This window comes from Pseudomonas sp. Irchel s3f19 (genome assembly GCF_900187555.1).
In the GTDB taxonomy this organism is placed as follows: Bacteria; Pseudomonadota; Gammaproteobacteria; order Pseudomonadales; family Pseudomonadaceae; genus Aquipseudomonas; species Aquipseudomonas capeferrum.
Genome location: NZ_FYDW01000011.1, coordinates 1 through 56,821, shown reverse-complemented (window position 1 = coordinate 56,821; position 56,821 = coordinate 1). Strand labels below are relative to the sequence as shown.

Annotated in this window: 53 protein-coding genes and 2 pseudogenes (1 of these 55 cut by a window edge); 22 read left to right on the top strand and 33 right to left on the bottom strand. The window is 62.2% G+C overall.

Annotation, left to right across the window (positions count from 1 at the left end):
* The 9 genes from madM to mdcA form a co-directional block, all read right to left on the bottom strand.
* On the bottom strand, positions 1 to 407 hold the 5' portion of the coding sequence (madM, locus tag CKW22_RS21375) for a malonate transporter subunit MadM (protein ID WP_033697574.1). 358 nt of this gene lie to the left of the window's left edge; only the first 407 of its 765 coding nucleotides appear in the window; it begins with the start codon at positions 405 to 407; its stop codon lies beyond the left edge, outside the window.
* 2 nt (positions 408 to 409) lie between these two features.
* Positions 410 to 832: a malonate transporter subunit MadL gene (gene madL / locus CKW22_RS21370; RefSeq protein ID WP_095065042.1), complete on the bottom strand. Its 423-nt coding sequence runs from the start codon at positions 830 to 832 to the stop codon at positions 410 to 412.
* A gap of 163 nt (positions 833 to 995) precedes the next feature.
* Positions 996 to 1,916 carry a malonate decarboxylase subunit epsilon gene (mdcH, locus tag CKW22_RS21365; protein ID WP_033697569.1) on the bottom strand — a complete coding sequence of 307 codons (921 nt, stop codon included), beginning with the start codon at positions 1,914 to 1,916 and terminating at the stop codon, positions 996 to 998.
* Entirely contained in the window at positions 1,913 to 2,527 is a 615-nt protein-coding gene (locus CKW22_RS21360; protein ID WP_095065040.1) for a malonate decarboxylase holo-ACP synthase, read from the bottom strand. The genes mdcH and CKW22_RS21360 overlap by 4 nt, the downstream gene beginning before the upstream one ends.
* A gap of 1 nt (position 2,528) precedes the next feature.
* Positions 2,529 to 3,320, bottom strand: coding sequence for a biotin-independent malonate decarboxylase subunit gamma (gene mdcE, locus CKW22_RS21355; RefSeq protein WP_033697566.1), 792 nt, complete (start codon positions 3,318 to 3,320; stop codon positions 2,529 to 2,531).
* Positions 3,317 to 4,165, bottom strand: coding sequence for a biotin-independent malonate decarboxylase subunit beta (locus CKW22_RS21350; RefSeq protein WP_033697565.1), 849 nt, complete (start codon positions 4,163 to 4,165; stop codon positions 3,317 to 3,319). The genes mdcE and CKW22_RS21350 overlap by 4 nt, the downstream gene beginning before the upstream one ends.
* A complete protein-coding gene (locus CKW22_RS21345) occupies positions 4,162 to 4,458 on the bottom strand; it encodes a malonate decarboxylase subunit delta (protein WP_033697564.1) in 297 nt (98 codons plus the stop codon). Before CKW22_RS21345 ends, CKW22_RS21350 begins: the two co-directional genes overlap by 4 nt.
* A 1-nt stretch (position 4,459) precedes the next feature.
* On the bottom strand, positions 4,460 to 5,302 hold the full coding sequence (locus tag CKW22_RS21340) for a triphosphoribosyl-dephospho-CoA synthase (RefSeq protein ID WP_095065038.1): 843 nt from the start codon (positions 5,300 to 5,302) through the stop codon (positions 4,460 to 4,462).
* Positions 5,302 to 6,963: a malonate decarboxylase subunit alpha gene (gene mdcA / locus CKW22_RS21335; RefSeq protein WP_033697562.1), complete on the bottom strand. Its 1,662-nt coding sequence runs from the start codon at positions 6,961 to 6,963 to the stop codon at positions 5,302 to 5,304. Before mdcA ends, CKW22_RS21340 begins: the two co-directional genes overlap by 1 nt.
* A 275-nt stretch (positions 6,964 to 7,238) precedes the next feature.
* Here mdcA and CKW22_RS21330 point away from each other — a divergent pair, with 275 nt between their 5' ends.
* Both CKW22_RS21330 and CKW22_RS21325 read left to right on the top strand, forming a co-directional pair.
* Positions 7,239 to 8,309: an enoyl-CoA hydratase/isomerase family protein gene (locus CKW22_RS21330; RefSeq protein WP_033697561.1), complete on the top strand. Its 1,071-nt coding sequence runs from the start codon at positions 7,239 to 7,241 to the stop codon at positions 8,307 to 8,309.
* A 16-nt stretch (positions 8,310 to 8,325) separates the two neighbouring features.
* The gene (locus CKW22_RS21325; protein WP_033697560.1) at positions 8,326 to 9,477 is read left to right on the top strand and encodes an acyl-CoA dehydrogenase family protein; all 1,152 of its coding nucleotides are present in this window, start codon (positions 8,326 to 8,328) and stop codon (positions 9,475 to 9,477) included.
* 45 nt (positions 9,478 to 9,522) lie between these two features.
* On the opposite strand, the gene CKW22_RS21320 is transcribed toward CKW22_RS21325, so the two are convergent.
* Positions 9,523 to 10,455, bottom strand: a complete 933-nt coding sequence (locus CKW22_RS21320; RefSeq protein ID WP_033697559.1) for a LysR family transcriptional regulator — start codon at positions 10,453 to 10,455, stop codon at positions 9,523 to 9,525.
* Between the two features lie 125 nt (positions 10,456 to 10,580).
* Here CKW22_RS21320 and CKW22_RS21315 point away from each other — a divergent pair, with 125 nt between their 5' ends.
* On the top strand, positions 10,581 to 10,847 hold the full coding sequence (locus CKW22_RS21315) for a DUF2790 domain-containing protein (protein WP_047583349.1): 267 nt from the start codon (positions 10,581 to 10,583) through the stop codon (positions 10,845 to 10,847).
* Position 10,848: 1 nt separating this feature from the next.
* Here the strand turns inward: CKW22_RS21315 and CKW22_RS21310 are convergent, their stop codons facing one another.
* The 3 genes from CKW22_RS21310 to mqo all read right to left on the bottom strand — a co-directional run bounded on the left by CKW22_RS21310 (position 10,849) and on the right by mqo (position 14,656).
* Positions 10,849 to 11,544: a tRNA (adenine(22)-N(1))-methyltransferase TrmK gene (locus CKW22_RS21310; RefSeq protein ID WP_095065036.1), complete on the bottom strand. Its 696-nt coding sequence runs from the start codon at positions 11,542 to 11,544 to the stop codon at positions 10,849 to 10,851.
* A 101-nt stretch (positions 11,545 to 11,645) separates the two neighbouring features.
* Complete coding sequence (locus CKW22_RS21305) at positions 11,646 to 12,692, bottom strand: class I SAM-dependent methyltransferase (protein ID WP_033697556.1); 1,047 nt, start codon at positions 12,690 to 12,692, stop codon at positions 11,646 to 11,648.
* Positions 12,693 to 13,066: 374 nt separating this feature from the next.
* A complete protein-coding gene (gene mqo, locus CKW22_RS21300) occupies positions 13,067 to 14,656 on the bottom strand; it encodes a malate dehydrogenase (quinone) (protein ID WP_095065034.1) in 1,590 nt (529 codons plus the stop codon).
* Between the two features lie 146 nt (positions 14,657 to 14,802).
* On the opposite strand from mqo, the gene CKW22_RS21295 reads away from it, so the two are divergent.
* The 4 genes and pseudogenes from CKW22_RS21295 to CKW22_RS27980 all read left to right on the top strand — a co-directional run bounded on the left by CKW22_RS21295 (position 14,803) and on the right by CKW22_RS27980 (position 18,368).
* The gene (locus tag CKW22_RS21295; protein WP_095065032.1) at positions 14,803 to 16,023 is read left to right on the top strand and encodes a putative DNA modification/repair radical SAM protein; all 1,221 of its coding nucleotides are present in this window, start codon (positions 14,803 to 14,805) and stop codon (positions 16,021 to 16,023) included.
* On the top strand, positions 16,014 to 16,853 hold the full coding sequence (locus tag CKW22_RS21290) for a TIGR03915 family putative DNA repair protein (protein WP_033697553.1): 840 nt from the start codon (positions 16,014 to 16,016) through the stop codon (positions 16,851 to 16,853). The genes CKW22_RS21295 and CKW22_RS21290 overlap by 10 nt, the downstream gene beginning before the upstream one ends.
* 215 nt (positions 16,854 to 17,068) lie before the next feature.
* Entirely contained in the window at positions 17,069 to 17,578 is a 510-nt protein-coding gene (locus CKW22_RS27705; RefSeq protein ID WP_218192463.1) for an SGNH/GDSL hydrolase family protein, read from the top strand.
* Positions 17,559 to 18,368, top strand: a pseudogene (locus tag CKW22_RS27980) (autotransporter outer membrane beta-barrel domain-containing protein). The gene CKW22_RS27705 and the pseudogene CKW22_RS27980 overlap by 20 nt, the downstream one beginning before the upstream one ends.
* Positions 18,369 to 18,543: 175 nt before the next feature.
* Here CKW22_RS27980 and CKW22_RS21280 read toward each other — a convergent pair.
* From CKW22_RS21280 to CKW22_RS21270, 3 genes are all read right to left on the bottom strand, one after another.
* Positions 18,544 to 19,515: a biotin-dependent carboxyltransferase family protein gene (locus tag CKW22_RS21280; protein ID WP_095065030.1), complete on the bottom strand. Its 972-nt coding sequence runs from the start codon at positions 19,513 to 19,515 to the stop codon at positions 18,544 to 18,546.
* A complete protein-coding gene (locus tag CKW22_RS21275; protein ID WP_095065028.1) occupies positions 19,512 to 20,399 on the bottom strand; it encodes an allophanate hydrolase subunit 1 in 888 nt (295 codons plus the stop codon). Before CKW22_RS21275 ends, CKW22_RS21280 begins: the two co-directional genes overlap by 4 nt.
* A 93-nt stretch (positions 20,400 to 20,492) precedes the next feature.
* Positions 20,493 to 21,251, bottom strand: a complete 759-nt coding sequence (locus CKW22_RS21270) for a 5-oxoprolinase subunit PxpA (RefSeq protein ID WP_095065026.1) — start codon at positions 21,249 to 21,251, stop codon at positions 20,493 to 20,495.
* 120 nt (positions 21,252 to 21,371) lie between these two features.
* Here CKW22_RS21270 and CKW22_RS21265 point away from each other — a divergent pair, with 120 nt between their 5' ends.
* The 4 genes from CKW22_RS21265 to CKW22_RS21250 all read left to right on the top strand — a co-directional run bounded on the left by CKW22_RS21265 (position 21,372) and on the right by CKW22_RS21250 (position 25,873).
* Entirely contained in the window at positions 21,372 to 22,289 is a 918-nt protein-coding gene (locus tag CKW22_RS21265; protein ID WP_033697548.1) for a LysR family transcriptional regulator, read from the top strand.
* A gap of 100 nt (positions 22,290 to 22,389) precedes the next feature.
* Positions 22,390 to 24,456, top strand: coding sequence for a maltose alpha-D-glucosyltransferase (treS, locus tag CKW22_RS21260; protein ID WP_047583354.1), 2,067 nt, complete (start codon positions 22,390 to 22,392; stop codon positions 24,454 to 24,456).
* An 83-nt stretch (positions 24,457 to 24,539) separates the two neighbouring features.
* Complete coding sequence (locus CKW22_RS21255) at positions 24,540 to 25,169, top strand: riboflavin synthase (protein WP_033697546.1); 630 nt, start codon at positions 24,540 to 24,542, stop codon at positions 25,167 to 25,169.
* Between the two features lie 2 nt (positions 25,170 to 25,171).
* Positions 25,172 to 25,873, top strand: a complete 702-nt coding sequence (locus CKW22_RS21250; RefSeq protein WP_033697545.1) for a YoaK family protein — start codon at positions 25,172 to 25,174, stop codon at positions 25,871 to 25,873.
* A gap of 55 nt (positions 25,874 to 25,928) precedes the next feature.
* Here the strand turns inward: CKW22_RS21250 and CKW22_RS21245 are convergent, their stop codons facing one another.
* From CKW22_RS21245 to CKW22_RS21205, 9 genes are all read right to left on the bottom strand, one after another.
* Positions 25,929 to 26,828, bottom strand: coding sequence for a LysR substrate-binding domain-containing protein (locus CKW22_RS21245; protein ID WP_033697544.1), 900 nt, complete (start codon positions 26,826 to 26,828; stop codon positions 25,929 to 25,931).
* Between the two features lie 33 nt (positions 26,829 to 26,861).
* Positions 26,862 to 28,364: a glycine betaine/L-proline transporter ProP gene (gene proP, locus CKW22_RS21240; protein WP_033697543.1), complete on the bottom strand. Its 1,503-nt coding sequence runs from the start codon at positions 28,362 to 28,364 to the stop codon at positions 26,862 to 26,864.
* A gap of 248 nt (positions 28,365 to 28,612) precedes the next feature.
* On the bottom strand, positions 28,613 to 29,587 hold the full coding sequence (gene hemB / locus CKW22_RS21235; RefSeq protein ID WP_033697542.1) for a porphobilinogen synthase: 975 nt from the start codon (positions 29,585 to 29,587) through the stop codon (positions 28,613 to 28,615).
* 155 nt (positions 29,588 to 29,742) lie between these two features.
* Positions 29,743 to 30,576: an ABC transporter substrate-binding protein gene (locus tag CKW22_RS21230; protein WP_033697541.1), complete on the bottom strand. Its 834-nt coding sequence runs from the start codon at positions 30,574 to 30,576 to the stop codon at positions 29,743 to 29,745.
* A 34-nt stretch (positions 30,577 to 30,610) separates the two neighbouring features.
* The gene (locus tag CKW22_RS21225; RefSeq protein WP_033697540.1) at positions 30,611 to 31,279 is read right to left on the bottom strand and encodes an amino acid ABC transporter permease; all 669 of its coding nucleotides are present in this window, start codon (positions 31,277 to 31,279) and stop codon (positions 30,611 to 30,613) included.
* Positions 31,276 to 31,917, bottom strand: coding sequence for an amino acid ABC transporter permease (locus CKW22_RS21220; protein ID WP_033697539.1), 642 nt, complete (start codon positions 31,915 to 31,917; stop codon positions 31,276 to 31,278). Before CKW22_RS21220 ends, CKW22_RS21225 begins: the two co-directional genes overlap by 4 nt.
* Positions 31,917 to 32,708 (bottom strand): amino acid ABC transporter ATP-binding protein, encoded by a 792-nt coding sequence (locus tag CKW22_RS21215; RefSeq protein ID WP_152604613.1) that lies wholly within the window; start codon positions 32,706 to 32,708, stop codon positions 31,917 to 31,919. The genes CKW22_RS21220 and CKW22_RS21215 overlap by 1 nt, the downstream gene beginning before the upstream one ends.
* A gap of 24 nt (positions 32,709 to 32,732) precedes the next feature.
* Positions 32,733 to 34,043: a Xaa-Pro peptidase family protein gene (locus CKW22_RS21210; protein ID WP_033697536.1), complete on the bottom strand. Its 1,311-nt coding sequence runs from the start codon at positions 34,041 to 34,043 to the stop codon at positions 32,733 to 32,735.
* Between the two features lie 96 nt (positions 34,044 to 34,139).
* Entirely contained in the window at positions 34,140 to 36,176 is a 2,037-nt protein-coding gene (locus CKW22_RS21205) for an NADH:flavin oxidoreductase (protein ID WP_033697535.1), read from the bottom strand.
* 126 nt (positions 36,177 to 36,302) lie between these two features.
* On the opposite strand from CKW22_RS21205, the gene CKW22_RS21200 reads away from it, so the two are divergent.
* On the top strand, positions 36,303 to 36,944 hold the full coding sequence (locus tag CKW22_RS21200; RefSeq protein WP_047583361.1) for a TetR/AcrR family transcriptional regulator: 642 nt from the start codon (positions 36,303 to 36,305) through the stop codon (positions 36,942 to 36,944).
* A 46-nt stretch (positions 36,945 to 36,990) separates the two neighbouring features.
* Here the strand turns inward: CKW22_RS21200 and CKW22_RS21195 are convergent, their stop codons facing one another.
* The 4 genes from CKW22_RS21195 to glaH form a co-directional block, all read right to left on the bottom strand.
* Entirely contained in the window at positions 36,991 to 37,884 is an 894-nt protein-coding gene (locus CKW22_RS21195) for a PA4780 family RIO1-like protein kinase (protein WP_033697531.1), read from the bottom strand.
* 111 nt (positions 37,885 to 37,995) lie between these two features.
* Entirely contained in the window at positions 37,996 to 39,387 is a 1,392-nt protein-coding gene (gabP, locus tag CKW22_RS21190) for a GABA permease (RefSeq protein ID WP_033697528.1), read from the bottom strand.
* 145 nt (positions 39,388 to 39,532) lie between these two features.
* Positions 39,533 to 40,783 (bottom strand): L-2-hydroxyglutarate oxidase, encoded by a 1,251-nt coding sequence (lhgO, locus tag CKW22_RS21185; protein ID WP_047583362.1) that lies wholly within the window; start codon positions 40,781 to 40,783, stop codon positions 39,533 to 39,535.
* Positions 40,784 to 40,805: 22 nt separating this feature from the next.
* Entirely contained in the window at positions 40,806 to 41,783 is a 978-nt protein-coding gene (glaH, locus tag CKW22_RS21180; RefSeq protein ID WP_033697526.1) for a glutarate dioxygenase GlaH, read from the bottom strand.
* A 195-nt stretch (positions 41,784 to 41,978) separates the two neighbouring features.
* On the opposite strand from glaH, the gene csiR reads away from it, so the two are divergent.
* Entirely contained in the window at positions 41,979 to 42,674 is a 696-nt protein-coding gene (csiR, locus tag CKW22_RS21175) for a DNA-binding transcriptional regulator CsiR (RefSeq protein ID WP_047583363.1), read from the top strand.
* 89 nt (positions 42,675 to 42,763) lie between these two features.
* Here the strand turns inward: csiR and CKW22_RS21170 are convergent, their stop codons facing one another.
* The gene (locus CKW22_RS21170) at positions 42,764 to 43,024 is read right to left on the bottom strand and encodes an EamA family transporter (protein WP_047583364.1); all 261 of its coding nucleotides are present in this window, start codon (positions 43,022 to 43,024) and stop codon (positions 42,764 to 42,766) included.
* A gap of 78 nt (positions 43,025 to 43,102) precedes the next feature.
* On the opposite strand from CKW22_RS21170, the pseudogene CKW22_RS21165 reads away from it, so the two are divergent.
* Positions 43,103 to 43,521, top strand: a pseudogene (locus CKW22_RS21165) (helix-turn-helix domain-containing protein); the annotation flags it as partial.
* Between the two features lie 377 nt (positions 43,522 to 43,898).
* On the opposite strand, the gene CKW22_RS21155 reads toward CKW22_RS21165, so the two are convergent.
* The 3 genes from CKW22_RS21155 to CKW22_RS21145 form a co-directional block, all read right to left on the bottom strand.
* Positions 43,899 to 44,792, bottom strand: a complete 894-nt coding sequence (locus CKW22_RS21155; protein ID WP_095065023.1) for a dihydrodipicolinate synthase family protein — start codon at positions 44,790 to 44,792, stop codon at positions 43,899 to 43,901.
* Between the two features lie 220 nt (positions 44,793 to 45,012).
* Complete coding sequence (locus CKW22_RS21150; RefSeq protein ID WP_033697520.1) at positions 45,013 to 46,248, bottom strand: SRPBCC family protein; 1,236 nt, start codon at positions 46,246 to 46,248, stop codon at positions 45,013 to 45,015.
* A gap of 262 nt (positions 46,249 to 46,510) precedes the next feature.
* Positions 46,511 to 47,476 carry a LysR family transcriptional regulator gene (locus CKW22_RS21145; RefSeq protein ID WP_033700014.1) on the bottom strand — a complete coding sequence of 322 codons (966 nt, stop codon included), beginning with the start codon at positions 47,474 to 47,476 and terminating at the stop codon, positions 46,511 to 46,513.
* Between the two features lie 335 nt (positions 47,477 to 47,811).
* On the opposite strand from CKW22_RS21145, the gene CKW22_RS21140 reads away from it, so the two are divergent.
* From CKW22_RS21140 to CKW22_RS21105, 8 genes are all read left to right on the top strand, one after another.
* On the top strand, positions 47,812 to 48,972 hold the full coding sequence (locus tag CKW22_RS21140; RefSeq protein ID WP_033697519.1) for a glycine betaine/L-proline ABC transporter ATP-binding protein: 1,161 nt from the start codon (positions 47,812 to 47,814) through the stop codon (positions 48,970 to 48,972).
* A 48-nt stretch (positions 48,973 to 49,020) separates the two neighbouring features.
* Positions 49,021 to 50,004 carry a glycine betaine/L-proline ABC transporter permease ProW gene (proW, locus tag CKW22_RS21135; protein ID WP_227697302.1) on the top strand — a complete coding sequence of 328 codons (984 nt, stop codon included), beginning with the start codon at positions 49,021 to 49,023 and terminating at the stop codon, positions 50,002 to 50,004.
* Between the two features lie 51 nt (positions 50,005 to 50,055).
* Entirely contained in the window at positions 50,056 to 51,084 is a 1,029-nt protein-coding gene (proX, locus tag CKW22_RS21130; protein WP_033697516.1) for a glycine betaine/L-proline ABC transporter substrate-binding protein ProX, read from the top strand.
* Between the two features lie 151 nt (positions 51,085 to 51,235).
* Entirely contained in the window at positions 51,236 to 52,579 is a 1,344-nt protein-coding gene (gene dddP, locus CKW22_RS21125; protein ID WP_047583983.1) for a dimethylsulfonioproprionate lyase DddP, read from the top strand.
* 193 nt (positions 52,580 to 52,772) lie between these two features.
* Positions 52,773 to 53,786: a GlxA family transcriptional regulator gene (locus tag CKW22_RS21120; protein ID WP_095065021.1), complete on the top strand. Its 1,014-nt coding sequence runs from the start codon at positions 52,773 to 52,775 to the stop codon at positions 53,784 to 53,786.
* Positions 53,787 to 53,836: 50 nt separating this feature from the next.
* A complete protein-coding gene (locus CKW22_RS21115; protein ID WP_033697513.1) occupies positions 53,837 to 55,156 on the top strand; it encodes an FAD-binding oxidoreductase in 1,320 nt (439 codons plus the stop codon).
* A 144-nt stretch (positions 55,157 to 55,300) separates the two neighbouring features.
* The gene (locus CKW22_RS21110) at positions 55,301 to 56,629 is read left to right on the top strand and encodes an MFS transporter (protein WP_033697512.1); all 1,329 of its coding nucleotides are present in this window, start codon (positions 55,301 to 55,303) and stop codon (positions 56,627 to 56,629) included.
* Between the two features lie 64 nt (positions 56,630 to 56,693).
* Positions 56,694 to 56,821 (top strand): dihydrodipicolinate synthase family protein (locus tag CKW22_RS21105; protein ID WP_177447958.1); only part of this gene is annotated, 128 nt, incomplete at its 3' end.

The window sequence follows — 56,821 nt, the reverse complement described above, 5'->3', positions numbered from 1 at the left end:
ACGGCATCGCGGTAACCGAACGCATAGGCGACCGCCGCACCGACAATAAACGGCAGTACCGTGCCCAGCAGCAACGCCACGGCGCCAATCATCCCGGCCTTGCGGGCTTCGGTGGCCTGCACTTCGAAGGCCGTGGCGACGATGGCGAAGTCTCGCAGCATCGCCCCGCCCATCAGGCCGATGCCTGAGAACAGCGCCATGTCCGCCAGGCCTTTTTGCCCGCCGGTAACAGTGCCGCCCACCCAGGCCAGCACCAGGCCGATGACGATGGCAATCGCCGAGCCGTGCACCCGGCCGAAGGTCAGGTATTTCGACATCAGTACCGACAACCACATGATCGCACCGACCACCGCGAAGGCCGTGATCAGACCGTTGTGTTCCAGGGCATTGTCCATGATTGGCCACATGATCAACGACCTCCTGCAGGGGCAACCTGCACCTGGGTTCCGGGGGCAGGCTCAAGCGCGGGCAAGGGTTCGCCGCGGTGGCTGCGGCTGATCAGCGCGATGGTCGCACCGCACACCAGTACCGCGCCGATCGCCGCCAGCAACGCCACCGGCCCGCCATGCAGGGCGGTTACCACATTCTGTTGGGCGGCCATGGCCACCACCACCGGGATGTACATGGCGCCCCAGAAGCCGACGCCGAACTCGCACTCCTTGCTCATGCCGCCATGGCGCTGCCTGTACAGCCGCGCACAAATCAGCAGGATCATGGCGATGCCGACCCCGCCCACGTTGGATTTGACACCCAGCAGCACGCCCAGGAAGTCGCCGACGATGACGCCGGCAAGCGTGCATACCGCCAGCAGAGCCACACCATAGATAATCATTGTTGTTGTCCTCAGGTAGTGTCGAAGTTGCTTGTTGTTGTTCTTCGTAAACACACACTTGCGCGGCTCACGCGGTCAATGTGGGAGTTGCCAGATTGTCGGGGCCGCTTTGCGGCCTTTCGCGACACAAGGCCGCTCCTACAGGCATCGCTCCAGCCTGCCATCATCGGTTCTGGGCCACCTCCTGGCGCAGCAGCGCGTCGAGGGTATCCGGTCGGGTGCCTTCCACGCTCACCACCCTGCCCTGTTCAAACACCGGCCGGGCCAGGCCGCTGAGCACACTGCCCGGCGGTATTTCCAGGTGCAGGCGTACACCGCGTTCATAGGCGTTGCGCAACGTGGCACGCCAATCCACCACCTGTGCCATGTTGCCGGCCAGGTCGTCGCGCAAGCGCTGTGTATCGAAGATTGGCCGTGCACTGCTGCCACTCAGGTAGGTGATCGCAGGCCGGCGCAGCTCGACCGTGGCAAAGGCCTTGGCAAGCTCTGCAGCCGGGCCGGCGAGCAGCGGGCAATGGGATGGCACGCTCACCGCCAGGCGCCGTGCGACGCCTTGGCCCAGGCTGCGCGCGCGGCGTGCCACCGCGGCCATGGCCGCCTCGCTGCCGGCAATGACGATCTGGTTCTCACTGTTGAGGTTGGCGACGTAGACCTCACCGCCCACCGCCCTCAGCAAACGCTCGACGCTAGCCAGGTCGAGGCCGCTGAGTGCGGTCATACCGTAACCGTGCGGATAGGCGCACTGCATCAGTTCGCCACGCAGGGCCACCAGCCGAACAGCATCGGCGAACCCCAGGGCACCCGCCGCAACCGCAGCGGGATAGGCGCCAATCGACAAGCCGGCCACGTAGTCCGGCGCAGGGCTGCGCTGCATCAGCCAACGGGCCCAGGCAACCCCGCTCAGCAGCAGGCAAAGCTGCACCGCACGGGTGCCCTGCAGGGCCTCCTGGCTGTCCAGGCCCAGGGCGCTCTGGCCCAAGGTATCACTGGCCTCTTCCAGTAATTGACCGGCGCCGTCAGGCAGACGATGCAACATGCCCACCTGCTGAGCACCTTGGCCGGGGAACGCGAACAGGCTGCTCATGCCGCGCACTCCAGGGCAGCCCAGGGGTCGCTGACCAGGCGCGCGCCGAGCGGCGATTTGAGCAGTACGCGCCGGGCACAACCTGCCCACTCGCGCAGGGCGACGGCGCCTGCCGGTGTTTCCAGCTGCACATCAATGCGGCACGGTGCGCAGTCGAGGATGTCCAGCAGTTCCAGGGCCTTTGCGCGCGTCAAAGGGTGCGGTGCACGCAGCACCAGGTCCAGATCGCTGGCCAGGTGCAGCACGTTGATACCCGTGGCCAACTGATAGCCCACCCCACCCGTCGGGCCCCAGGCCAGCCCGCAGGTGTCGAGCACCGGGGCCGCCGAGGCCAAGGCCTGTAGTGCAGGCCAAGGGCTCGGCGCGCACCCGCGCAATGCCTCAGGGCTTCGCAGACGCTGGATATCACCCAGGCGCATCTGCGTGCCCAGCCGCTGATCCCGGCTTTGCCCGCGTACGCCCACCGCCACCCAGCCGTCAGCGCAGGCTGCACGGCGCACCACCACAGGTTGGCCGCTTGCCACCACCTGCAGCGCCCACTGCGGGGTATCGTCAGGCAGCGCAGACAGGGGCAAGCCCCAGAGCAGGTCGTGTGGGCGTGGCGTGCTCATCTCAGGCCCCCTGCCACTGACGACGCAGGTGCTCGCGCACCTCGCGCGACGCCCGCCGATTCTCGCCCGTCAGCCGCGATGACAGGTCGGTCGAGCTGCCGATATCGCGCACAGCGTCGGCCAGGCACGTACGCACCCGGGCCAGGTCGTCGGCGCTTGGCGTCTCGGCGTTGTCCACGCCAAGGCGTCGCCACAGCAAACCCAGCGAGGCGTAGCTGTCGAGGTCGTAAGCCATCGGCGGCACCTCTGCGGCCAGGGCTTCCAGCGCTTCGACGCTGCGCAGGGTAATGCGCGCGGCGGCGGCCTTGCCCATGGCATGCACCATCACCCCGGCGTCATCCAACGCGATCAGGCGCTGGGCCTGATAGCCATGCGCCAGAAAAGCACCCGACATCGCCTTGCCGACCAGCAAGCCAATCACCGGGTGCCCGGCCAGGCGCGCCCGGGCATACGCCTGCACCGCACCGGCCAGGGCCTGGTGAATGCCCAACGCTTCTTCGCGGCGTCCATAGGCCTGGCTCGGCACATCGATGACCGCGACAATCGCGCGCTTCTCGCCGTGGCGGTCGGCCTCGACCGCCTCGCTCACCGCCTTGGCCAACCCCCAGCCTTCCAGCAGGCCTACTTCACCCGCGCGGGCCCGGGGGAACGGGTTGTGCGCATCTGGCACCACAGCAATGAAGCGGGCCAGGCGGTTGTCCAGTTCGCCGTCGATCACCTGCAGCGATGCAGGGTAGCCCGGCAACGCTTGGCCGCCGGCCAGGCCCGGCAGCCAGTTCGAGGCACGGTTCATTGGGTTTCTCCTTGATAGAGGGTGCGCACGGCGGCGGCATCCAGTTGCGGGCAGTCATCGCCCAGGCGCGACAGCCGCTCAAGGAACCAGGCATGGCGGCTGGCCCGGTCTGTGGCTGGGGTGTCGAGCAGTTGCAGAAGCTGCTGGCGGATGGCATCCACATCGTCGGCGACGTAGCCATCCACCAGCCCGCTGGCATGGCGCTGCTCGCCACCGGTGAGGCTCCAGATGAACGGCCGGTCCTTGGCGTCGTATTCGCCGATGCCCGCTTCCTGCTCGATCACCTGCGGGCCATTGAGGCCCAGGCGCGCCTCGCGGGTGACCAGCAAGTGGCTGCACAGCCCGGCAGCGATGGACATGCCGCCGAAGCAGCCGACCGCACCTGCGATAAGGCCGATGACCGGCTGGTAGCTGCGCAACGCCACGATCGCGGCCTGGATCTCGGCAATCGCCGCCAGCCCAAGGTTGGCCTCCTGCAAGCGCACGCCACCGGTTTCCAGCAGCAACACGGCGCTGGTCGGCGTGCCGTTGCGGTTGTCTTCGATGGCCAGCTCCAGGGCACCGGCGATCTTGGCCCCGCCCACCTCGCCCATGCTGCCACCCTGGAAGCCCCCTTCGATAGCGGCGAGCACGGTATGGCGGCCGTTCAGGCGGCCCTTGGCGATGACCACGCCATCATCGGCCTGGGGCACGATGCCCTGGCGTGGCAGCCAGGGCGACATGAGCCGGTCGAACGGGCCGAGCAGTTCGCGGAAGCTACCCGGGTCGAGTACGGCGCGGGCCCGCTGGCGCGCGCCCAGTTCGACAAAGCTGCGGCTTTGCAGCAAGCGTTGGATGTCCGTCATGGGGCGATCTCCTCGAAGCCTTGCTCCAGCCGCAGGCGCACCACGCCAGGGGTGGCGCCGAAGTCATGGATGTCGATGTTCACAGCGGGCCACTGGCGGCCTTCGAACAGGCGCTGGAACAGTTGCGCCCAGCGGGCGCCGCTGCCGTTGACCGAGGTTACGACCTGAATCTGCAGGCTGCCGGCGGTGCCGGGCTCGATCAGCACCTCCAGGTCGCCGGAGCTGACGCAGCCCACCACGGTGCGGCCACGGCCAGGTTCGGCGGCGGCGAATTGAAAGGTCAGGGTTTCCATGTCACAGGCTCCCGGCGTTGTCGAGGAACAGGCAGGCGGCCAGCAGATCGGCGGCGCCGCCCGGTGAGGCATTCAGGTGCAGCAACTGCTGGTCCAGCCGGCGCAGCTGCCGGCGCCCGGCCAGGGTGGCACTGCCACCCGCCTCCAGCACGGCACGGGCGCCCTGCTGGACCGTGGCCAGCCCTTGCGGCCCGGCACGCCAAAGCACACAGGTGTCGGCCAGGGCCGCCATGATCGCGAGCAAGGCATCGAGCCGTGCTTGGTTTTCACGGGCGCCGGCAGCACGGCTGCGGTGCAGTTGCGGCAGGCCGTGAGTGATCACAGCAGGGAACCCCAACTGCGCCTGCTCACGGGCACCGCCGCTGCCATAGCGGCGCTGTATCTGCACACCATGGCTGTCTTCAGGGGTTGCGCCTGGGTCGTCGATCAGTGCAATGCGCCCGGCGCGGGTGGCCAATGCAGCGGGGCCGGCCTGAGCATCCAGCGCACTGGCGGCCACCAGCAGGCCCAAGGCCCAGATCGCGCCGCGGTGGGTGTTCACCCCGCCCGTGGTCGCCAGCATCGCCGCTTCGCCCTCACGGCCAATCCGGCCCAGGGCTGCGCGCAAGGGCACGCCGATCTCGCCAATGGCCTCGGCCGCTTCGGCCATCTGCCGCAGGCAGGGCCACAGGGCCAACGCCGAGGCATGCATCAACGCCAGCGTCATGTCCGTGTGGGCACCGTTGCTGCGACCGTCTACCAGGCCCGGTTTGGGCGACAGGTCGGCTTCGTCGATCAGCGCATCGACTGCCAGGTCGGCCAGGCGGTCGGCCAGGGGCAAGGTGTGCAGGTTGAGTGCTTTCATCACCAGCTCCTGAACCGTGCGGGCGGGTTGTACAGGCCGCCAGACCAGTCGACCAGGTCGGCAATACTGCGCGCGGCCAGCAGCTCGCGGCTGGCGTCGGTGCGGCGGATGCCGAGGTCTTCGGGCAATGCCACCAGGCCTTGCTGGCGCAGGCGTTGGGTGTCTTTGGGGTCGTGCCGCAGGCCAATGGCGGTGACGCCGGCTACGGCAGCGATCATCTGCCGGCGCTCTTCGAGGGAGCGCGCCTTGTACAGGTAGGCGATGCCTTCTTCGGTAAGCAGGTGGGTGACGTCATCGCCGTAGATCATCACAGGGGCCAGGGGCATGCCGGCTTTTTTCGCCACTTCGACTGCATCGAGGGTTTCGACGAAGGTGGGCTTGCCGCCCTCCTGATAGGTTTCGACCATCTGCACCACCAGCTTGCGGCCGCGTTCGAGCATTGTCTCGGGCACGGTCATGTCGAGCCAGGCCGGGGTTGCGTGGCGGCGGCCGCGGGGGTCATGGCCCATGTTCGGCGCACCGCCAAAGCCGGCCAGGCGGCCGCGGGTCACGGTCGAGGAATGGCCATCGCCATCCACCTGCAAGGTGGCTCCGATGAACAGGTCGACGGCGTATTGCCCGGCCAGCTGGCACATCATGCGGTTGGAGCGCAGCGAGCCATCGCGGCCGGTGAAGAACACATCCGGGCGCTGGGCGATGTAGTCCTCCATGCCCAGCTCGGTGCCGAAGCAATGCACGCTTTCGACCCAGCCGGTCTCGATGGCGGGTATCAGGGTGGGGTGAGGGTTGAGCGTCCAGTTGCGGCAGATCTTGCCTTTCAGGCCCAGGGATTGGCCGTAGGTCGGCAAGATCAGTTCGATGGCCGCGGTGTTGAAGCCGATCCCGTGGTTCAGCGACTGCACCTGGTGTTTTTCATAGATGCCACGGATCGCCATCATCGCCATCAGCACATGCACCGGCTTGATGTGGCGCGGGTCGCGGGTAAACAGCGGCTCGATGTAGAACGGCTGGTCGGCGACCACCACGAAGTCGACCCAGGACGCAGGGATATCGACGCGCGGCAGGTCGTCGACCCGATCCACCAGCTGGTTGACCTGGGCGATGACGATGCCATCGCTGAACGCGCAAGGCTCCACCAGAGCCGGGGTGTCTTCGGTGCTGGGGCCGGTATAGAGGTTGCCATCACGGTCGGCCATGAAGCCTGCGACCAGTGTCACGTTGGGGATAAGGTCGACCAGCAGCCGCGAGTAAAGCTCGATGTAGGTGTGGATGGCGCCGACTTCGAGCAGGCCGTCTTCCAGCAACTGCCCGATGCGCAGGCTTTGTGGCCCGGCGAACGAGAAGTCGAGCTTGCGGGCGATGCCACGCTCGAACAGGTCCAGGTGCTCGGCACGGCTGACGCTGGGCATGATCATGTGCAGGTCGTGCAGGCGCGCTGGGTCCACCTTGGCCAGTGAGCGCGAGAGGAAATCGGCCTGCTTCTGGTTGTTGCCTTCCAGTACCACCCGGTCTCCGGGGGCGAGCAACAGCTCCAGGGCCTCGACGATACGGTCGGTGGGCAGCACCACGCCGTCGGCGAGGTGGCGGGCCCGGTCGAGGCGGCGCTGCTTCTCGGCGCGCCTCCGCGACCATTGCGGCGGTGGATTCTTCGTTGTTGTCATGGTGACTCCACGGGTTCGCTGTCGTGGGGTCACCTTAGGGCGGTGCGGGCATGGGCATCAATCAAGCTGGGTGCGCGATCGTTACGCTAAAGTTAATAATTGGGGGCTCATCCACGCCCACCAGGCCCTTAACAGACTGCTAGAGTGACAAAAATGCAGGACACCCCTGCAGATTTACCGATTGTGCACGGCAAATTCGCATGACAGGATCCAGCTATCCTCCAGCGAACTCCAGACTTCACTTGGAAAATCAATAACAAAGCAGGGAGAACGCGATGACCGCGCATGCTCACACTTCGGCAACGGATCATGTCTTGGCCGAGGTTCGTAACCAGATTGGCCATCTGACCCTGAACCGCCCCGCCGGCCTCAATGCCCTCACCCTGGACATGGTCCGCAGCCTGCGCCAGCACTTGGACCAGTGGGCAGAAGACCCGCAGGTGCGCGCCGTGGTGCTGCGCGGCGAAGGGCCTAAAGGGTTCTGCGCCGGTGGCGATATCCGCTCGCTGCACGACAGCTACAAAAACGGCGACAACCTGCACGAAGACTTTTTCGTCGAGGAATACGCGCTCGACCTGTGCATCCATCACTACCGCAAACCGGTGCTGGTACTGATGGACGGCTTCACCCTCGGGGGCGGCATGGGCCTGGCTCAGGGGTGTGACCTGCGTGTGGTCACCGAACGCAGCCGGCTGGGCATGCCAGAGGTCGGCATCGGCTATTTCCCGGACGTTGGCGGCAGCTATTTCCTCCCGCGCATCCCGGGTGAACTGGGCATTTACCTCGGTGTTACCGGCAGCCAGATCCAGGCAGCCGATGCCCTCTATTGCGGGCTGGCCGACTGGTACGTGAGCAGTGACGCCCTCAGCGCCCTCGACCAGGGCCTGGACAAGCTGGCCTTCGGTGACCACCCGCTCAAGGACCTGCAAAGCCTGCTGGCCAAACTCGGCACCCAGGTACTGGACGACGCACCACTGCAGAAGCTGCGCCCGATCATCGACCACTTCTTCGCCCTCCCCGACCTGCCGGCGATCATCGAGCAGCTGCGCGCCGTGAGCATCGGCGACAGCCACCAGTGGGCCCTGGCCACCGCCGACCAGCTGGAAAGCCGCTCGCCACTGGCCATGGCGGTTACCCTGGAGATGCTGCGCCGCGGCCGCCACCTGGCGCTTGAAGCGTGCTTTGCCATGGAACTGCACCTGGACCGCCAGTGGTTCCAGTACGGCGACATCGTCGAGGGAGTGCGCGCCCTGATCATCGACAAGGACAAACAGCCGCGCTGGAACCCGCCGACCCTGGCCGGGCTCGAGCGCCGGCGGGTCGACCAATTCTTCGAAGGCCTGTGAGCCCGGGAGTACACAGATGCAAGACCTGGAACTGAGCGAAGAACAGATCATGATCCGCGACATGGCCCGGGATTTTTCCCGTGGCGAAATCGCGCCCCATGCCCAGGCCTGGGAAAAGGCCGGCTGGATCGATGATGGCGTGGTGCGCAAGATGGGCGAGCTGGGGCTGCTCGGCATGGTCGTCCCGGACACCTTTGGCGGCAGCTACACCGACTACGTCGCCTACGCCCTGGCCGTGGAAGAGATCGCCGCCGGTTGTGGCGCCACCGGGGCGATGATGAGCATTCACAACTCGGTCGGCTGCGGCCCGCTGCTGGCCTATGGCACTGCCGAGCAACAGCAGGCCTGGTTACCGCGCCTGGCCACTGGCGAGGTGATTGGCTGCTTCTGCCTGACCGAGCCCCAGGCTGGGTCCGAGGCCCACAACCTGCGCACGCGTGCCGAGCTGGTGAATGGCGAATGGGTGATCAACGGCGCCAAGCAGTTTGTCAGCAATGCCCGTCGCGCGGGCTTGGCGATTGTCTTCGCCGTGACCGACCCGGCGCTGGGCAAGAAGGGCCTCTCGGCCTTTCTGGTGCCCACGGACAACCCTGGTTTCAAGGTCGAGCGCAGCGAGCACAAGATGGGCATCCGCGCCTCCGACACCTGCGCGGTGACCCTGGACAACTGCCGCATCCCTGCCGCCAATATCCTCGGCGAGCGTGGCAAGGGGCTGGCCATCGCCCTGTCCAACCTCGAAGGCGGGCGTATCGGCATTGCCGCGCAAGCGTTGGGCATCGCCCGCGCCGCGTTCGAAGCGGCGCTGGCCTACTCGCGTGACCGGGTGCAGTTTGGCAAGCCGATCAATGAGCACCAGAGCATCGCCAACCTGCTGGCCGACATGCAGGTGCAGGTCAATGCCGCGCGCCTGCTGATCTTGCATGCGGCCCGCTTGCGCAGTGCCGGCAAGCCGTGCCTGTCGGAGGCTTCGCAGGCCAAGCTGTTCGCCTCGGAAATGGCCGAGCGGGTGTGCTCCATGGCCATCCAGGTGCATGGCGGTTATGGTTACCTGGAGGACTACCCGGTAGAGCGCCATTATCGGGATGCGCGTATCACGCAGATCTACGAGGGTTCGAGCGAGATCCAGCGGATGCTGATTGCGCGGGAGCTCAAGCATTATTCACTGTAACAGCCGGCTAGCGCGGCCGCTGTTGGGGCGGTCGCGCAACCTGGCTCAGCGCCAGTAGCGCGCGTCATCCACTATGCGCGCATGCCCTTCGAACAGCGCGGGCAGTTGCTCCTTGAGGTAGTCGATCCAGGTACGCACCTTGGCATCCAGGTAGTGGCGCGACGGATAGATCGCATACAGCGCACTCTCACGCAGGCGATACGGCGCCAACAATCGGCGCAATCGCCCCTGCTCGATCGCCTGGCTGGCGGTGTAGAACGGCAGCAGCCCGATGCCCATGCCCAGCTCGCTGGCCAACAGCATCGCATCGGCCACGTTGGTGAGGAAGCTGTCGCGCGGTGCGATCACACAGTGATCGACACCTTGGGGGAACACCCAGTCGCCTTCGTACATCGGGTACGCCATGCGCAGGCAGCGATGCCCATGCAGGTCTTCCGGCCGCTCGGGCACGCCAAAGGTCTCCAGGTAACTGGGTGCCGCGCAGGGGATGCTGAAAATGTTGCCCAGCGGCACGGCGATCAGCTGCGAGTCCGGCAAGGCCTCGTCCACGGTGATCACCACGTCATGCCCTTCGGCCAAGGGGTCCGGGTTGCGCTGAGACAAGGTCAACTCGACCACCACCTCCGGGCACAGCGCGTTGTAGCCCGCCACCAGCGGCATCAGCAGCAGGCCCAGGCCATGCGGGCAGTGCAGGCGCAAACGCCCACGGGGGGTAAGGTGCGCGCCTCGCGCCTCGCCGACGGCTTCTTCGGTCAGCAGCATGATTTGCCGCGCGCGCTCCAGAAACCGTTCGCCCGCCTCGCTCATGCGCAAACGGCGCGTGGTGCGGTGCAGCAGGCGGGTCTGTAGCTGGTTCTCTAGCTCGGCAACGATGCGCGACACCTGCGCCGCAGAAATGTCCAGGGCATTGGCGGCTGCGGCGAAGCTGCCGCATTCGACCACACGGGTGAAAGTACGCATGGCATGCAGCATGTCCATGGGGGGTGGGCTCCTTGATCGGTCTTATTCTTACGTTCCAGGCAGGAATCTATCACGGCTTAGCCCATTTATTGTGGATCACCAATGAATACATCATTGGTAAAACATTGAAGAAGGAGCCTGCCATGAAACGTTTGATCGCCGTCCTTGCCTTTGCCGCTACCCTCGCCTCGTTCGGCGCCTTTGCCGACGCCGGCACACAGCAGCCGGCCGCCAGCACGGGCAACTACGAATACGGCATGCCGCTGGATGTCGCCAAAGTCATCTCCATCACCCCGGCCAGCAACGCTGCCGACTGCCAGGTCGGCACTGCGCATATGGTGTATGTCGACCACCAGGGCCGTACCCGCGAGGTCAACTACCGGGAAATGGGCAACTGCTCGCAGCAGTGAGTCAGGCCAGTACCTGGCTGATCCAGCTGATCTGCCGGGCGAAATCGCGGCGCTTTTCCTCGGGTATCGCATCCCGAGCGCGTTCGAAGTTGGCCAACGTCTGCTGCTTCTGGCGCAGCATGCGCTGCCATTTGGTCACGAACGCCGGAGCTTTTTCACGCATCAGCAGCGGGCCGAAGTACAGCTCTTCGGCGGTGTAAGCCACTGCCACACAAGGTTCGGCGACGATAATTTCGTAGTCGAAGCGGTTTTCGCGCAACAACTCTTCACTGACGATCCGATAGCTGTTTTGCATCAGCCACCCGCGCAGTTCGCACTCATCGCCGTTGGGTTGCAGGATCAGGCGCTCGCTGCCACTTAAGCGATGCTTGCCGCGCTCTAGAATCTCGCACATGGTATTGCCACCCATGCCGCAGAGGCTGACGGCCGAGATCCGGTCGGCCATTTCGATCGCCTCCAGCCCATCGGCCAGGCGAATGGTGATATGCGCCTCCAGGCCGTTGCGGCGCACGTTGCGCTGGGCCGAGGCAAAGGGCGTGTGCGCCACTTCACCGGCCACGCCTGCTTCGATGGCGCCACGCAGCATCAACGCTACCGGCAGATAACCATGGTCCGAGCCGATATCGGCCAGGCGCGCGCCTTGCGGCACATGCGCCGCCACGCGCTCCAGGCGCATGGAGAGTGTCTGTTCGTTCAACGTAAGCCCCTTGCTCGAAAACCGGGCGCGATTCTGACGACCACGGCGCGGCATTACAATGCGCAAAAGCCGAATGGCGCAGGTGACGGCAAGGGCGGCGGCTATTTGCGCGCCTCCAGTATCAGGTTGAACGGTGTTTGTGTGGCGCGCCGGAACCGTGTGAAACCCGCCTCCTCGAACACCGCGCGTAACCGCGCCTCCCCAGCCTGGGCACCCAGCCCCAGCCCCACTTCCTGAGACAGCGAGTTGGGCGTGCAGATAAACGTCGACGCCGCATAGAACAAGCGCCCGACCGGTGTCAGGTTGCCCTCCAGCGAGTCCTCGGCATAGGGTTCCACCAGCATCACCGTGCCGTCCGCCTTCAAGGCATCGTAGGCGTGTCGCGCAGCGCCCACCGGGTCACCCATGTCGTGCAGGCAATCGAAGAAACACACCAGGTCATGGTCGTGGCCTGGATAGTTTTTCGCCGTGGCCTGCTGAAAACTCACCCGTGCGCCCAAACCTGCCTCGTCAGCCCGGTGGTTGGCGGTGGTGATGGAGGGCGCGTGATAGTCGTAACCGACGAAGGTCGATGCCGGAAACGCCTGGGCCATGACCAACGTCGAGGCGCCATGGCCACAGCCCACATCGGCCACCTTGGCGCCCGCCTGCAGCTTGGCCACCACCCCCTCCAGCGCCGGTAGCCACTCGGCCACCAGGAACGTTCGGTAGCCCGGCCGGAAGAACCGTTCGGTGCCGCTGAACATGCACGGGTGATGGTCGCCCCAGGCCAGCGCACCGTCGCCACGCATGGCCGCGACCAGCTTGTCCTTGTCGTGGAACAAGGCGGCCACCACCGCCGCGCCACCGGCCATGTACGCCGGGGAGTCTTCGAGCGCCAAGGCCATCGCCTGTTCTTCGGGCAGTACGAAACTGCCCTTGTCGTGAACCATGTAGCCCGACGCCGCTTGGGCATTGAGCCATTCACGGACCAGCCGCGGGTGGCAGCCGGTCTTTGCCGCGAGTGCTTCGGGCGTGGTCGGCTGGCTGTCGGCCATCGCCCGGTACAACCCGAGTTCGTCACCCAGGATCACATTTGCCAGGGTCGCCGCAGCGCCCATGTCACCCACCAGCTTGCCCATGAATTCGTGAAGCCGTGCCTCGTCCATGACCTGCCCTCCTCTGCAAGAAGGCCACCGTCGACAGGGGAAGTCCGGGTCCGAGGGGCGGTGGTCCGGGGAATGGTGTCGCGCACCGCGACATTCGCCGTGACGTGCTGTATGTAAGTGTAGAATTTTGCGGGTACTTGTGGGGGCCGGCTTACCGGCCCCACGCGGGGTTGTGGATGCCTGGAGATTGTATTCGGGGCCAAAGTGCCTGGCTTGTCATTTTCAGCGCCTATCAGATCGAGCGCCGCGCGGGCGGCGCTCGATCTCCGCCCCACCTCCAAACCTAAGACAGGCACCTATCAAATAACGATGGATAACCCTCCTTTTCGTACAGAACCTAAGAGGCCCCTGCAGCCATAACATCTCTGACAGCGTTATGGCGCGACACCTGGGCTTTCACCACCCGACGGCGGATTCAGCTGCAGCACCTCATTGGTATACGTCCACTCCTCCTGCACCTTGTCCGGATGCTCGTTCAGCCGGATGCCATAGGACGGCACGATCTGTTTGATCTTCGCCTGCCAGGCTGCTGAAGCGACCTTGTCCTTGAACACCTTGTTCAACACATCCAGCATGATCGGTGGCGCAGTCGAGGCGCCAGGCGATGCCCCCAGCAGGCCGGCGATGCTGCCGTCCTTGGACGTGACCACTTCGGTACCCAGCTTGAGCACACCACCCTGGGCCTCGTCTTTCTTGATGATCTGTACACGCTGGCCGGCTTGCCACAGGCGCCAGTCTTCCTTCCTGGCTTCGGGGAAGTAGGTGCGCAGCGCTTCGAAACGGTCATCGTCGGACTGCAAGACCTGACCGACCAGGTACTGCACCAGGTCGAACTCGCGCCCCCCTACCCTGACCATCGGCCAGGCGTTGTGAACACTGGCGCTGGCGAACAGGTCAAGCAACGAACCCTGCTTGAGGAACTTGGTCGAGAAGGTAGCGAACGGGCCGAACAGGATCATGCGTTTGCCATCGAGCACACGGGTATCCAGGTGCGGCACCGACATGGGCGGGGCGCCGCTCGCCGCAATGCCGTAGGCCTTGGCCATATGGCGCTGGGCAATGGTCGGGTTGTCGGTTACCAGAAACGACCCCCCCACCGGGAAGCCGGCATAGTCCTTGGCTTCATCGATACCGGACTTCTGCAACAGCGGCAGCGCCGCGCCCCCTGCACCGATGAACAGGAACTTCGCATCGGTGGCGGCCTGGCTGCCGTCCTTCAGGTTCTTGTACTCCACATGCCAGGAGCCATCTTCGTTACGGGTAATGTCCTGGACCTCGGTCGACAGCTTGAGGTCGAAGTTTGGCCGGGTCTGCAGGTAGCCCACGTACTGCCGGGTGATCTCACCAAAGTTGACGTCGGTGCCGATCGGCGTCCAGGTCACGGCCAGTTTCTGGTTGGGGTCGCGCCCCTCCATCATCAGAGGCACCCATTTGCGGATCTGTTCGTGGTCTTCGGAATACTGCATCGGCTTGAACAGCGGGCTGGCTTGCAACGCCTCGTAGCGCTTTTTCAGGAAGCGGATATTGTCGTCACCCCAGACAAAGCTCATGTGCGGGGTGGTATTGATGAATGAGTGGGGGTTCTTCAACACGCCCTGCTTGACCTGCCAGGCAAGAAACTGTCGGGTCACCTGGAACGACTCGTTGATCTCCACCGCCTTGCTGATGTCGATCTTGCCATCCTTCTCTGGCGTGTAGTTCAGCTCCGCCAGGGCCGAGTGGCCGGTACCGGCGTTGTTCCAGCCGTTGGAGCTTTCTTCGGCCACCTTGTCCAGGCGCTCGACCATCTCCATCGACCAGCCTGGCTCCAGCTCATTGAGCCAGACAGCCAGGGTCGAACTCATGATACCGCCGCCCACCAGCAGCACATCGACCTTCTTGGTTTCAGCCGCCTGGGCATTGAGCATGCCCATCGCCAGCGCCAGGCCGGCCAGCGCCCACTTCGCATCGATCGTGATTTTCATGTCCTCTCCCGCACGCCTCGTAGCTGTCCGTAAAGTCCAGCACAAGCTTAGCTGAGGGTTTTACTGGGGCACCTCGATCACTGGGGCTTGCAATCAGGCCGCGCTCAAAATACTGTATGAATATTCAGTGTTTCGAGTCAGCCACTATGCAGCTCATCGCCAAACTCGGCATTCTCGCCGACGCCGCCAAGTACGATGCTTCCTGCGCCAGCAGCGGTGCGCCCAAGCGCAGCTCGCGCGGCGGCGACGGCCTGGGCGCCACCAATGGCATGGGCATCTGCCACAGCTATACGCCGGACGGCCGCTGCGTGTCGCTACTCAAGGTGCTGCTGACCAACTTCTGCCTGTACGACTGCCAGTACTGCGTCAACCGCCGCTCCAGCAACGTACCGCGGGCGCGCTTCACCCCGGAAGAAGTGGTGCGCCTGACCCTGGACTTCTACCGGCGCAACTGCATCAGCGGCCTGTTCCTCAGCTCGGGCATCATCCGCTCGGCCGACTACACCATGGAGCAACTGATCCGCGTGGCACGGTTGCTGCGCGACGAGCACAACTTCCGCGGCTACATCCACCTCAAGACCATACCCGACGCCGACCCGCTGCTGATCGAGGAAGCCGGGCGCCTGGCCGACCGCCTGAGCGTCAACATCGAGCTGCCGACCGATGCCAGCCTCAAACGCCTGGCACCGGAGAAACACGCGCACACCATCCGCCAGGCCATGGCAGTCATCCACCAAGGCCAGCAAGCCGTGGCCAATGAGCCGAAGGCGCCGCGCTTCACGCCCGCCGGGCAAAGTACCCAGGTCATCGTCGGCGCCGACGCCACCGATGACAGCACGCTGCTGCGCAATGCCGAGTCGCTGTACCAGGGTTACGGCCTCAAGCGTGTGTACTACTCGGCCTTCAGCCCGATCCCCGACAGCCCGGGCAGCGTGCCCCTGGCGGCGCCGCCGCTGTTGCGTGAACACCGCCTGTACCAGGCCGACTTCCTGCTGCGTGGCTATGGCTACAAGGCCGGCGAACTGCTGGGCCATAGCGGCAACCTGGCACTGGACATCGACCCCAAGCTGGCCTGGGCGCTGGCCAATCGCGAAGTTTTCCCGCTGGATGTTAACCGCGCCGAACCGGCCTTGCTGGCACGTATCCCGGGCATCGGCCTGCGCAGCGTGCAGCGCCTGGTGGCGCTGCGCCGTGAACGGCGCATCCGCTATGACGACCTGATCCAACTGCGCTGCGTACTGGACAAGGCCCGGCCGTTCATTGTCACCAGCGACTACCGCCCGGCCCAGGCCGAGCTGCGCAGCGGCCTGCTGCGCGAACGCCTGCGCGAGCCACAAGCGCCTGTGCAGATGGGGTTGTGGGGGTGATCGCGCTCGACTGTGATAACCACTTCGCCACCTGGCGTGACCAAGCCCGAACGCTGCTCGGCCATGGCATCGACCCGGCCGAGGTGACCTGGTCACAAGGCCCTATCGATGATCTGCTGGCCGTGCCGGCACCGCTGCCTGAAGGCCCCGGCCCGTTTCGCGGCAAAGTGCCGGCGGCGTTACTGAGCCAGTTGGCACAGGCCGCCTGCTATCGCGGCGCGCAACGCTGGAACCTGCTGTACGAAGTGCTCTGGCGCGTCGCCCATGGCGATCGCACCGCCATGCTCGCGGGCGACCGGCTGGGCAGTGAGCTGCACCGGCGGATCAAACAGGTCAGCCGTGAGGCGCACCACCTGCATGCCTTCGTGCGCTTTGTCCCCCTGCCCGAGGCGTTGGCCGAGCGACTGCAGCTGGACCTGGTCGCCTATCACGAGCCCGCCCACGACATCCTGCACGATGCCAGTGCGCACTTCGCCGACCGCCTGGGCCGACAACGCTGGTTGATCGCCACACCCACCGATGGCATCCGCTTCGACGGCCAGGCCTTCGATTACCGCCGCCACTGCCCCGATGACTGGCGGCAGTGGGCGCGCCATGCCGACGACCCCGGCGCCGAACTGTGGCGCACCTATTATCGCCACACCTTCAACCCTGCCCGCCTCAACCCGGACGCGCTGCGCCTGCATATGCCCGGGCGGTTCTGGCGGCATTTGCCGGAAGGCATGCTGATACCCCAGCTTGAAGGCCTGGCACGGCAGGGCAAACAGCGGGATGGGCAGGCGCTGGAAGTGGCCTCGCAGCGCGGCAAACGGATTTGTAGAGGTGAGTAACGCACGTGCTTACCGCCCCCATTTTCAACGGCATGACCGAACATGGGGTCTTTGCAGGCACGTCTGAACGCAGCGTGGAACTGTTAGTTTTGTCAGTAGCAGCACTTAGTAAGGCACGCCTATGATCGCCGCAAAATTCGCCATGGTTCGGCTCGATAAGGACTGTCTCGTGAGCCCCTATCAAGGCCCCGTCTGGACATCATCAGGAAGATTCCATGTCGATCAGAACGTGCATACTTGCTGGTGCAGCTACGGCGCTGTTCTTCGTCGCAACGCCTTCAATTGCCACAGAAGCGCCCTTCTCGCGCACCCTTTTTCTGGGCGACAGTTACACCGACAGTGGCTATTACCGGCCGTTGCTACCTCCTGGGGTTCAAGCTGGGCTAGGTAAGTTGACCACCAATCCGGGCAAGGTCTGGTCAGAGCATTTGGCTGACCACTATGGTGTGGATGCAAGCGCCAACGGCAATGGCCAGACGGGCGACAATTACGCTGCGGGTGGTGCGCGAGGGAGCATGCCGGCGGCCGGTGAGCTTGGGCCGATCCCCTCGTTGACAGACCAGCTGGCTCAGTACTTTTCGACCACTGGTGGTGTCGCTGATCCCCGGGCGCTGTACACGGTCTGGGGCGGCATCAATGACATGGCGTCTATTGTCGACCCTAGCCAAGTGCCAGTCGTGGTCAGTGCGACAGTGACTGACCAGATTGGCATCGTGGTGGGGTAGCCTTCGTAACGACACTCAGCGTTATGATCATGGCCGCCTGTACGACGGCTCGGCCCCTGCTGGCTTGTTTGGCGTCGATTGGTCCCGCAACGGCGTTGTAATGGGAGGCTTCGCCGGTGTTGGTCGCATGGAGGCTAACTTCGGTGCGCATCAAGGGGGCTACACGCAGTCCGACTCAACCCTCGGCCTGTTTAGTGGCTGGTACGGTGAGCGAATGTGGGTGAATGGCCAGGTCAGCTATAGCTGGCTGGATTATGACGTCACCCGTAAGGTTCAGATCGGACCTGCTACCCACACCCACAACGGTACTCCAGAAGGGCACAACCTCACGATGGCCCTTAACACCGGTTATGAGTTCGACAATGTGGGCGATTTGCGACATGGGCCGCTGGCCGCAATCATCTGGCAGCGGGTGGAGTTAGATGACTATGTCTAGAGCAATAAAAGCTTCACCGCCATGGGCTATTACGATCAAAAGGTTGACTCGACCGTGGGTCGAATTGGTTGGCAGGCCCGTCTACGAGCAAGTCGTTTTGAGCCTTATGCACAGATCACCTACGATCAGGCGTTTGAAGGCAGCAAGCAGGCTAACGCATGGCTGCAAACCGTACCTGGAGCTGGCCCGTATCGGGTGCCGGGGCTGGAGTTCGACCGTTACTACGTGACTGCGCTGCTGGGGGTGCGGGTAGTGTTAGGCGATGTGAGCGCCAGTATCGGAGTTACAACGACCACCCTGCAGAGCGAGGCCCAGGACGCCAGCTTGTTTGCGAGTTTCAGTGGCAGCTTTTGAGCGATGTGTGGACAGCCTGCATCTAGCCAGGTGTAACGCACACAAGAGCGGTTGGTGGAACTATGTCATACCAATGAGGTACCTGAGCGAGGGTATGAGCAGGATGCTTCCTGATACAGGCGAGCGACTAGACCCTCGGCAATAGCGATGGCCTGTCACTCAACCCACCTAGCAATCAAGCAAACAACCGGGCCAGGCACCCCAGCTTCTTCTTGTACGACCGCCGTGCCTCCAACGCCTGCTCCAGGCTCACCGCCAAGAACCGCGCCTGCTGATTGGGCTGCATCTGCCCGATCAGGTCCAGGTCGGCGCTGATCACCGTGCCGATCATGGCATACCCGCCGCCCGACACCGCATCGCGGTGCAGAATGATCGGCTCCAGCCCCGCTGGCACCTGGATCGAACCGATCGGATAGCAGCTGTCGACGATGTTCGAGGGGTCCGAGCCTGCGCCAAACGGCTGCTCACGTGGCTGGAAGCTCAATGCGCTAGCGCCCTTGTAGCGGTAGCCGATACGGTCCGCCTCGGAGCCGACGGTCCACGCCTGAGTGAAGAAGCTCTGCGCCGCCGCGTCGGTCAGGCGATGGAAATACAACCCCGGCACCACCCGCACTACCACCTCGCCACCCAGCGCCTGGCGCAGGGCCATCGGCAGGCTCGCGCCAGCCCGGGTCTTGCCGCTGGGCACACCGACCGGCAATACATCACCCGCCATCAACTTGCGCCCGTGCAGCCCGCCCAACGCACCCAGGGCGTAGGTCGAACGGCTGCCGAGCACTTCGGGTACATCGATACCGCCGGCCACGGCCAGGTACGCCCGGGCACCTGCGGTGGGGAAGCCGAAACGCAACACCTGCCCTGCCCTGACCGCAAACGCGGTGTCGGGGCGCTGCTCACGGCCGTCGAGCAAGGCGGGCATCTGCGCTCCGCATACCGCCACCAGCGCATCGTGCTGGAACTCAAGCTCTGGTCCCACCAGCGCGCATTCCAGCCCTGCTGCACCTGCCGGGTTGCCGACCAGATGGTTGGCGGCGCTCAGGGCATATTGGTCGAGCGCCCCGGACGGTGGAATGCCCAAGTGGTAATAGCCTTCGCGACCAAGGTCCTGTACCGATGTGGCCAGGCCGGGTTTGAGTACCTTGATCATGCCAGCACCTCCTGCAGCGTCTTGGGGTAGCCGACCGGGTCGGCGAGGAAGGCATCCAGGGAAAACGTCACCGGGCGAATGCGCAGGTTGAAGTGGCCCTCCTCCACATCCGCAACGGCCTGGTCATAGGTTCGGCGGTCGATAGGCTTGAACTGCACGATGTCCCCAGGGCGGAAGAACACCATGTGCGCCTTGAGGTAGGCCAAGGTCTGCTGCGGGTCGTAGATCGGCGCCGGGGTAACGCCGAACATCTGGTAGCCGCCTGCTCCGCGCACCGAGTAGATGCACCCGAAGCAACCGCCATGGCCGAGGGTCAACTTGGGTGTGTCGGTACGCGGACGCAGGTACTTGGGCACCTGCAACTGCCGCTCGCGCTCGACCATCTGGAACATGAACGGTAGGCCGGCAACGAAGCCGACCATCGACACGAACCAGGGCGCGCCACTGTGCGCGGCAATGAACGCCTCGACATCGGCCTGGCCGTTGACCCGCACCGCATACTCAAGGTCCGTGCTGCTCGGGTCCTGGTGACGGTCACGAAAACGCATCAGGGTTTCGTGGGTCCACGGGTCGTTGTACAGCACCGGGATTTCGATAATGCGGGTCTGCAGCGAGCGCTCGGCCACCGCCTCTGCCTCGGCGCCGCGTACGGCTTCGAGCAGGGCCTGGGGGGCAATGCGGTCAGGGTCGAAGCGGATCTGGAACGAGGCATTGGCGAGGCATACGTCGAGTACGCCCTCCAGGCCAAGTCGCTCCACCGCGCGGGTGACGGCCATGCCCTTGAAGAAGGCCTCCAACGACATGCTGTCACTGACTTCGGCAAACAGGTGCTCGTCGGCACCGAAGCTGTAGCGGATCGGGGTTGAAGCAACCGGCTCGGCCATGACTGTTCCTTTTCTTGGAATCTTTATAGAAAGGCAGGCGAAAACAACTCAATGCAACGGCCCCGGCCTTTGAGCGCCGGGTGCCGATAAAACTCAGCGTGGCGCACGCACCTCGATACCCGCCCGATCGAGCGCCTGGCGCGTGGCCTCGACCAGGTCGAGCGCCCCTGGGGTATCACTGTGCAGGCAAATGGAATCGAACTCGATGGCCAGGTCCTGCCCCTCTACCGTGCGCACCAGGCCTTGCTGGCAAGCCCGCAGCACGCGCTCAGCGACGGCCTTGGGGTCATGGCTGCGCACGTTGCGGGTGAACACGATAGAGCCGCTCATGTCGTACTCGCGGTCGGCATAGAACTCGCGGATCACCGGCTGCCCGAGTGCCTGGGCGACACGGCAGATCACCGAGCCCGGCATGCAGTACAGCAGCAACTGCGGTTCGATCACACGCAGGTTCTGCACCAGCAGCCGTGCAGCCTCTTCATCGCGCGCCAAGTGCATGTACAACGCGCCGTGGGGCTTGATGTGTTGCAGCGTCACCCCCTGGGCACGGGCGATTTCACGCAGCGCGCCCAGTTGGTAAAGCATGTCGTCGACCAGCTCCTGGGCCGGGGCATTGATGTGTCGCCGGCCGAAACCGACCAGGTCACGAAAGCCCGGGTGTGCCCCGACCGCCACCCCTAGCGCCTTGGCCCGCTCGACAGTACGGCGCATGGTGCCCGGGTCGCCGGCATGGAAGCCAGTCGCAATGTTGGCCGAGCTGATGAAAGCCATCAACGCCTCGTCGACGCCGTCACCAATGGTCCACGGGCCGAATCCCTCTCCCATGTCCGAATTGAAATCCACCACCTGCATGAATGTATCTCCTGGTGCTTGTGACTGCGTGAAAGCCACGTTAGATTCTCCTCTCCCCCTTGGGAAGATCTATAAACAGATAGGGTGTCTTCTGAAAATCAGATACACCGGGAGCCTACTTTGTCACTGACCCTGCGCCAGGTCCGCTACTTCGTGGCCACTGCCGAGATCGGCCAGATTTCCCAGGCGGCGATCCACCTGAACATCTCTCAATCGGCCGTGACCACGGCGATCAAGGAACTGGAGGCGATGCTCGGTGTGCTGCTGTTCCAGCGCTCGGCCCAAGGTATGAGCCTGACCGAGGCTGGCCGGCATTTTCTCAACCGGGCCTATGTGATTCTGCGCAGCGTGGACGACGCGCTGAACAGCCCGCTGCCTGACGTGCGCGCCAGCGGCCTGCTGCGCCTGGCCGCCAGCTATACCGTGATGGGCTACTTCCTGCCGCACCACCTGCAACGGCTGGAACACTGGCACCCGGACGTGACCCTGCACGTGCATGAACAGGAGCGCAGCGCCATCGAACAGGGCCTGCTTGAGGGCCGTTTCGACATGGCTGTGGTGCTCACCGCCAACCTCACCCACCCGGACATCGTCTCGGAAACCCTCTTCAACTCCGAACGCCGACTGTGGCTGCCCGGCCACCACCCGCTGTGCGAGCGCTCTGCGGTGAGCCTGGCGGATGTGGCCGGCGAACCGTTCATTCTGCTGACGGTGGACGAGGCCGAACAAAGCGCCATGCGCTACTGGGAGCAGGCCGGGCAGCGGCCCAGCGTGCGCGTGCGGACCAGCTCGGTGGAGGCCGTGCGCAGCATGGTGGCCAATGGCAGCGGCGTGGCGATCCTCTCCGACCTGGTGCACAGGCCCTGGTCGCTGGAAGGCAAGCGGATCGAGACGGTGACCATCAGTGACCCGGTGACGCCGATGAGCGTGGGCCTGGCCTGGCACCGCGAGCGGGCGTTCAGCCCGGCCATGCAGGCGTTGCGCAACTACTTCCACAGTGCGTTTCTGGCACCGCAGCAGCTGTCGGCGCGGCGCTGACCCTTTTCCCCCTGGGAACACGCCGCGCAGGCATTGCGAACGTTCCGCGTGCGAAGCCGTCATAACTGTGGCCGGTGCCGACACGCAGAGAGGACGCGAGATGACTCAACCCGACCCGTCATACATCCAGTGGCTCGAAGACCGTTCCATGCTCAAGGCCTCCCAGCAGCGGGCCCTTTTGTATTCGGGGCAATCGCGCCTGTGGCAAAACCCCTATGCCGAGGCCCAGCCCCGCCGCGCAACCGAGATCGCCTCGGTGTGGCTCACCGTCTACCCCGACGCCATCATCGCCCCCGACGACTGCTCGGTGCTCTCGGCCCTGGCCCACGAAGCCTTGTGGAAGCGCTTGTCGGAGATCGGCATACAAGGCGTGCACACCGGCCCGATCAAGCAGTCTGGCGGTGTGCGCGGCCGCGAGTTCACCCCCAGCGTGGACGGCAACTTCGACCGCATCAGCTTCGACATCGACCCGCTCTACGGCAGCGAGCAGGAGCTGATCCAGATGAGCCGCATGGCCGCGGCGCACAACGCCGTGACCATCGATGACCTGATCCCCTCGCACACCGGCAAAGGCGCCGACTTCCGCCTGGCAGAACTGGCCCACGGCGCCTACCCCGGGCTTTACCACATGGTCGAGGTGCGCGAGGAAGACTGGCCGCTGCTGCCCGACGTACCCGCAGGGCGCGATTCGATCAACCTGCTGCCGGCCGTGTGCGATGCGCTCAAGGCACGCCACTACATCGTCGGCCAGTTGCAGCGGGTGATCTTCTTCGAGCCTGGGGTCAAGGAGACCGACTGGAGCGTCACCCCGCCGGTCACCGGCGTCGACGGCAAGACCCGGCGCTGGGTGTACCTGCACTACTTCAAGGAAGGCCAGCCGTCGCTCAACTGGCTCGACCCGACGTTTGCCGCCCAGCAGATGATCATCGGCGATGCCCTGCATGCGCTGGACTGCCTTGGCGCGCGTGGCCTGCGCCTGGACGCCAATGGTTTTCTCGGGGTGGAAACCCGCCTTGAGGGCACTGCCTGGTCCGAGAGCCACCCCCTGTCGATCGTCGGCAACCAGCTGATTGGCGGCATGATTCGCAAGGCGGGCGGTTTCAGCTTCCAGGAGCTGAACCTGACGATCGACGACATTGCCCTGATGTCCAAGGGCGGCGCCGACCTGTCCTACGACTTCATCACCCGCCCGGCCTACCAGCACGCGCTGCTGACCGGCGACACCGAATTCCTGCGCCTGATGCTCAAGGAAATGCACGGTTTCGGCATCGACCCGGCTTCGTTGATCCATGCTTTGCAGAACCATGACGAGCTGACCGTCGAACTGGTGCACTTCTGGACCCTGCACGCCCACGACATGTACCTGTACAAGGGCCAGACCCTGCCCGGCAACATCCTGCGAGAGCACATTCGCGAAGAAATCTACGAACGTCTGTCGGGCGAACATGCCCCTTACAACCTGCGCTTCGTCACCAACGGCATCGCCTGTACCACCGCCAGCCTGATCACGGCCGCCCTCGGCATCCGCGACCTCGATCAGATCAACGCAGCGGATATCGAGCGTATCCAGAAGATTCACCTGCTGCTGGTGATGTACAACGCCATGCAGCCTGGCGTGGTGGCGCTGTCCGGCTGGGACCTGGTCGGAGCCCTGCCCTTGCCCGCCGAGGCGGTGGCAGAACGCATGCTCGATGGCGACACCCGCTGGATCCACCGCGGCGGCTACGACCTGGCCGGCCTTGCCCCGCACGCCGAGGCCTCGGTGCGCGGCATGCCCCGTGCCCGCGCGCTTTACGGCAGCCTCGACAGCCAGCTGGAACACCCCGATTCATTCGCCAGCAAGGTGAAGAAGCTGCTTGCCGTGCGCCAGGCCTACGGTATCGCCACCAGCCGCCAGGTGCTGGTGCCCGAGGTCAGCAGCCCTGGGTTGCTGGTGATGGTGCACGAGCTGCCGGCCGGGCGCGGGGTGCAGATCAGCGCGCTGAATTTTGGCCAGACGGTGATCAGCGAAGCGCTGCACTTGACCGGCTTCACGCCGGGGCCGGTGGTGGACATGATCAATGAAACGGTCGAGGGCGACTTGACCGAAGATGGGCGGCTGGTGGTGAACCTGGACCCTTACGAGGCACTGAGCCTGCGCATCGTGAACAGCAGCGGGCATGTCTGAACGGTCGCGGCCACCTTGCTTTTACCGCTTCACAGGCTTAGTTTCCGGGTGACTTCATTTTCCCGTGCCCAGGAGCAACTTCCATGTACACCGGCATCGTCCAGGCCGTCCGCCCTCTGCTTGCGGTGAACACCTACCCAGGCCACAAGCAGTTCACCCTCGACCTCACCCCGGAGCTGCTCGACGAACTCAAGATCGGCGCCAGCGTCAGTGTCGAGGGTACCTGCTTGTCGGTTACCGAGATCGACGGCACCGAGGTGAAATTCGACGCCATGAACGCCACCCTGGAGCGCACCAACCTGCGCTGCTTGAAGGCTGGCCAGGGCGTGAACATCGAACGCTCGGCCAAGATGAACGCCGAGATCGGCGGCCACTTGATGGCGGGCCACATCGCCACCACCGCCGATATCGTCGAACTGTCGATCGAACCGACCGGTGCGTTCATCAAATTCCGCATGCCGCCCGAGTGGGCCAAGTACGTGTTCCCCCGCGGGTTCCTTGGTGTGAACGGCTGCAGCCTGACCGTCGCTGATGTCGAAGACACCGTCATCACCATCAACCTGATCCCCGAAACCTTGCGCCAGACCACCTTCGCCAACTACCAGGCCGGCGAGCTGCTGAACATCGAAGTGGACCACCAGACCATGGTGTTGGTCGATGTGGTCGAACGCACCCTCAAGGGTACCCTGGCCCGCGAAAAGCTGTTGCCCTGAACATGCTGCCCAACGCGTTGACATCGCACAGTGCGCGGCGGCTGAAGCTGCGCAGCCTGCGAGGCCGGGTGGGCCTGGGGCTGGTGGCCGGGCTGTCGGTGCTGGCCGGCATGACCGATGCCATCGGCCTATTGGCCCTGGGCGACTTTGTTTCGTTCATGAGCGGCAACACCACCCGCCTGGCCGTCGCGATCAGTGAGGCGGATGCGGCCATGGTGCTGCGCCTGAGCGGAGCGGTACTCGGCTTCGTCGCCGGTAATGCCCTGGGCGTGTTGCTGGCCCGCAGCTTTCGGCGCCGCGCCTGGCCGGTACTGCTGGTGGTCGCGGGGCTGCTGGGTGGCGCTGCGGCCTGGCCGCTGGCCGCGACCTTTCCGGCGTTGCTTGCGGCGACGCTGGCCATGGGCATGATCAATGCGGTGGTCGAGCAGGTGAATGGCCTGCCCATCGGCCTGACCTATGTCACCGGTGCCCTGTCCCGCTTCGGCCGCGGCCTGGGCCGCTGGGTGCTGGGCGAGCGGCGCAATGGCTGGCGGGTGCAGCTGGTGCCTTGGGCCGGCATGCTGCTGGGCGCCGCCCTTGGCGCCTGGCTGGAGCACCGCTTGGGCTTGCAGGCGCTGGCGGGCAGTTGCGCGCTGGCGTGCCTGCTGGCCTTGGTGACGCGGTTCATTCCGCGCTCATGGCAACTGGGCTACATGCCACGCTGATCAGATGCTGCGCATGATACGGCCATCGACCTTGATGCAATAGACGATAGAAAAACTACTGACCAGATGCCTGCGCCTGTTGCAACAACCAGCTGCGCACCCTCTCCAGTGCTGGCGCTTGATAGGCATTGCGCGGCCAGACCAGGTAAAACGCCTGCTCCAGCACCAATTGCTGCTCGAACACCAAGGCCAACCGCCCTGCTTCAATGTCGTTGCGTACGAAGAAGTCGCTGGCCAAGGCGAGCCCCTGCCCGGCCACTGCAGCATCGATCGCCAACGATGTCTGGTTGAAGCGCACATTCTTGGCCCCAGCCAACAGCGGCTGCGCAAAGACCTCGCCGATAAAGGTTGGCCAGAAATTGTGCGCATCGTGCAGCAGCGCGAAGCGGTGCAAGTCGTCAAGGGAAGCCGGCTTGCCCAGTTGCGCTAGTAGCCCAGGGCTTGCCACGGCGACGATGCGTTGCTTGAGGAAAGGCTCGACATGCAAGGCCGGGCCGAACGGTGGGCGGCCGTAGCGCACCGCGATATCCACGCCCTCAGGGCGGAACTGCGAGAGGCGATCAGTGGCCAGTACCTGCAGGTCGATATCGGGGTGGTCATGGGCAAGTGACGCCAGCCGAGGGATCAGCCACTTCGCCGCAAAGGTGGGCGTAACGCTGACCGTCAGGTGGGACGCATCGGGGTGCAGCGCCTGGGTAGCCGAGGCGATCAAAGCGAACGCACTGCGGATATCGGCGCTATAGCGCTGGCCGGCGCCGGTTAGCCTCAGGCCCCTGGGCAACCGTTCGAACAGTTTGACCCCAAGGTTCGCCTCCAGCCCGCGAACCTGCTGCGCCACCGCCGCCTGGGTTACCCCCAGCTCGTCCGCTGCCAGGCGGAAGTTGAGGTGGCGTGATACCACCTCGAACACCCGCAAGCCATTGAGTGGCGGTAGCGCCGAAAAGCCCTCGGCCATATAAGTTATCTACTGAGTAAAGGGCCTTGTACCTTACTCGATACGCGGATGTTGCTGCACCAGCAATTTGCGTTTGGCCTCAAGCTCTGCAATCTGCGTGTCGATGTCTTCGATTTTCTGCTCGATGTTGTCGTGGTGCTCCTGCAGCAGCTCGCGTGCTTCCTCGATGTCAGACGCGGCAGGCGCCGCGCCGCGCAGGGGTTTGTTGGCGGTTTCCTTCATGGTCAGGCCGGTGACCAGGCCGACGGCCGCAATCACCATCAGGTAGTAGGCCGGCATGTACAGGTTGCCCGTGCTTTCTACCAGCCAGGCGGCCAGGGTCGGGGTAAGGCCGGCGATCAGTACCGAGATGTTGAACGCGCTGGCCAGGGCGCTATAGCGAATGTGCGTGGGGAACATCGCTGGCAATGTCGAGGCCATCACGCCGATGAAGAAGTTCAGCAGCACGGCAATGATCAGCAGCCCGGCGAAAATCAGCCCAAGCACGCCGCTGTTGATCAGCATGAAGGCTGGGATAGCCAGCGCGAACAGGCCGACACTGCCGACCATGATGAAAGGCCGGCGCCCGAACTTGTCACTGAGCAGCCCGATGATCGGCTGCACGAACAGCATGCCGACCATGATCGCGATGATGATCAGCACCCCGTGGTCTTCGCTGTAGTGCAGGTTGTGCGACAGGTAGCTGGGCATGTAGGTGAGCAGCATGTAGTACGTGACGTTGGTGGCGATCACCACGCCAACGCAGGTCACCAGGCTGCGCCAGTGCTGGGTGGCCACCTCTTTGAACGACACCTTGGGGCCGGAGGCCAGGCCTTCGCGGTCGCCTTGTTCGAGCTTTTCGACGTGCTGCTGGAATGCCGGTGTCTCCTCCAGCGCGTGGCGCAGGTAGAGGCCGATGATGCCCAGCGGCAAGGCCAGGAAGAACGGCAGGCGCCAGCCCCACTCAAGGAACTGCTCCTCGCCCAGCACGGTGGAAATCAACACCACCACGCCCGCACCGAGAACAAACCCTGCGATGGAGCCAAAATCCAGCCAACTGCCGAGGAAGCCGCGCTTGCGGTCGGGCGCGTACTCGGCGACGAAAATCGAGGCCCCGGTGTATTCACCGCCTACCGAGAAGCCCTGGGCCATCTTGGCCAGCAGCAGCAGGATCGGCGCCCAGATGCCGATCGAGGCATAGGACGGTATCAGGCCGATGGCAAAGGTGCTCAACGACATGATCACGATGGTGGCGGCGAGAATCTTCTGCCGGCCGAACTTGTCGCCCAATGCCCCAAAGAACAACCCGCCCAGCGGGCGGATCAGGAAGGGTACCGAGAACGTGGCCAAGGCGGCGATCATCTGCACGCTGGGGTCGGCGTTGGGGAAGAACACCTTGCCGAGTGCGTAGGCGACGAAGCCATAGACGCCGAAGTCGAACCATTCCATCGCGTTGCCCAAGGCGGCGGCGGTGATCGCTTTGCGCATCTTGGCGTCGTCGACGATGGTGATGTCTTTCAGGCCGATCGGTTTGACGCTTTTCTTGCGAGATTTCATGCTTATATCCCTGTCGCTGAATGCTCTATGGCATCAGAGACTAAGGGACACTAAATAATTCAGCGCTTAATGAATTTTTGTAGTTTCAGGGCAGGCTGGGGGCTTGTAGGAGAGGCCTTGCGTCGCGAAAGGGCTGCGTAGCGGCCCCGGCGATTTTTGCTGCGCCACAGATCCTGGGGCCGCTACGCGCCCCTTTCGCGACGCAAGGCCGCTCCTACAGGCCGCCCCCCACAAGGCAGCCGGCCCTATCAGATACCTTCGCGCGCCAGGTCCATGGCGAAGTAAGTCAGGATCAGGTCGGCACCCGCCCGCTTGATGGCACCGATGCTTTCACGCATCACGCGCCCTTCATCGATGGCACCGGCCAGGCCGCCGAACTTGATCATCGCGTATTCACCACTGACCTGGTAGGCCGCCAGTGGCAGGCGCGAAGCAGCGCGGATGTCGGCGATCACGTCAAGGTAGGCGCCGGCCGGTTTGACCATCAGCACATCGGCCCCTTCCTGCTCGTCGAGCAACGATTCGCGCACGGCTTCGCGGCGGTTCATCGGGTTCATCTGGTAGCTCTTGCGGTCACCTTTGAGGGCGGTACCGCCGGCCTCGCGGAACGGGCCATAGAGCGACGAGGCGAATTTGGTCGAATAGGCCATGATTGCCGTGTCATGGAAGCCTGCGGCATCCAGCGCACCCCGAATCGCCTGGACCTGGCCGTCCATCGCCGCCGATGGCGCGATGAAGTCGGCGCCGGCGGCGGCCGCGATCACGGCCTGCTTGCCCAGGTTGACCAGGGTGGCGTCGTTGTCCACACCGTGGTCGTGCACCACACCGCAATGGCCGTGGCTGGTGTATTCGCAGAAGCAGGTGTCGGACATCACCACCATTTCCGGCACGGTGTCCTTGCAGATCCGCGCCATGCGCGCCACCAGGCCGTTTTCGTTCCAGGTGTCACTGCCGACCTCGTCCAGGTGGTGCGAGACGCCAAAGGTCATCACCGACTTGATGCCGGCACGGGCGTAGCGCTCGATTTCTTGCGCCAGCAGTTTTTCAGGGATGCGATTGACACCCGGCATGCTGGTGATCGGCACGAAATCATCGATGCCTTCTTCGACGAAGATCGGCAGGATCAGGTCTTCAAGGCGGAACTCGGTTTCCTGGAAGATCGAACGCAGGGATTCGTTCTGGCGCAAGCGACGAGGACGAACGGAGGGGAAACGGTTGGACATGACAGCTCCAGGGAATATGGACGGCGTACACCATATGCCTGTTGAGCCCCAGTGAAAAGGCTGAATGAAGAGATTGTGTCTTGCATCAAGGGTAATAGCCTGGATTAGCCGTGCCTCTTCGCGGGTAAACCCGGGAAGAGGCTGGTATAGGCACTTCACTCCACCAACCGCGGCGCCCCCACATCTGCCGCCTGCCGATCCAGCCCATGCGCCTCAAGTATACGGGCAATCTCGCCACTGCCATGCAACGCCTGGATGTTGGCATCCAGCGCCTTGCCCAGTTCGACGTTGCTCAGCATGTAAGGGATGCTGGTCTGCCCCGGTTGCTCGGTCGCCTTGACCCGTGGATCCGGCTCGGACACTTTGATGCTGGCGCCCTTGTACGCCCCCTTCTGCTGCGAGGCGACGGCCACCGCATGGCTGTCGATGCCGGCCTCGATGCGCCCCGAGGCCAGGTCCTGGGCCATGGCCACCGGGTTGGGGTACAGCACCAGGTCGTCGCCCAGCACCGTCTTCAGGTCACTGACCCACAGGTAGCCCTGCACCGTCCCCACGCGCTTGCCCTCCAGCTCGCTGACCTTGGCATAGCCCTGGGGCGAGATGATGCCCATCACGTCCAGGTACAACGGCGCCGACAGCCCCAGCACCTTGCCGCGCTCCGCCGTGCGGTACCAGTCGCCAATGACCACGTCGGCACGGCGGGCCACCACCGACTGGATTGCCGCCGAGGGGTCGAGCACGCTGGCCTTGATGGTCAGGCACTCCCGGGCCGCGATCTGCTTGATGATCTCGCCATCAACGCCGCCCAGTGCCTGGCCGGTGCCAGGGATCGAGTACGGCGGGAAGACCCAGGCTGCGACGGTGAGCACACCAGGGGTCAGGGTTTCGAACGTGTGGGTGGGTTTGCACTCGGCCATGGCCTGGGCGCTGCCGACCAGGGCCAGGCACAGGCTCAGGCAACGGGTAACGCGCTTGAATGGTTTCATCACGGGTACCTTTCAGGAAGTGAATGTAAAAGCAGCATCAGCAAGCAGGTTGCACGCCGGGCGCCAAGCGTCGCTCCAGGGCAGCCACGCCCAGGCTGGCCGGCGCGCAGACTGCCGCGTACATCAGCCCGGCCAGCACCAGCACCGGCATGTACTGGAACGTCGAGGAGCCGATGGCCGAGGCGCGGCTGACGATCTCAGGCAAGGCGATGGTGAAACACAGCGAAGAAGCCTGGAACATCATGATCGAGAAGCCGAGCAACGACGGCAGCGCCACCCGCAAGGCCTGGGGCAGGATCACATAGCGCAGGGCATCGACCCGGTTCAGGCCAATCACATCAGCCGCCTCGTGCTGGCCACGGGCAACCGCCTCGATGCCGCCGCGGATGATCTCGCTGGTGTACGCCGCCGTGCAGTACGCCAACGCCAGCACGGCCGCCCAGAACGAGGTCAAGGTCAGGTTCACCGACGGCAGGCCGAAGTAGAAGTACTGCAACAGGATCAATGCCGGCGCCCCCCGCCCCAGTTCGACGATGATCAACGCCGGGTAGCGTATGGCCTTGCCCCTGGCGCCTACGCCCAGGGCCAGCAGCAGCCCCAGCGCGATGCCCAGCAGCAGGCTGATGGCGGTCACCTGCAACGACAGGACAAAGCCCTTCCATAACTCCGGAAACCACTGCGCCCACAGTGTCAGCAGCGCGTTCATAGGCTGATCCTCCGTTGCAAGGTGCTCGACAACCAGCGCGAAGCCAGCGCCACCGGCACGCTGAGCACCAGGTACACCAGCGCAGCCGCGCTGTACACGCCCAGCCCCTGGAAGGTTTGCTGCGAAACCTGGTACGCCTGGAAGCTGATATCCGCGACACCCAGCGTCGACGCCACCGCAGAGTCCTTGAGCAGGCCGATGGCGTAGGTGGCCGCTGTCGGGATGGAAATGCGCACCAGCTGCGGCAACACCACATCGAAGAAACGCTGCGGCGCTGACAGGTTGAGCACATGGGCGGCTTCATACTGGCCATCGGGGATCGCCGCAAAGGCGCCCCGGTAGACCTCGGCCATCTGCGCGGCGGTAATCAGGCCAAGGCCGACCACCGCTGCGACAAACGGCGACAACGTGACATAGCCGCCGCCAATGCCGAAAAAGATGAAGAACAGCCAGACGATCGGCGGGATCGAACGCAAGGTCAGCACCAGAGCCGCGCCCAATACCCGCAACGACGGCACCTGTGACATGCGCAGCGCACACAGCGGGAACCCCAGCACCACACCGACAGCAAAGGCGCAGACGGTCACACCCACGGTCCACGGCACGCCCGCCAGCAGCATCATGAGGATATCGTTCATCAGCGGTTCCTCACGGCCTGGAGGAACTTGCTCACCCGTTCATGGCGTGGCTGGCGCATCACCTGGGCACTCGGGCCCTGTTCGATGATGCGGCCCTCGGCCATGACCACCACGCGGTCGGAGACGGTCTCGGCAAAGTGCATTTCGTGGGTCACGACGATCATCGACATGCCCTCCCCGGCCAGCTCCTTCATTACCGCCAGCACCTCCAGGCCGAGCTCCGGGTCCAGTGCCGATGTCGGTTCATCGAACAGCATCAACTGCGGCTCCAGCGCCAGGGCGCGGGCGATAGCGATGCGTTGCTGCTGCCCGCCCGAACAGCGCGCCGGATAATGCCCGGCTTTGTCCGCCAGGCCCACGCGCTCCAGCAACTGCATCGAGCGCGCATCGGCCTCGCGCTCACTGCGCCCCAGGGTTCGGACCTGCGCCAGGCTGACATTGCGTAGCACCGTCAGGTGCGGGAACAGGTTGAACGACTGGAACACCATGCCGATACGCCGGCGCAGTTTCAAAAGGTCCGCCCGCGCCATCGGCGTGGCGGCGTCGATGTCCAGCTCATCAAGGCGGATACGCCCACGCGTCGGCGGCTCAAGCTGATTGATGCAGCGCAACAAGGTGCTCTTGCCCGAGCCGCTGGGGCCAATGATGGCCACGACCTCGCCCTTGCTCATCTCGAAGTTGACGTCGTGCAGCACCTCGTATTTGCCAAACTGTTTGTAAAGCGATTCCAGGCGCAGAAACGCAGGCTTCACTGCAGGCACTGGCGGCACCTGACGCAGGGGGATACTCATCGGGTTCATGTGCAGGCCCTCCCCTCAATAGCGGTCGTCGTCGACCAGCGGCGTGCTCGACAGCTTGACCGCACCCTGGGCGGTGATCAGCACCTGCTCTTCAAGCTTGACGCCCTCGCGCCCGCCTTGCTCGCCGATGTAGCTCTCGACCGAGACCACCATGTTCTCCTCGAACACGCCGTCGTAGCCCCATTCGGCAAAGTCCACGGCGTAGGCCACGCTGGGGTACTCGTCGACCAGGCCCACCCCGTGCAGCATCATCATGTAGCGGTTGTGCTCGAACCGCTGCGGCACCGGCCAGCAGTGCGCGGCGAACTCGCGGAATGAAAGCCCCGGGCGCAGCAGCTGGAGGTTATGGCTGACCTGCTGCGAGGCAATGTCGAGCAGCGCGCGCTGGGCCCCGGTCACTGGTTTGCCAGGGCAGACGAAGCTGCGCGAGATGTCCGACAGGTAACCGCCGGGGCCGACCATGTCGGTGTCGAAGCAGACCATCTCGCCCGCCTCGATGACTTTGTCGGTGGCGTCCTGGAACCACGGGTTGGTGCGCGGACCGGAGCTGAGCAGGCGGCTCTCGGCCCACTCGCCGCCCTGGGCCACGTTGGTGCCGTGGAGGATGCTCCACAGCTGGTTTTCGGTAATACCCGGCACCAGGCTGGCCCGCATGCGGGCGATGGCCAGGTCGCACACGGCCATGGACACCCGATGGCTGGCGATTTCCTCGGCGGACTTGATCAGCCGCGCCTGCTCCATCAACGGCTGGGCGTCGAACAACGCGATGCCTTTGGCCTTGAGCTTCTCGGCCCCCCAAGGGTCACAACGGTCAACCGCCAGGCGGCGATTGCCGCCACTGTGGCGCAGCATCAGCTCGGCCACTTCCGCCGCCCACAAGGCCGCCTTCTCATCGACCCTGGGGCCGGCCAGAAAGTACAACCAGGGCAGCGCCGGGCGGATCTCGTCGATGGTCTCGACGTGCTCGCTGTTGTGCCGGCTGCTGGTGAACTCGAACAGCACCACCGGCCCTTCCGTGGGCACGAACACATAACGGCTGGGCGAGTGCATCACCCACAGGCCAAGGTTGTTGGTGTCGGTGGCATAGCGGATGTTGATCGGGTCGGCGAGCAGGATGCCGCCATAGTCGTGCGCACGCAGTTGCTGGCGAATACGCTGCAGGCGGTATTCGCGCAGGGCCTTGCGGTCGATGGCGGCCTGGGCCGCGAGCAGGCCGCTGTCTACCGGTGCCAGGGCATGGCCGGTGACGCTGGCGTCGGTGCGAAACTGCAGGGATGACGGGGTGAGCAGGCAGGGCTGCTCGGTCGATTGGGTACCAATGTGCATGGTTACACTCTCCACTGGATATCGTTGTCGTTGTTGGAGCCAGGGCAGTAACAGCGGGTGGTGCTGGGTTTATAGTTTTAAGGTGCAGCGTACCGATCAGAGGTCTTTCACCAGGCGCAGCGCGTCATAGATGGCCGCGTGGGTATTGCGCGAGGCCACCGCGTCGCCGATGCGAAACAGTTGGAAGCGCCCGTCGTTGCGCCGGGCCACAGTTTGCGGGCGGCCGGCAATGAGGTCCATGTACTCCACCGCCCCTTCATTGCTGGACAACGGGCACAGCTGGAAATACAGCTCGTCCAGCGGGCGGGTGCCATGGTTGACCACCACCTGGTCGACTTGCCGGGTCTGGCGCAGCTCGCTGTAGTCGGTGCCGATGCTGGCCAGCAGGCCGGCTTCACCCTTGTGTACCGCCTTCAGCCGCCAGGTGACGGTGAAGGTCGTGTCCAGTTGCTGCAGGGTGCGCATGTAGGGCACCAGGTTCATGCCCATGACTTCTGGCGAGAAGGTTCGGTCGGGGGTCATGATCTCGGTGCGTGCGCCGCTTTGCGCAATGAACTCGGCGGCCTGCAGGGCGGCATGGTCCCCGGCATCGTCATACACCAGCACGTTGCGCCCAGGCTTCACGTCGCCGGAGATGATGTCCCAGCTCGACACCACCAGGTCGTTGCCGTGCTCCAGCACTTCGGTATGGGGAAGCCCACCGGTCGCGACGATGACCACATCGGCGGCCTCGTCGAGGATGATCTGGCTGTCGGCCCACACGTTGTAGTGGAAGGTCACGCCCAGGCGCTCGCACTGGGCCAGACGCCAGTCGACGATGCTGATCATTTCCTTGCGCCGCTCGGACTGCGCGGTCAGGCGGATTTGCCCGCCGGCCTTGTCAGCCACCTCGTACACCACCACTTCATGGCCACGCTCGCCCGCCACCCGCGCCGCCTCCAGCCCTGCCGGGCCGGCACCGACGATGACCACCTTGCGCCGCACCGGCGCCTTGGCGATGTCGTGGGGCATGCTGGTTTCGCGCCCGGTGGCGGCGTTGTGAATACAGTAGGCGGCACCACCGTGGTAGATGCGGTCCAGGCAATAGTTGGCGCCGACGCAGGGGCGGATCTGGTCTTCGCGGCCTTCGATGATCTTGCGCACGATGTGCGGGTCGGTCATGTGCGCGCGCGTCATGCCGACCATGTCCACCAGGCCTGCGGCGATGGCATGGCGGGCCGTGGCCACGTCCGGGATCTTCGCCGCATGGAAGGTCGGGAAGCCGGTCAGCGAACGGATCTCGCCGGCGAAGTCCAGGTGCGGGGCGTTGCGCATGCCTTGGATCGGGATGATGTCGGTAAGGCCTGCGTCGGTGGCGATATTGCCGCGTATCACGTTGAGAAAGTCGATCATCCCGCTGTTTTTGAGCAACTGCGAAATCTGCAGGCCTTCCTGCCGGGTCAAGCCGCCGGCCAGCACTTCGTCGCCGGTGTAGCGGATACCGACGATGAACGCGTCGCCCACCCGCTGCCGAATCGCGGCGAGCACTTCGAAGGTGAAGCGCAGGCGGTTTTCCAGGGAGCCGCCGTAGACGTTCTGCAACTCGTTGGTCAGCGGTGACCAGAACTGGTCCATCAGGTGGCCGTAGGCCTGCAGCTCGATGCCGTCGAGCCCGGCGGCCTGCATGCGTTCGGCAGCGTCGGCGTAGTCCTTGATGATGCGCTCGATGTCCCAGATCTCCAGGCGCTTGGGGAAGGCCCGGTGCGCCGGCTCCTGGTTGTGCGACGGTGACACCACTGGCAACCAGTCGCCTTTGTCCCAGCGGGTACGCCGGCCCAGGTGGGTGAGCTGGATCATCACCGCCGCGCCATGCTCGTGGCACTCGTCGGTGAGGTCTTTCATCCAGCCGACCACCTCGTCCTTGTAGGCCAGCACGTTGTTGAACACTGGCGGGCTGTCTCGGGAAATGGCGGCGGAGCCGGCGGTCATGGTCATTGCCACGCCGGCCTTGGCGCGCTCGACATGGTAGGCACGGTACAGCTGCTTGGGCATGCCGTCTTCGGGGTAGGCCGGTTCGTGGGAGGTGGTGATGATGCGGTTGCGCAAGGTGAGGTGCTTGAGTTGGTACGGCTGAAGCAACGGGTCATTTGACATGATTGTTCTCGCGTTCAGGGCATCAGGCAAAAACGACATTAGCCCCCATGTACACAGGTGTCAATTAATTAGACACAGGTGTACATTGCGCTTGCCAGCCTGCCATGGATACGGAAGAATGCGCCCATGAACATGACTTCGAAGACCCCAGAACTCGCCGCCCGCGGTTCGCTCGAAAGCTGGCTGAACGCCGCTTACGAAACCCTCAAGGAATCGGGGGTGGATGCTGTGCGGGTATTGCCGCTGGCGAAAAAACTCAACCTTGCCCGCACCAGTTTCTATTGGTACTTCGAGGACCGCGAGGCGTTGCTGGCAGCGCTGATCGAGCAGTGGAAGCGCAAGAACACCAGCAACCTGGTGAGCCATTCACAGGCGTATGCGGCGTCGATCAGCGAGGCGATACTCAATGTGTTCGATTGCTGGCTGAACAGCGAACTGTTCGATTCGCAGTTCGAATTCGCCATGCGCAGTTGGGCCCTGCAGTCGGAACAGGTAGCCGCCGAGATCGTCGAGGCCGACGCCCTGCGCATGGAGGCCCTGAAGCAGATGTTCGACCGCTTCGGCTTCAGCGAGGATGCCGCCGCCACGCGCGCCCGCTCGATCTACCTGGCGCAGATCGGCTACATCAGCATGAAGACCTACGAACCGCTGGCGCTGCGGATGCGCTTCATTCCAGAGTACCTGCGGATTTTCACCGGGGTTGAGCCTGAGGCCCATGAACTGGAGCGGTTCTACCAGCGCAACGGGTTTGTGCCGCCAGCGAACTGAACCTCGCCAGCGCCACAGGGTTGGGCCGCCAGGCGGCCCCAATGGGCTACTGCATCCAGGGCGGAGGGGGTTCTTCACCCTTGACCGGGCCACGCTCGGCGTCCGCCAAGGCGGCGCGGCGGCGGGCGTCATCGAACCGCGCGGCTTCGATTTCACGCAGCACGCCATCCACGTCGGCTTCCTCGTCGTCGTCAGCGAACACGCCGGTCAACGGGCTGTCCGCTTTCAGTTCGCCCGCTTCGAACAACGCCCACATTTCCTGGGCATAGCGGGTGTCCTTGAGCTCCGGGGCGAAGCGGCCGAAGTAATGGGCCATGTTCGACACATCACGTTGCAACATGCTGAAGGCATGGTTGTTGCCGGCTGCATCCACCGCTTGTGGCAAGTCGATGATCACCGGGCCGTCAGGGCCGAGCAGCACGTTGAACTCGGAGAGGTCGCCGTGCACCAGCCCTGCGCAGAGCATCAGGACGATCTGGCGGATGACGAATGTGTGGAATTCGCGGGCTTCTTCGGCTTCCAGGTGCACATCGTTGAGGCGCGGGGCGGCGTCGCCGTCGGCGTCCGTCACCAGCTCCATCAACAGTACGCCATCCTGGAAATCGTAAGGCTTGGGCACCCGCACACCGGCGCTGGCCAGGCGGAACAGGGCCGCCACTTCAGCGTTCTGCCAAGCATCTTCGGCCTCTTTACGGCCGTACTTGGAGCCTTTGGCCATGGCGCGGGCCTGGCGGCTGTTACGTACCTTGCGGCCTTCCTGGTACTCGGCGGCCTGGCGGAAACTACGCTTGTTGGCCTCTTTGTAGACCTTGGCGCAGCGCACCTGGGTACCGCAGCGCACCACGTAGACCGCAGCTTCCTTGCCGCTCATCAGAGGTCGCAGTACTTCGTCGACCAGGCCGTCTTCGATCAGGGGTTCGATTCTTTTTGGAGTCTTCATCAGGCTTGAGTTCTGGGGTCCTGTGGCCGAGCCGTGGAGGTGGCGGCCATCCTCTCACAGCCTGATGGATCTTGCTCGTCTGAGATGCAACGTTCGTCTGTTACCGGCCGCCTAGGCGCCCTGCCCCACGGTGCTGCCTGGCGCCACCCGCGCCCGTCGGCGCGTGATCAGCAACCCCGAGCACACCACGAAGACCGCCAGCACCAGGGTGGAAACCACCTCAAGGCGATGGTCCGGGCGCAACAGCATCACCACCAGCACGCTGCTGATGAACAGGATCACCGCCCAGGTCAGCCATGGGAACAGCCACATGCGGTAGTTCAGTGTCTTGCCTTGCGCAGTCAGGCGCTTGCGCAGGCGCAGCTGGGAAATAGCAATCACCAGGTACACCAGCAAGGCGATGGCGCCGGAGCTTGCCATCAGGAAGCCAAACACCTTGGCCGGCACCAGGTAATTGGCGATCACCGCCAGAAACGCCGCACCGGTGGACAGCAGCACCGCGACAATCGGCGTACCGCTGCGGCTGGTCACTTGGGCACAGGCCGGCGCATCACCACGACGGCTCAGCGAATAGACCATGCGCGACGCGGTGTACAGCGACGAGTTCAGGCAACTGGTGACCGAGGTCAGCACGACGAAGTCGATGATGGCCTTGGCATGCGGCACACCAAGCGTATCCAGCACCGTGACGTAGGAGCCCTCGGTGGCCAACCGCGGGTCGGTCCAGGGCACCAGCGCGATGACGATGAAGATCGACAGGATGTAGAACAGCGTGATCCGCCAGATCACCGAGTTGGTGGCCTTGGAGATATGCTTGCCCGCCTCGTCCGACTCGGCGGCGGCAATGGTCACCACCTCGGCCCCAAGGAACGAGAACATGGTGATCAGCATGGCACTGAGTACCGCGCCGAAGCCATTGGGCATGAAGCCGCCGGTGTCCCACAGGCGCGAAACACCGCTGACGCCGGCGCTGGGCAGCAGGCCGAAAATGGCGCAGGCGCCCAGAATGATGAAGGCGACGATGGCAATGACCTTGACCAGCGCCAGCCAGAACTCGAACTCGCCGTAGTTCTTCACGCTGAACAGGTTGGTGGCCGTCAGCAGCAGCGTGATCACCAACGACAGCACCCAGATCTCCATCTGCGGCACATAGGTGTTGATGATGGTGGCGGCAATGTTGGCCTCGATGGGGATGATCAGCACCCAGAACCACCAGTACAGCCAACCGATGGTATAGCCGGCCCACTTGCCGATGGCGAGGTCGGCATAGGTGGAAAACGAGCCGGTATCCGGTGAGGCGACCGCCATTTCGGCCAGCATGCGCATGACCAGCACCACCAGCCCACCGGCCAGGATATACGCGAGGATGGTGGCGGGCCCGGCCTCGGCGATGGCCCGACCGGAGCCGACGAACAGGCCGGCGCCGATCACCCCGGCGATGGACAACATGGTGACGTGCCGCGATTTCAACCCATGACTCAAATTGTTCTTGTCTGTTTGCATGGCCTTACCTTCTTGTTCTTGTCATGCCCGCGCTGCGCCGTCTAGCGAACACGGGCGCGAAAAAGCCCACCCGGCCCTAAATGGTGAGTAGGGCCAGGCGGGTTGAGTAAAACGAAACGCAGATCCGCTGGGGTTGCCGGCCTGCTCAGCCGGCAGCGCGCTGCTTGCCGGCCAGGTCTGGCTTGGGCAAGCCGCCCCCCTGCAGGGCGACTTGTGCGCAGACCTTCTCGACGATGTAGGCGCCGATCGGGATGGCCGAGGTGGCGGCAGGCGATGGCGCATTGCAGACGTTCACGCTGCGCGCCGAATTGACGAAGAGGAAATCGTCGATGAGCTTGCCATCGCGTGACACCGCCTGTGCCCGGACACCCGCCGGGTAAGGTGTGAGGTCATCCTTGGTGATGCTCGGGCAGTACTTCTGCACCTGCTTGAGGTAGCCGCCCTTGAACAGCGAATTCTTCATCTCGATCAGGCCCGGGCGCAGGTTCTTGGCCAGCACCTTGAGGATGCCGGGAGTGGTCAGGGTCTGGAACATGTCCGCCACGCTGACGTCGGCCTTGCGGTAGCCTTCGCGCTTCATCGCCAGCACCGCGTTGGGGCCCACGGTCACGGTGCCGTCGATCATGCGCGTCAGGTGCACGCCCAGAAACGGCATGGACGGGTCCGGAATCGGGTAGATCAGGTGGTTGACGATCTGGTTGTGCTGCTTGGGCAGCAAGTAGTACTCGCCGCGGAACGGGCAGATCACAAAGTGGGTGCGGATGCCAAGCATGCTCACCACGCGGTCGGCCATCAGCCCCGAACAGGTGACCAGGAAGCGGCTGTGCACCTCGTCGCTGCGGGTACGCACGACCACTTCGCTGGCGCGCTCCTCGAGGCCGACCACTTCGGCGCTGTAGCGGATCTCGCCACCGGCACGCTGGAATTCACGGCCCATGGCCGCCGTCACCTCGGCGTAATTGACGATGCCGCTGGAGGGCACGAAGATCCCGCCCAGGCCGACGATATTGGGCTCGCGCTCATGCAGCTCGTCGGCCGACAACCACTGGCGCTCCAGGCCATTGGCCGCGGTGCGTTCCCACAACGCCTTCATGCGTTGCATTTCCAGGTCGTTGGTGGCCACCAGCAACTTGCCGCATTCATCGAAGGCGATGCCGTGCTGGGTGCAGAAGGCCTTGGTTGCCTTGTTGCCTTCCAGGCAGAAGCGTGCCTTGAGGCTGCCGGGGGTGTAGTACACCCCGGCATGGATCACCCCGCTGTTGTGCCCGGTCTGGTGGCGCGCCGGGCCGGACTCCTTCTCCAGCAGGAGAATCTTGGCGTCCGGGTACACCTTGATCAGGTGCATGGCGGTGGACATGCCCACAATGCCACCGCCGATGATGATGAAATCGTACACAGTGTTACCTCCCGCGCCGTGTTTACTGGCCGCGTTGGTACAGCGGCTTGGGGAAGGCGACATAGCCGCGTTGGCGCATCAGCTCGCGGCGCAGGCCGTCGTGCGGTGTGAAGCGGTCGCGGCCGTGGAGCCAGAACAGATTATTGATCAAGACGAAGCTGCCCACCGCCACCGGCACGGACAGTTTCTTGTCGCTGCCCTCCAGCGATTCGGACAAGGCGTTCAACCAGACGCCTTCCTCGAAGTTTTCCGGCTGCACGAACTGGTCGATGTAGCGCATGGTCGGCCGGCCTTCAGCGTCGTTGTCGAATACCGAATGGAACACGTCCTCGGCCACGTTCTTGCTGGGCGGCGCGGTCCAGCGCATCTCGCGGCGCGCCAGCGGGTGGCGGAAGAACGCCTCGCACTGCTCCCAGTCGTCCAGGTGCAGCAGCAGCGAGTTGCCGCCTTCCATGTTCCTTTCGTCGATTTTCAGCATCAGCACGTAGTCGGTGATCTGATTCACGAAGGTGCCGTCGTTGTGCAGCTCCATGACGCGGTGCGGCTGGCGCAGGTAGCTGTCGGAGTTGTCGCTGTTCACCACCACGAAGCGGGCGTAGTACTGGCCGCTCATGGCGTCGTAGTTGGAGCGGCCGATCAGGTGCGCACAGGCGGTGGTGAACTTGACCATGTCCTCGGCCTGGCTCACGTCATCCAGCCCCAGCGGGGTGATCAGCATGCCGCCACTGGCGCGGTCGAGGATGGTGTTGAGCAGTACCGGGCGCAGCGTGCCCTGGCACAGCTCGTCGAGGATCTCGCCCACCCGAAAACGCAGAAACGACTTGTATTCCAGCGCCTGCACCGGCCACTGGGCCACAGCCTCGACGAACGCCTGCACGGTCTCGCGGGCAAAGGTCAGTTCAAGCAGACGAGGCGACTGCTTCGACGGGGCGATGGTGTAACCACGCGGTTCGAGCGGCAGCGGCAGCACAGGTTGGTTGATCTGCGTAAAAGCGTTCATGGCTAGGTCCTGGCAGAAAAAGGAGATAGCACGGTCCAGTCGTGATCTGGATCAGTGCGGGCGAAGCAAAAATATCGCCACCCGCTTAAAATGTCTACATTTTTATAAAACGAAGATACTCCGCCTGTATGTCCATTGTTTTTCGTCCGCCAGCGGTTTCGGTATGATCGGCAAAACGTTTTGAGGAACAGGACTTTGGAAGCGCTCGCTCCCCGACAAAACTCAGCATTCAGCGGGTATGAGAGGCTCAAGAAGGACATCATCCGCGGCGTGTTCAAGCCTGGGGAGAAGCTCTTGATGAGCACCCTCAAGGACCGCTACGAACTGGGAGTGGGGCCGCTGCGCGAGGCGCTTTCGCAGTTGGTGGCCGAGCACCTGGTGATTGTCATCAGCCAGAAAGGCTACCGTGTCGCGCCCATGTCACTGGCGGAGATGAACGACATCTACGATGCCCGCGCCAACCTGGAAGCCATGATCATCAGCCTGGCCATCGAACGCGGCGACGACGCTTGGGAAGCGTCGGTGCTGGCCTGTTCGCATACCCTGGCCAAAGTGGTGGAGGTGAAAACCCGCGAGCAACGGCTGGATGTGTGGGATGAACGGCACAAGGCGTTTCACACCGCCATCGCCTCGGGGTGCGGCTCCAAGCACCTGCTGCAGGCCCGCACCTACCTGTTCGACCAGGCTGAGCGTTACCGCCATTTGTGGCTGACGCAGACGGTGTTTTCCGAGCAGGCGCTTGAGCTCAAGCGCCAGGAGCATTCGGCGCTGGTCGAGGCGATCCTGGCCCGCGATGCCAAGCGCGCCAGCGCCATGATGCACTCGCACCTGATGACCCCGGTGCCGATCATTGCGCAGATCATGCACACCGAGGGCATCGGGCGGTCGTAGCGGCGGCCTTCAGGCCGCTGCCTGGCGCTGGGCCACAGGGTTCAGCGTTGGCGCTGAGATGTACATCGAACCAGGTAATGGTCGGCGTATCAGCTCGTCTTGTTTCGGCCAACCGAGAACTTCCCACCAAAAATCACGAGCAGGGTGCCGACTACCAGCAACGTATTCAACGTTTCTCTGAACACGAAAACACCGATCAACGAGGCAAATACCAACAACGCGTAATTGAATGGCTGCAGTGTCACGGCAGTCGTGAATTTCAATGCCTGTAGCAATAGCCCGTTGCGCACCCCTCCATTGAATGCCACATAACACAAGGCGAAGAGCAGGAAGACCCAGTAACGGACCATGACTAGTGTGGTGTTTCAGAAATAACGCTCATATTTTGGGCTAGACTTTTGAGCACTCAAAAGTACTGGAGCAACGATATGAAAACTGGCCGACCTGCTGTTCCCATTGAGTTGAGCGATGAAGAGCGCTCTGAGTTGCTTCGTCGCTCCCGGCAACGCAAGGGGCCTGCCGAATCACGAATTCGAGCCGAAATTATTTTGGCGTGCGCAAGCGGTGAGTCGGGTACTTCTATAGCCAACAGATTCGGTATTGGGAACACACCGTTTCGCGTTGGCGAGTGCGGTTCAGCCGACTGCGGCTCGATGGCCTGAATGACGAACAGCGCTCAGGCCGGCCTCGCAGCATCACTGATGAGCAAGTGCAAGCTGTCGTGGATCAGGTGCTGAAGTCCAAGCCGAAAGATGCCAGCCATTGGAGTACTCGCTCAATGAGTCAGGCGACTGGCATCTCTCCTGCCAGCGTGATGCGGATATGGCACGCTTTCGGACTAGGCCCTGACGAAAAGTTTTGTGGGAGCGGGCTTGTCCCGCGATGGAGTGCGAAGCGCTCCTGTACCCGATATCAAATGGTGTCAAAGAAGCCGCGAACTCAGGCTTTGCTGCCGCGTTGCGGCAGATCGCGGGGCAAGTCGGATCGCCGCACCGCCGCTCCCACAAAACTTTTCGTACAGAGCCAGTTGCGCGATAGGAAGGTCCTTGACCAGCACCTTGGTGATACCGTCCTGGGCTGCGAAGATGAACATTGAGAGCAGACAAAGGCAGAGGCCTATTCGCCTGCCACTGGTGTGGTTTGACACACTCGTTTGCTGAGTAACCGCGGTCATGCTTCGCTCCCCTGCCCTGTCAATCCGATGCCATCATGTTTTGAATTGCTTCAAGCGTGAGCGGACTCTGACGCGATCAGGTCACCCAGCGCAGCCTCAAGGGCAGCAAACTTGCCGCTCACCAGCCGCGCGAGGGGGCGACGCGGGATACCAGCACCGTAGCCGGTCAGTTCGGCAGCTGCGTACACAGACTGCACGTAATCACCCTGCCAGATCAGCGACATCACTGGCTCCAGCTTACGCCAGATCTCCCGGGCACCTACCCAGTCACCAGCCAGTGCGGCATTGACGAAGGCAACGCAGGTACGCGGCGCCATGTTGGCGCCACCCCAAATCAGTCCTGCGGCGCCCGCATACAAAGCGTAGGCAGCCAGGGGATCGGCGCCGTTCATGGTCGGCAAGCCCGTGCGCACCAGCGTTGCCTGGGCGATCAGGTCGCCACTGCTGTCCTTGACCGAAATGAAATTGGGGATTTCACTCAACTTGACGAACAGTTCAGAGCTCACTTCCACCCCGACCGCCTGCGGCACGTTGTAGCCAATGATGGGCAGGCCCGCCTGGGCAACGCTGCTATAGAAATCGATGATGCCCTGGTCGTCAGTCGGCCCCTCGAAAAATGGGGGTAACACCATTACCCCATCAGCACCGCAATCGGCGGCATGACGGGTGCGCTCCACCACTTCGTCAACCAGCAATGCAGAGGTCTGTACTATCACCTTGGCGCGACCATCAATGGCCTTGGCGCCGAAGGCTACGAGTTGCCTCGACTCTTCTCTGGTGAGGTACACATGCATGCCAGTGCCAGAGCTGAGCACAAAACTTTGTATGCCTGCGTGGAGGTAGCGCTCTATCAGATGTTCAAAACGGGCGAAGTCGATTTTGCCATCCGCGTCAAAGGGGGTGGTAATCGCCAAGTTGATACCGGGGAATGGAAATGCGGACATGCGCTACCTCTTGTAATTGTTAGCAGTGGGCAAATTCACACAACGTTGCGTGCAGTACCGAAACGTCTCTTGTATCAGGCACTCCGGACAGGATCAGGGATGAAGAATCGAGAGGGGCGTAGGGCCGGCCTTATCTATATCGCGGCATGGACAGACACGAGATTGATTCACACAGAAGCGGGTTCGACTCGCTCAAGGTCGCGCCGAACCCAATCAGGGCTTAACTCACGGACCGCAGTGCAATGGGGCCCTGCAGCCGCGTCAGCATGGTCTCGCAGTACCAGTCATCGAACTGGCAAACACCATTCTCGGCAATGTCGGAGAAGGGGCCAGGCTCGTACGTCGGCGAACTGACACCGGCATGGGTCCCCTCTACCAACTTGCGATCCTGATCATTGGTCGCGAGCCACACTTTGGTGAGCCGGTCTAGATCGTAATCAACGCCCTCCACGGCCGTTTTCGGCACCAGCCATTTGGTGGTGACCAAGGTTTCACCAGGGCCGATTGGCAGTACGCGGAAACTCAAGGCATGGTCGCCCAGGAAGTGGTTCCAGGTAGACGGATAATTGAAGTACAGCAGCGCGCCAATGTTCTCTTCGCCGCTCTGGTCCAGCCGGCCCGCAACGGCAGGCTTGCCATCCATGGTGTAGCTGACAGCACCCGCCGACAGCGGAATTCGTGTCATCCGGAAGCGGCCGTTCGGGTCCATAACCAATCGGCTAGGCATCCCCGCACGCTCACAACGATCCCAGTGCATAGCCAGTTCCGGGTCATCTTCCCCGCCGACGCCGGCTACCGAAAGATTTTCGACGAAGGAGTTCATCAACTCAGGGTGGGTACCATCGCAGTGGAAACACTCGCGGTTGTTTTCAAAGACGAGCTTCCAGTTGCCTTTTTCGATCAGGTTCGACTCGAATGCGACCTTGCAGTTATCCAGGAAGTGAGGGGCGATGAAAGGGCTTACCGAACTGCGGAAACTGTCAAAATCTGGCGCCGTTTCTGCGACGCACACGTAAATGTACGTGTGGACGATTTCACAGTGAACCGTCTTCAGGCCGTACTGAGTCTTGTCAAAATCGCTACCCATGTTACCTGCAAACAGCAGGCTGCCATCTAGCTCGAACGTCCACTTGTGGTAAGGGCAGACCATCTTGGCAACCTTGCCCTGAGCCTGCTCACAGACCTTTGCGCCGCGGTGACGACAGGCATTGTGGAAGGCACGAACCTTACCGTCCTTGCCCATTACCACGGCAACAGGATAGTCGCCAATCTGCAGGGTGAAATATTGACCCGGCTTCTCAATTTCAAAAGTATGGCCAGCGAATACCCAATCCGTGTGCCAGATATGTTCGAGATCGGCACGGTACACATCAGGGTCTATATAGAGTTCGCGGGGCAACGCATGGCGCGCTTTGCGCTTGTTAATCAGGCCAACAACGGACGCTTTGCTATTCATTATTATCCTCGCTTCATCAACCGCTCGGGCATGATAAACATGCCCTACTCATTATTCTTAGACTGCCATTCCGAAATGATCAGCTACCGGCCTCGGCGCTAACACCGTGAACACATAACAGCCATTGAACACGGCGTGCGGGCAATATTGACCCATGCTTGGATCAAGGCTAAGGCAGGCGCTGGAGTGCCGACAAACGACTTTTTCAACCCCGTATGGATAAGGGCAGGTTATGGGTCACTCGCTGGCCCAGACTGGGCGCTCAGACACTCCAGCGGGTGAATTTCGACAACACCCAGTCACGTACCCTGCGACACGCCTCGTCATAGTCCGTGCCTTCGCGGCATGCCAGATAGTGCAGGCTATTGCGCAACGTGACCTGCTCACGCACCGGGCGCACCAAAACCCCTCTGTCCACCATCGCGCTCACCAGCTGATTCCAACCCAAGGCGACGCCTTGATGGGTAAGCACCATGTTGATGATCAGGTTGTAGTCGTTGGCATGAAACAAAGGCGGGCTTTCGGGCGGGCGCTCGTCGATATCAATGTTCTGAAACGCCAGCCACACACTCCAATCCACATGCTCGGAAACGCCCGACCTGCCGAAAGGACTGAGATCAAGCAATGAACTGTCGCGCAATCCTTCAAGCGTTGCGACCTCTGGATGTTGCGCCAGGAAGGCGGGCGAGCAGACGGGATAGATGATGTCATGGCAAAGCGGATAACTCTTGTAGCCTGAGCCCACCTTGGAGACTTTGGAAATAATGATGTCAGGCTCAACACCTGGTTCCATGTTGACGAAATTCTGGGTAGTGAACAGATTGAGTTCAATATCAGGATTATTGATTCGGAATTCGGGCAGATGGTGCGAAAGCCAGAACGCTGAAAAAGCGGGCGAACAGCAGATTGTAAGTACGTGTTTGTCGGTCGGCGTACTGCGGATTCTATCCGCAGCGTGCGCGATGTTGACGAATGACATCTGAGCGGCCTCGAAGAAAATCGAGCCTGCGGGCGTCAGCTCAACCGTTCTCCCTACCCGGACGAACAGTTGCGCCCCCAAGAATGTTTCGAGCTCACGAATCTGGCGACTGATGGCCGCTTGGGAAACGCACAGGGCTTCGGCGGCACGGGTAAAACTTTGGTATTTGGCGGCGGCGACAAATGCCTTGACTGCCCTCAAAGATGGCATACGCAGCAGCAAGGTGTCTGGGTCAACGTGCCGGCTCAACATAATAGCTCCCTTACGATCAGGTCCAAAGGCGGCCGAGGTTATCCCAGCCGCTGCTTGGATGACTACACGGCTGTCGCGATTGCACTGAAGCTGTCGCCCGCATCACCGTCTATAACCTTAAGTTATCCATGAAGGCGTGTAAATGTTGGTGGTACTACACCCGAGATGCTTATAGATTTTTAAAAAAGCCCGTTTCCAGGCACACAACAATAAAAACCAGGAAAGCCCCTCATGTGTAAAACACACGTTCCACACTGCCCTTCCATGCCACTACCGCGCGTTATCAGTTCGTCAACGATAACGTCAACGGCACAAAACCCTGGAGGGAAACGATGACTCACGCTGACGAAATCCTGTCCGTCAAAAACATTTATAAAGTTTTTGGTCCCCACGCGGACGTCGCAATGAACATGGTGCATGCGGGCGCCAGTAAACATGAGGTATTCGAAAAAACCGGCCAAGTAATCGGCGTTTTCGATGCCACATTCTCAGTTAAACGCGGCGAAATATTCGTCATCATGGGGCTGTCTGGCTCCGGCAAGTCCACGATGGTTCGATTGTTCAATCGTCTCATCGAGCCTACGTCGGGCAGCATCTACCTGAACGGCAAGGAAATTACTGGCCTCTCGGACAAAGCCCTGCTGGACGTACGCCGCAAGGAAATGGGCATGGTGTTTCAATCTTTCGCCCTCATGCCACACATGAGCGTGTTGGAGAACACAGCCTTTGGCCTGGAGATTTCCGGCATCAGCGAGACCGAGCGCAACAAACGTGCTCGTGAAGCCCTTTGCCAAGTTGGCCTTGCTGGCCACGAGCACAGTTACCCGCACCAGCTCTCCGGGGGCATGCAGCAACGCGTGGGCCTCGCGCGAGCATTGGCTAATGACCCAACGATTCTGCTGATGGATGAGGCATTTTCTGCTCTCGACCCGCTGATCCGCAGTGAAATGCAGGGTGAACTGATTCGTCTGCAGGCTGAGCAGAAACGCACGATCATCTTCATTTCCCATGACATTGAGGAAGCCATCCGCATCGGCCATCGCATCGCGATCATGGAGGGTGGCCGTGTCGTGCAGATAGGCACCCCGCAGGAGCTCATCAACCAGCCGGCGAATGACTACGTGCGCACCTTCTTCAAGGGCTTCGACAGCTCGCGGGTATTGAAAGCAGGCGATGTCGCACGTTTGGATCCGTCAGCAACCTGCCGTGCCAATGGCAACTTACCCACCTTCGCAGCGGGCATCGACTTCGGTTACCTGCTCGGCGATCACGGGCAACTGCTGGCGGTTGTCGATGCACACGATGACAGCGCGAGCGAGGCCATCCGGCACCACGCCCACGAGCAGCACCCCGTCTACCTTGACACCCCTTTGCATGAAGTACTGAACATTGCAGCCAGCCTGCCATACCCCGTGCCGGTACTCGACCACCACGGAGTCTTCAGGGGAACAGTGTCGAAAAACCAACTTCTGCAGACCTTGAGCCGCAATTAATTAGCCACGGTCCTGAACGTCAAATACCCACAGCCGGACTACCGCTGTCTGTGGCAACGATTCACGAGGAGTGTGCAGATGTCCGAGTTCAGTTTCCTAGACCCTTTTCAGTCGGTTGCTATCCCGCTTGGCGATTGGGTCACCCATACACTCAATTTCCTGGTGCATCACTTCCGCGATGTCTTCCGTGGTATCCGCTGGCCGATCGATCAGGTGTTGAACGGCATCGAGTTCATTCTGCAAAGCATTCCGCCCAGTATCGGCATCCTGTTGTCGTCGCTGCTGGGCTGGCAGCTGGCGGGCAAGCGCATGGCACTGTTGTGTTTCATCACGCTGACCTTGCTCGGGTTGATCGGTGTCTGGTCTGCTTCGATGACCACCCTGGCCCTGGTACTGACCTCGGTATTTTTCTGCGCGCTTATCGGCATTCCGTTAGGGATCCTGTGTGCTCGCAGCAACCGCCTGGAGCAAGTGACACGGCCATTACTCGATGCCATGCAAACACTTCCCGCGTTCGTGTACCTGGTACCCGTGGTCATGCTGTTCGGTATTGGCAACGTGCCCGGTGTACTGGTCACCATCGTGTTTGCTCTGCCGCCGCTGGTACGCCTGACCAACCTGGGTATCCGACAAGTGCCGGAAGACAAGATCGAAGCTGCCCGCGCTTTCGGTTGCACACCACGGCAGATGTTGACCCGGGTGCAGCTCCCCCTTGCGACCTCGACCATCATGGCAGGGCTCAATCAGACGCTGATGCTGTCGCTGTCGATGGTCGTCATCGCCTCGATGATTTCGGTCGGCGGCCTTGGGCAGATGGTACTGCGCGGCATTGGCCGCCTGGACATGGGGCTCGCCACGGTTGGCGGTGTCGGCTTGGTGTTGCTGGCAATTTTCCTTGACCGGCTAACCCAAGCCATGGGTGCGCGTACCGCTGCCGACCCTAGCCTGCGCTGGTATCACACTGGCCCGGTGGGCCTGATCACCCGCCTGTATGGTGCGGGCAGACCCGCAAGGCAGCCGCACTCAGCCTGACCGCCCAACAGGCCTGCATTCAAAACAATGACCAAAACAAGGTAAGCGACGATGTCTGAATTCAAACTTCTGCGCGCCCTCCTGCAAGGCGCGGGCGCCGTGTCACTTTCACTGGCAGCATTGTGCGCAAACGCGTCAGCAGACCAACCCGGTGAGGGCGTCAAGGTCACACCGATCTTCCCACCTATCGCAGAGGAACGTTTTCGCGGCGAGGTAGCCATGGCTGGCTTGAGGGCGCTCGGTTACAAGGTCGAGGAACCCAAGGAAACCGAGTACGGCGTGATGATGATGGCGCTGGCCAACGGTGACGCAGACTTCACCGTGCACCTGTGGGACACGTTGCACGGCAAGTTCTACCAGCAGGCCGGTGGCGACGACGTGATGGTGAAAACAGGAGAAATCATGCCTGGGGTGCTTCAGGGCTACCTGATCGACAAAAAAACCGCCGATGCCCATAACATCAAGTACATCACAGACTTGAAAAACCCGGAGATCGCCAAGCTGTTCGACACCGATGGCGATGGCAAGGCAGACCTGACCGGCTGCAACCCGGGCTGGGGCTGCGAGCTGATCATTGATCATCAGATCAAAGCCTATGGCCTGAGCAAGACCGTACACGTCAACCAAGGCTCCTACTTCGCCCTGATGGCAGACACCATCACGCGTTATAAGGAAGGAAAGCCCATCCTCTACTTCACCTGGGTGCCGCAATGGATAGCCACCGTGCTGGTTGAGGACAAGGATGTGGTTTGGCTCGAGGTGCCGAAAACGGATCTGCCGGACGGCAACAACAATGTCGATACCACGTATAAAGGCAAAAACCTTGGCTTCGCGGTCGACAAGGTAGAAGCCGTGCTCAACAAGGACTTCGCCAAAGAGAACCCTGCAGCGCTGAAATTCCTGTCGCTCATGCAGATCAGCACCGCAGATGAGAGTGCGCAGAACCTCAAGATGCAACAGGGTGAGAAGAAACCTGCCGATGTTCAGCGCCATGCGCAGGAATGGGTCGCAGCGCACCGCCAGCAATTTGATGCATGGCTGCAGTCTGCCCGCGCCGCAGCCACGCAGGCGAGTAACTGAAACCGCAGAAGTGAAGCAGGTTGAACCTGCTTCACAGCCCTCACCGCTCGTCCCGGCCAGCCCTGCCGCGCGATTCTGCAAGCGGCACGCCCACCCGATCCGGCGTCAGGGAAATTCATCAGAACAATAAACACATAGCCTGGAGACCATGATGTCATCGCCTTTTTCCATTACCGCTGATGCGCGTCGTATCGATCCTGCCAGGCGCCGTGCTACAGCGCTCAAAGCAGATGGTTCGGTTGATGACAACGATCGGAGCGAGATCGGTCCGACACCCTTGGCCTTTGCCGAGTGGGAGCAACTTGGGTTGCAGCCCCCTCACCTACCGACCATGAGGGAGTACCGGTTGGCTCGCATTCGAGCACAACTGGTCGAGCGCGACCTGGCGGGTGTGTTGCTGTTCGATCCCCTTAATATCCGCTACGCCACTGACACCACCAACATGCAACTATGGACCACCCATAACCCAGCACGCGCGTGCTTCGTGGCGGCTAGCGGCCACGTGGTGCTATGGGACTTCCATGGCTGCGACCACCTCAGCGCACACCTTCCACTGGTCACGGAGCTGCGCAGCGGCGCATCGTTCTTCTACTTTGAAACCGGTGATCGTACCGAAGAGCACGCGCGTCGATTCGCCGCGCAGGTTGATGAGCTGCTGCGCGCGCACGCCGGCACCAATCGCCGTCTCGCCGTGGACCGAATAGAAGTTGCGGGCGTTCGCGCACTGGATGCATTGGGCGTACAGCTTTTCAATGGTCAAGAGGTGACCGAATTCGCCCGGCTGATCAAGGGGCCTGATGAAATCAAAGCCATGCGTTGCGCGGTAGCATCCTGCGAAGCAGCGGTGGCTGAAATGCAGCAAACCATGCGCGCAGGCCTCACCGAAAATGATATCTGGTCAGCGCTGCATGCAGGCAATATCCGCCGGGGTGGCGAATGGATAGAAACGCGCATTCTCAGTTCCGGCCCCCGCACCAACCCCTGGTTTCAGGAGTCTGGGCCGCGCGTCCTCAGCGATGGCGACTTGCTGTCGTTTGATACTGACCTGATCGGCGTTTATGGCATGTGCGTGGACATGTCTCGCAGTTGGATCTGTGGAGGCCGGGAGCCGACGGCCGAGCAAAAGCGCTTATACCGTATCGCGTACGAGCACATCATGCATAACACTGAGTTGGTCAAACCGGGCGTGCGTTTCACCGATCTCTCAGCGAGCGCCCACCGGCTGCCTGAGTCGTGTCGTGCTCAGCGCTATGGCGTGCTTTTTCATGGTGTTGGGCTCTGTGACGAGTATCCCAGCATTCGCTATCCAGAGGATGTCGAATCTTATGGTTACGAAGGGGAGCTGCAGCCCGGCATGGCATTGTGCGTAGAGGCCTACATCGGCGAGGTGGGGGGGCGTGATGGCATCAAGCTTGAGAACCAGTTGCTGGTCACCGAAACCGGGTATGAGCTACTTACGCACTACCCATTCGACGACAGCTTCCTGCGAGATTGAGTACCGTTAGAACTTTAAGCCGTCCAATGGATAACCATGAGTTATCCATTGGCGACCAGAAATGTTGCTGGACGTTAAGGGCGCTCAATAATAAATTTCAATGCATCTCTGCAGGCATCGACTTCGTGCACATAAAAACAATGTAAGCGCCTAGAGCGTAAATTGCTCACGGCCCAGCCTAGGCGGTAGCGTCATGAAAAGTTTATCCACCGGTTTCAGTGCAACCTTCGCAGATCGTAATCTGCAATATACCCGACCCGGCGGAACATCTCCGACCTTATCAAAAGTCGGCTTTCTACTTCTGGATAACTTTTCGCTGCCATGCTTTACCCAGGCGCTTGATGTTTTGGTGACCGCGAATGTCATCCGGCCCGGTTCCATCCGCATTCATACCTTTAGCCACAATCACGCGGAGGTCATGAGTGACCTTTCTATTCCTATAAGACCTGACACCCCACTTACTGATATCCGCCTTGCCGACCTTGACCTGATCATCATCTGCGGGGGGTTGAGATCACCCCGGACAGTCCCGGCTTGGATCAATACGTTGCTGCTCAAGCTCGCCAACCTTCCCATCACGCTGGGGGGGCTTTGGAATGGTGCCTGGTACCTGGGCAGAGCTGGCTTGCTGGACGGTTATCGTTGTGCCATTCATCCCGAACAGCGCCTCGCCCTGTCCGAAGGCTCACCGCATGCAAGCGTGACATTGGACAGTCTGGTGCTTGATCGGGACCGCGTCACTGCCGCGACCCCGGCCGGTGCCTTTCAGATGATGATCAAATGGTTGGAGAAATGCGCGGGCCGTACCCTTGCAGACGCCGTCATCGATTTACTTGATTACGATCAATCGCGAATCCGCAGTATAGAAACCACCCACACTAAAAAGCTGACTGGCCGCCTTCGCGAACTCGTCAAATTGATGGAGGCAAACCTGGAGGACCCTCTGGACCCTGTCCAACTTTCCCGCTGCGTCGGCCTTTCGCGGAGGCAGATGGAACGGCTCTTTCAAGGTCAGCTCTCAACAACGCCACAGAAATATTACCTGGAACTTAGAATTACCGAAGCAAGGCGCCTTATTCAGAATTCGAAGTCTTCCCTCATGGATGTGGCACTTGCCTGCGGCTTCGTGTCTTCCAGCCACTTCAGTAGAAATTACAGCCGATTATTTGGATACCCGCCCTCAAAAGAACTTCGCTATGAACTGTAGCGCCCGCTGTATCCCGCCAAGTCCATACAGCGAGAACCAGGACTCAACCCATGACAAAAATAACATCCCTGCCTGCTGACGATAACACCTGTGGCTGGTACCACTTGAGCAAGGGTCGGCAAGTAAAGCCGGGCCATCAAGGGCATACCCAAGCCCGGTGGGTAATCGTGGGCGCCGGTTACACCGGATTGGCCGCGGCTCGCCAACTGGCGTCGCATTTTCCAGACCAGCCGATCGTGCTCATCGAGGCACAGGAAGTCGGTTTTGGCACGTCCGGACGCAACGCAGGTTTCGCCATTGACCTGCCCCATGACATCGGCGCTGAAGACTATATAGGCGATATCGCAACTGCCAAGACCACCCTGAAGCTCAATCTCAGTGGTCAGTCTTACCTCAAGGCGTTGGTAGAACGCTTCAAGATCGATTGCCAGATGAAACACTGCGGCAAGTACCAGGCGGCGGTGGAAAAACGGGGGATAGCCGTACTCGACGCCTATCGAAATGGCCTCGACAAGTTGGGGCAACCCTACCAGATGATCGAAGCAGATGAGTTGCCTGAGCACATTGGAACTCGTTTTTACCGTAAGGCGTTGTTCACCCCCGGTACGTCACTGATCCAGCCGTCAGCGTTGGTCAAAGGGCTGGCCGACTCGCTTCCCGCCAATGTCACCCTTTATGAGAACACCCCAATCACCGACATCGAGTACGGTGAGAAGACCGTCCTCAAACATGCGCACGGGTCCATTACCGCAGACAAGCTGATCTTGGCCAACAACGCGTTCGGGATGAGTTTCGGTTTTCTCAAAGGTCGGATGCTACCGGTATTCACCTACGCCAGCCTCACGCGCCCCATGACTGAAGAAGAACAGCTACGCCTTGGCGGAAAACCCTACTGGGGGCTGATTCCGGCAGACCCGTTTGGTACCACGGTAAGGCGCACACCAGACAATCGAATTCTTATTCGCAACAGCTTCAGCTTCCACCCCAACGGGCGAAGTGACGCCAGATACCTGCATCGATTCGTCAACCGTCACAGGACCTCTTTCGAACGCCGTTTCCCGATGCTTCCCGGCCTCCCCTTCGAATATACCTGGGGTGGTGCGCTGGCCTTATCGCGCAACCACGAGGGCTATTTTGGTGAGCTGCGGCCCAATGTCTACGGGGCCTTGGGATGTAACGGGCTGGGTGTGACCCGCGGTACCGCGACTGGAAAGCTGATGGCTGACTGGCTGGCGGGCGAGCGCTCGGAGCTAATCGACTTCGTGCTCGGCTCTGCGGGGCCTTGTGCCAATCCGCCTCCAGCGCTGGTATCACTGGGGGTCAATCTGAACTTGAAATGGGGTCAGTACCGAGCAGGCCAGGAGAGCTGACCGCACCCGGACTGCCAGCTGTACATTCCAACAACAATAAAACTGCCATCGCTCATTGAGTTTTTGAGGAGGCCTCGACCGCACGACGGCAACGTTATGTGGATTCGCTCTGCCCTAACCAAAAAAGCAATATCAGGTACAAGAATGACAAGCCCGCATATTTCAGTTGAAGATGTTCCGCTCAATACGTTTCACAAACTACTCACCCTGCGCTCGGGTGGGGGATCGTTCGTTGATGGTTACGTCCTGAGCATTATTGGTGTGGCCCTTGCCTCTATTTCAGGATCCTTGGCACTGACCAGCTTTTGGCAGGGCATGATCGCCGCTTCGGCGCTGATCGGTATCTTCTTCGGTGGCTTCCTCGGCGGCTGGCTCACCGACCGGTTGGGCCGAAAGCGCTTGTTCTTCGTCGGCCCGATCCTGTTCGTAGTGGCTTCCGTTGCCCAGTACTGGGCAGATACAGCGTTGGCTATCTTCCTGCTGAGGTTAATGATCGGTATTGCCGTCGGTATCGAGTACCCGGTTGCCACCTCGCTGCTCGTCGAGTTCATGCCCAGGAAGTACCGTGGCCCTCGCCTGGCCATGCTGACGATCCTCTGGTTTGCAGGGGCTGCATGCGCATACATGGTGGGCGAAGTGATCTTGAGATTCGGTGGTGATGATGCCTGGCGCTGGGTGCTGGCAAGCTCGGCGATCATTGGCCTTGGTTTGTTCCTGGTACGGCTGGGCACGCCAGAATCACCCCGCTGGTTGTTGAGCAAAGGCCGGGGCGCAGAGGCCGAGGCCATCATCAAACAAGTCTATGGTGATGATTTCTCGCTGAAGAACCTGCCCGAACAGGATAGCCAGTACAAAGTTACCATCTGGAACCTGCTGTACGCCGGCTATGGCGCCAGGATGCTGTTCGTCATCGTTTTCTGGACCTGCTGCATCATTCCGCTTTTTGCTGTTTACGCCTTCGCGCCGAAGGTTCTGGGGGCGATGAATGTCAGCGGCGACAGCGCTTCGATCGGCTCCGTACTGATTACCTTGTTCTTCGTGGTTGGCTGCATCATCGCCACAAAGATCATCAACCGGATCGGCCGCCGAAGCATGCTCCTCTACAGCTTCCTGTTTTCAGGGCTAGCCTTGCTATGCCTGGGTGCCTTCCACGCCAGTGCCGGTATCTGGATCCTGCTGTTCTTTGCTGTCTATGCCTTGTTCATCGGCGGCGCACAAGTACTCACCCTGGTGTACCCCAACGAAATATTCCCGACTGAGATTCGCGCATTCGCAGTTGGCGTAGGTACATCGTTTTCGCGCATCGGAGCGGCAATCGGAACCTATCTGGTACCCATTTCACTCGACGTGCTCGGCATCGGCCAAACCATGTATGTGGCTGCAGCCATCACGTTGGTAGGGCTGCTGCTGTCCTGGATGCTGGCCCCGGAAACCCGTTCGCTCAACCTTCAGCAGGCAGCCTCTCTAGGTTGATCCAAACACCCCGCGCTGACCGGGTCAGCGCTGACTAACAGTGATAGTGACTGGAGCGATATCAATGAAATTCGAAGGCATCTACACCCCGGCAATCACTCCGCTGGCTGCGGACGGTTCGATCGACAAGGCGGCGTTCGCCGAAGTGCTCGATTACCTGGTCGAATCGAAAATCCACGGCGTGATCATCGG

Excerpts from the sequence above, each read along its gene's own strand:
- madL (WP_095065042.1), bottom strand. The coding sequence starts at position 832 with ATGATTATCTATGGTGTGGCTCTGCTGGCGGTATGCACGCTTGCCGGC.
- mdcH (WP_033697569.1), bottom strand. The coding sequence starts at position 1,916 with ATGAGCAGCCTGTTCGCGTTCCCCGGCCAAGGTGCTCAGCAGGTGGGC.
- CKW22_RS21360 (WP_095065040.1), bottom strand. The coding sequence starts at position 2,527 with ATGAGCACGCCACGCCCACACGACCTGCTCTGGGGCTTGCCCCTGTCT.
- mdcE (WP_033697566.1), bottom strand. The coding sequence starts at position 3,320 with ATGAACCGTGCCTCGAACTGGCTGCCGGGCCTGGCCGGCGGCCAAGCG.
- CKW22_RS21350 (WP_033697565.1), bottom strand. The coding sequence starts at position 4,165 with ATGACGGACATCCAACGCTTGCTGCAAAGCCGCAGCTTTGTCGAACTG.
- CKW22_RS21345 (WP_033697564.1), bottom strand. The coding sequence starts at position 4,458 with ATGGAAACCCTGACCTTTCAATTCGCCGCCGCCGAACCTGGCCGTGGC.
- CKW22_RS21340 (WP_095065038.1), bottom strand. The coding sequence starts at position 5,302 with ATGAAAGCACTCAACCTGCACACCTTGCCCCTGGCCGACCGCCTGGCC.
- mdcA (WP_033697562.1), bottom strand. The coding sequence starts at position 6,963 with ATGACAACAACGAAGAATCCACCGCCGCAATGGTCGCGGAGGCGCGCC.
- CKW22_RS21330 (WP_033697561.1), top strand. The coding sequence starts at position 7,239 with ATGACCGCGCATGCTCACACTTCGGCAACGGATCATGTCTTGGCCGAG.
- CKW22_RS21325 (WP_033697560.1), top strand. The coding sequence starts at position 8,326 with ATGCAAGACCTGGAACTGAGCGAAGAACAGATCATGATCCGCGACATG.
- CKW22_RS21320 (WP_033697559.1), bottom strand. The coding sequence starts at position 10,455 with ATGGACATGCTGCATGCCATGCGTACTTTCACCCGTGTGGTCGAATGC.
- CKW22_RS21315 (WP_047583349.1), top strand. The coding sequence starts at position 10,581 with ATGAAACGTTTGATCGCCGTCCTTGCCTTTGCCGCTACCCTCGCCTCG.
- CKW22_RS21305 (WP_033697556.1), bottom strand. The coding sequence starts at position 12,692 with ATGGACGAGGCACGGCTTCACGAATTCATGGGCAAGCTGGTGGGTGAC.
- mqo (WP_095065034.1), bottom strand. The coding sequence starts at position 14,656 with ATGAAAATCACGATCGATGCGAAGTGGGCGCTGGCCGGCCTGGCGCTG.
- CKW22_RS21295 (WP_095065032.1), top strand. The coding sequence starts at position 14,803 with ATGCAGCTCATCGCCAAACTCGGCATTCTCGCCGACGCCGCCAAGTAC.
- CKW22_RS27705 (WP_218192463.1), top strand. The coding sequence starts at position 17,069 with ATGTCGATCAGAACGTGCATACTTGCTGGTGCAGCTACGGCGCTGTTC.
- CKW22_RS21280 (WP_095065030.1), bottom strand. The coding sequence starts at position 19,515 with ATGATCAAGGTACTCAAACCCGGCCTGGCCACATCGGTACAGGACCTT.
- CKW22_RS21275 (WP_095065028.1), bottom strand. The coding sequence starts at position 20,399 with ATGGCCGAGCCGGTTGCTTCAACCCCGATCCGCTACAGCTTCGGTGCC.
- CKW22_RS21270 (WP_095065026.1), bottom strand. The coding sequence starts at position 21,251 with ATGCAGGTGGTGGATTTCAATTCGGACATGGGAGAGGGATTCGGCCCG.
- treS (WP_047583354.1), top strand. The coding sequence starts at position 22,390 with ATGACTCAACCCGACCCGTCATACATCCAGTGGCTCGAAGACCGTTCC.
- CKW22_RS21255 (WP_033697546.1), top strand. The coding sequence starts at position 24,540 with ATGTACACCGGCATCGTCCAGGCCGTCCGCCCTCTGCTTGCGGTGAAC.
- CKW22_RS21250 (WP_033697545.1), top strand. The coding sequence starts at position 25,172 with ATGCTGCCCAACGCGTTGACATCGCACAGTGCGCGGCGGCTGAAGCTG.
- CKW22_RS21245 (WP_033697544.1), bottom strand. The coding sequence starts at position 26,828 with ATGGCCGAGGGCTTTTCGGCGCTACCGCCACTCAATGGCTTGCGGGTG.
- proP (WP_033697543.1), bottom strand. The coding sequence starts at position 28,364 with ATGAAATCTCGCAAGAAAAGCGTCAAACCGATCGGCCTGAAAGACATC.
- hemB (WP_033697542.1), bottom strand. The coding sequence starts at position 29,587 with ATGTCCAACCGTTTCCCCTCCGTTCGTCCTCGTCGCTTGCGCCAGAAC.
- CKW22_RS21225 (WP_033697540.1), bottom strand. The coding sequence starts at position 31,279 with ATGAACGCGCTGCTGACACTGTGGGCGCAGTGGTTTCCGGAGTTATGG.
- CKW22_RS21220 (WP_033697539.1), bottom strand. The coding sequence starts at position 31,917 with ATGAACGATATCCTCATGATGCTGCTGGCGGGCGTGCCGTGGACCGTG.
- CKW22_RS21215 (WP_152604613.1), bottom strand. The coding sequence starts at position 32,708 with ATGAGTATCCCCCTGCGTCAGGTGCCGCCAGTGCCTGCAGTGAAGCCT.
- CKW22_RS21210 (WP_033697536.1), bottom strand. The coding sequence starts at position 34,043 with ATGCACATTGGTACCCAATCGACCGAGCAGCCCTGCCTGCTCACCCCG.
- CKW22_RS21205 (WP_033697535.1), bottom strand. The coding sequence starts at position 36,176 with ATGTCAAATGACCCGTTGCTTCAGCCGTACCAACTCAAGCACCTCACC.
- CKW22_RS21200 (WP_047583361.1), top strand. The coding sequence starts at position 36,303 with ATGAACATGACTTCGAAGACCCCAGAACTCGCCGCCCGCGGTTCGCTC.
- CKW22_RS21195 (WP_033697531.1), bottom strand. The coding sequence starts at position 37,884 with ATGAAGACTCCAAAAAGAATCGAACCCCTGATCGAAGACGGCCTGGTC.
- gabP (WP_033697528.1), bottom strand. The coding sequence starts at position 39,387 with ATGCAAACAGACAAGAACAATTTGAGTCATGGGTTGAAATCGCGGCAC.
- glaH (WP_033697526.1), bottom strand. The coding sequence starts at position 41,783 with ATGAACGCTTTTACGCAGATCAACCAACCTGTGCTGCCGCTGCCGCTC.
- CKW22_RS21170 (WP_047583364.1), bottom strand. The coding sequence starts at position 43,024 with ATGGTCCGTTACTGGGTCTTCCTGCTCTTCGCCTTGTGTTATGTGGCA.
- CKW22_RS21155 (WP_095065023.1), bottom strand. The coding sequence starts at position 44,792 with ATGTCCGCATTTCCATTCCCCGGTATCAACTTGGCGATTACCACCCCC.
- CKW22_RS21150 (WP_033697520.1), bottom strand. The coding sequence starts at position 46,248 with ATGAATAGCAAAGCGTCCGTTGTTGGCCTGATTAACAAGCGCAAAGCG.
- CKW22_RS21140 (WP_033697519.1), top strand. The coding sequence starts at position 47,812 with ATGACTCACGCTGACGAAATCCTGTCCGTCAAAAACATTTATAAAGTT.
- proX (WP_033697516.1), top strand. The coding sequence starts at position 50,056 with ATGTCTGAATTCAAACTTCTGCGCGCCCTCCTGCAAGGCGCGGGCGCC.
- dddP (WP_047583983.1), top strand. The coding sequence starts at position 51,236 with ATGTCATCGCCTTTTTCCATTACCGCTGATGCGCGTCGTATCGATCCT.
- CKW22_RS21120 (WP_095065021.1), top strand. The coding sequence starts at position 52,773 with ATGAAAAGTTTATCCACCGGTTTCAGTGCAACCTTCGCAGATCGTAAT.
- CKW22_RS21115 (WP_033697513.1), top strand. The coding sequence starts at position 53,837 with ATGACAAAAATAACATCCCTGCCTGCTGACGATAACACCTGTGGCTGG.
- CKW22_RS21110 (WP_033697512.1), top strand. The coding sequence starts at position 55,301 with ATGACAAGCCCGCATATTTCAGTTGAAGATGTTCCGCTCAATACGTTT.